Genomic DNA, 57,671 nt, shown 5'->3' on the forward strand with positions numbered 1-57,671 from the left:
ATGAATATCTTTAAAGTTTGTAATAATTTCAATCATATCTTTACTTTTCATTGAAGCTGATAACGTTAAACAAATATAATCTGGTTCTACTTGTCCCATCGTTTCAATCATTTCTTCCACTGTTTCTGACGTACGATAATTTTTCCCTGCTGTATCAATTAAAATATAATCGACGCGTGCTTCTTCTTTAAAATACGTAAGCGCTCTTGTCATTGCAGCTTCATCACGTACAGCAATTACTTCCGATCCAATTGTCTTTACGTTATCTTGCAATTGCTGCACTGTCCCTATGCGCGAATGATCGGTCGTTATAAAACCAACTGTTTTGTTCTTACCGTGAAATTGCCATGCCATTTTCGCAAGCGTCGTCGTTTTACCAACACCAGTTGGACCGATTAATGCAATTGTTTGTACTTCTTTTTCAAAGACGTTTTCCGTATTAAAATGAGATTTCATATCTTCCAATATGTACCTGACAACTTCTTCTTCCGTAATCATCGTTGCATTTTCAAACTTTATTTTTAACTTTTCAGCATATGCATGAATGAAATATTGTTCCACATCGTTTTGTTCTAGCATCCGAATTACTTTTTGAATAATAAACGGTACAGATTCTTGATTTTCTTTCTTTGGAGCTACTTCTTCTTTCTTTACTGGAACGACTTGTTTCACAACTTTTTTCTTTTTCGTTACTTTCGTTATTTCCGTTTCTTTCATCGGTTTCACAACGACGATTCCTTTTTCAAACAGCTTTAATAGTTTCTCTTTTTTTCTTGCCCATTCTTCACTATTTCCTGTTTGCATCGCCGCGTATGACATAGGAGTCGTTACGTTTTCTAAATTGTGCAGTACTGATTGAATTCCATTCGCCTTCACAATTTGTTCTGAAGGATCATTCACAACATCCATTAACTGTTCATGAAATTGAGCTGTACCTTCATTCACTTCTTCCTGTTTTTCTTCTGGAAAAGCAACTAACATTTCATAATCCTTTTTCCAAAAAAACGGTATATTTCGTTTTACACTTTCATCGACAACGTAATAATAATCTGTACCATATTGGTCAAATAACTTTCGATACAATTCATTTTTCGAAGCTGCTTTTATTCGCATTAACGCTTCTTTCTTTTCTGTACTTTCCATTACTTCACCCCCTACTATTCAATATAGGCAATTTGATCCACAACAATTTCTGGTGCTAATTCGCTAATACAAAGTACTTGTGCTTCCACTTGATAACGTTCTAGCAGTCTTACAATCGCAAATCTAAAATCTTTTCTACGTGTTAATAACACTGGTTCTCTTCCCATTAAACGTGCTTGTTTAAAGACGCGCTGCACTTGCTCAACGACACGTGTTTCTAAATCTAAATCCCAGTTTAATAAGTAACCTTGATATGAATTATTCACAACATCCGCATCTAACTCGATTGAATCAGAGAAGAGCGCTGCATATATTTTTCCGTCTGGATTTTTCGCATTTTCACAAATAACTTTTGAAATACATTCACGAACAAATGATGTCACACCGTCAACGTGGTTTTGATAAATTTCTTTGCCGTCAATAATACCTTCAATAATTGTTGGTAAATCACGAATAGAAATACCTTCTTTTAGAAGTTGTTTAATAACATTTTGAACGAGTGATAAATCAATTTCTTTCTTCTTAATCTCTTCTAATAGAACGCCATTATCATTTTCAAGCGAATTAATTAAGTCTTTTACATGTTGGCGCTGAATTAATTCGTGAAGATTACGTCTAACGACAACATCTAAATGTGTAATTAATATGCTAAGTGGCTCTAACACTTGATAGCCTTTCATTTGTGCATCTTGCACCATATGCTCTAAAATCCAATATCCATCTTCACCGAAAATTGGATCTTTCGCTGGCTCTGCATCTAAATCAGCCATTACGTTTGGCGTTTTCAATGCTAATAAATAACCTGATTTTAAAACACCCTCAGCCGCCTTCGCACCTTTAATTCGAATAATGTAACGTCCGCGTGGTCTAAAACTCGTATTATCTTTAAAGTTAATTCCAGGAACGTTAATACCAAGGTCAGTAATAATTGACTTCCTCATAAGAACAACTTTATCACGCGCTGTTTCCCCGTTAATTTTCTGCTTTACAAGTGCTGCTAAATCTAAACCGAGTTCTACTATAATTGGATATTTATCCGTAAATACTCCAAATGAATCTTCCACTTGTTGCAGTTGCTCATCTTCGCCTTGAATCATTTCTATTTCTTTTTGAAGCTCGTCTTCTTTTTCTTTCTTTATTCGATTTTTATTACGAATGCCCAAGAAGATAATCGTTCCGCCAACAAGTGCGAATGGTAGAAACGGTAGCGGAGTAAAAATACCCATTGCGATAAACAAACCACCGAGCGCATATACAACAACTTCATGTGCTAATAACTCTTTAAAGATTCCTTCCGTTACCGTATCCGGTGAACCATCAAATACACGCGTTACGATAATACCTGTTGAAATCGCAAGCATAAGCGATCCAATTTGGTTTACGATTCCGTCACCGACAGTTAACTGTGTATAATGAAGAGCCGCATCTGCAAAGCTCATTCCTTGCTGCATCATTCCGACAATTAAACCGAAAATAATGTTTACGAATAAAATGACAATCCCGAAAATAACGTCCCCTTTAATGAACTTTCCGGCACCATCCATCGCTCCATAAAACTCTGTTTCCATATTTAATTTTTTTCGTTTTGCTTGTGCATCTTTTTCTGAAATAATACGCTGGTTTAAATCAGCATCGATAGACATTTGTTTCCCTGGTAAAGAGTCAAGTGTAAAACGAGCTGCTACTTCAGCTGTACGCGATGCACCGTTTGCAACGATAAACTGGAATATGATTAATACTGTAAAAATAACGATACCAATTAATAAGTTTCCGCCAATTACGAACTGGCCGAACTCTTCAATAACATGACCGGCATTTCCGTCTGTCAAAATCGCTCGCGTCGTCGAAACGTTAATCGATACGCGGAAAATCCCGATTAATAACAACATCGTCGGAAATGACTTTAATTCATCCCACTCGTTAATACTTGTCGCTCGCATATAAATAAGTACTGACATACTTAGTAGAAAAACGATAATGATATCAAGTATAAATGGTGGAAGTGGAATTAAGAGCGCCACTACGAATGACGCTGCTAAAAAGATAGAAAAATAGGTTCTTGCAGAATCTATCTTAAACAAAGAGATCTCCTCCAAACGCGCTATTATACTTCAAGTTCATTCGTCTGAATTAAATAGCGCATAACTTCAATTACAGCTACATATAAATCTTCTGGAATCGCCTCATCTTCCTCGACTTGATAATATAAAGAACGAGCAAGCGGACGGTTTTCCACCATTGGTATTTCTTGTTCACGGGCAAGCGTTCGTATATATAATGCGAGCTCATCTTCCCCTTTTGCAACGACAATTGGTGCTGCATCAACGTGTTTATTGTAACGAAGTACGACCGAAATATGAGTCGGGTTATTTACAATAAATGTTGCGCCATCCATCTTCTTCGCAATTGTTCCTTGCAAGATTGCATGCATAAAGTTTTTTCGTTTCCCTTTTACTTGCGGGTCCCCTTCATTATCTTTATGCTCTTGTTTCACTTCTTCTTTTTTCATCTTAATATCTTGTTCGTACTCCCATTTTTGATAAATAAAATCAATAATAGAAAGAACGATTAAAATAATTAAAATTGCTAAGAAAATAAATTTAATTTCCCTAATAATTTCAGTAAGTGATGCAGTCCAGTTAAATCCAATCATACTGACGATTTTCTCTAAATTCTTTTTAAAAAGAACATAAGCGACGTAACCGATTAATCCCATATAAAATAGTGCTTTCAAAATATCAACTAAACTTTTACGACTAAACAGTCTCGTAAAATAGTTTTTCGGATTAATACGTGACGCCTTCGGTTTAATGACTTTAGAAGAAAATAGGAAACCGACTTGAATCATATAATTGAATAAATGAAAAGCGTATACGAGTATTAATATCGGAGCCGATACTTTCAGTAATAAAATCCCCATTAAATAAAAATACTCGGTTGAATCTGTATTTTTTCCAATTTGATCAAACAGCACCGCTACGGAATTCGCAATCTCATACCCTAGCCAATCTCCGAAGAAATAAACGACAACTGCTAATACGAGAATGGAAAATAAATTATTTAAATCTTTACTCCGGGCAATATTCCCTTCTTCACGCGATTTTTTACGCTTCTGCGGGGTGGCCTTTTCTGTTTTATTATCCTTTGCCATGCGCGTCCCCCTACTTCGTTAAGAAAAAGTTAAATAGTTTCGTATATTCTTCAAGTAATACATCCGTCATATTTTTAAACACATAACCGAGCATCGGTACACTCATCGCAATAAACAAAATACCACATGTAATTTTAATTACATATGCATTCATAAAAACGTTTAATTGCGGAGCGTTTTTTGCAATTAAAATTAGAACAAAGTTAATGATGAATAAACTTCCCATCAGCGGCAGAGCAATTTCAACCGCTGATGTGATCGCAAATAATAGCGTTGCGAGTAGACTATCTAAAAAACTAGTCGTCAGCAATTTTGAAATCGCCTCTGTATATTGAAACGACTTTAAAATCGTGGCAACGAAATAATTAATGCCGCCAAGTGAAATAAAAATAATGAGAAAAAATATATCAAAAATGGTTGATAGTAAAGTAGACTGTGAGCCCGCATTTACATCAAACAAACTTGCTTGTGATAAACCGATATCAAAGTCTAAAATATGCCCTGCCATTTTTGGAATGTTCCACAGCATTTCTACAATTTTTGAAAGTGATAATCCAATTACAATTTGCGTTCCTGCATAAGCTGCAACGTCCCAAACTGTCTTGATGTGAGAGACATCCACTTGATCGGCCACTGTAATTGAAAGAGCAAGTCCAACTGTAACCTTCGCCATTGCTGGAATGGATCGTCCTGAGAAAAACGGTAAAAAATATAAAAATGAAGTAATGCGGCAAAACGCAAAAAACGTCGCCGCCCATAATTCCATATTCATTTCAGTTCACCTATCTTAGTACGAACGCAATAGCGATGGGATTTTATCAAATAAATCTAAAATAAGCGTCGTTAACTCTTGAAACATCCACGGTCCTAAAATGATAATAACGAGGACAATACTCGCCATTTTCGGTAAAAATGTCAGCGTTTGCTCTTGAATTTGCATCATCGCCATAATGACAGCGATGATAATAACGACAATCATACTTACGCCGGCAACCGGCATTAAAATCATAACCCCTTTATAAAAAAAGGTTTGAAAAATATCTATAATTGGTGACGTATTCATTTATATGACTCCTATCACATAGCATCAAACGCTTCAGGCGACCGTTTTAAACATAATGTCGACGATTTTTGTATATCCACCTAAATATACGAAAACAAGTATTTTAAACGGTAAACTTAAAATCATCGGCGGTACCATCATCATCCCGAGGTACATTAAAAGTGTACTAATAATCAAATCTATAAATACAAACGCTAAATAAATGAACATCCCTGTTAGTAAACCCTTTTGAATTTGCGTTAACGTAAAGGATGGTACGAGTGTAAATAAGGAAAGATCTTTCAAATCTTTTGGCAACTCTTCTCCGCGTACTTTCAACATCATTTTTAAATCATGCTTATACGTATGCTTTGACATATATTCTTTCATAATAGGAGCTGTCGTCTCCGCAGCTTGACTTACCGTTATTTTCTCTTTCGTCATCGGATCCCACACATCGCTCTTCAGTTGCCCAAGTACAGGCTGCATCGTAAAGAGTGATAAAAATAATGCAAGTCCAACAAGCACTTGGTTTGGTGGTAAATTCATTACCCCAAGTCCTTGACGTGTAATCCCTAGAACGATCATAAAATAAGTAAAATGTGTAAATAATAGAACGATAGAAGAAGATAATGATAAAAGGGTAACGAGTGCAAATAGTTGTACACTTGAATTACTCGTAAACTCTTTTCCATTTTCGAAATTAATAAAACCGTTCGGGGCTGCATACGCTGGATTTACAAAAATAATTGAAAAAACGATAGAAAATACGAAAATAACGGCTAATAATGATAACTGTTTCTTTATTCTCATGATGGATCCTCTACTTTTTTCGTTTCAGTCTTCACCGCGTCTTCTAGTGCTTGTTGAAACTGATTTCCTGTTCCGGTTAATTGCACAGACTGTACACCGTTATTACTAATAACAGTGAACACTTGCTTTCCGTCCACTTCAAATAAAAAGGCACTCGTTTGATGATTTAAATACACGCCGTCTTTTACTTGTATATGGCCATTTTCACCCTGCTTAAAAAACTGCTGTTTGCGCGTCTTTTTCGTCATATAATATGCACCGTAACCGAGCGCACCAAACAGTAAAACGACTTGAAATAAGGTCGTCATATACGACATATGACTCCTCCTCTACTCTTTATCTTGCATTTGACTTTGCGCTTTCATGAGCGCCGCTTGTTTCTTATCAGCTTCAATTTCAGAAATGATAATACCGAATTTCTCGTCCATTACGATTGCTTCACCGATGCCGACTTTCATATTACTTAAATACACATCTACTTTATGTCCTAAGTTTTTCTCTACTTCCAGAACATCGCCAACTTTTAACTGCTTCACATCACCAAGTGTAATAGATGACTTTCCAAGCTTTACACCAAGTTCAATCGAAATATCTGAAACAGTATCAATATGTGCTTTACCTGCTTCATTTCGCTTTCCTGCAAAATCTTCTAATCCCATTAATGACACGGGAGATACTTCATGCTTCATATGGATCCTCCTACTCTACAAAACTTTTAAATAGGAGCGCCTTACGCGTTCCATCTTTTCCAATAAAACAATTAAATTTATGCTTTCCATCTACATAACCAAGTAATTCATCCGAAACTTTCGTATGAAGCGGAATTATATCGCCTTCTTCAATTTGTTCAATCTCACTCATTTTCATTTTCTGCTCACCAATTGCAACGTGAACAGGTTTGTACACTTGATTTACTTTCACTTCCACTTCAGACGTATACTTTTTACGTTTATCTGAAGAATGTTCGACAATATTTTCAGACGTTAACTTATCCATAATTTCTTCAACAGATAAGAATGGAATTCCGATACGCACCGTCGTATTCCAAAAATCTGTTTTCATATTTACGTTAAGTAATGAAATGATATCGCTCGCTGTCGTAATCTTTAGTGCATTCGGATCTGTTTCCGTCGTTACAAATTTCGGTTCAATCGCAACAACACTTTCAAATGATTGCTCTAAATTTTTACAAAGAAGCAAGAATATATTATCAAGCGTTAAAAACTCAAACGCTGTTAACGGTCTGCGCATCGTAAAGTTACGTTTACTATCTCCGCCAAGCCAACATTCATGAATATAAATAACGAATGCTAAATCAATCTCAATAACAATTTCTCCAAGCTCTGGTAAACCGAGATCAATTACGCAATATAAATAATAATCTTTCGGCATCTTCTCCACATACTCACTCGTAAATGGAACTTGCTCAACTGTTGAAGGCTCTAGTTCAATTGGAATACGCATACGCGCTGATAACGTCTGTGACGTCTGTTTTCCAAACGTAGAAGCAATCGCTTGCAAACTACGTAAATGCTCAACACCGAACTTCTCTGGTCTATTAAAATCATACTCTTGAAATTTCTCTTGCTTTCCTGCTTCTTGTGCGAAAGCTGGCATTTCCTCGCCTTCATTTACCGCCTTCAGCAGGGCATCAATTTGCTCTTGGCTTAATTTTTCGCCACTCATGACAATCCCCTTCCCTACCTTTTCAATTCAACGATTTCAACGTACATCTTTCCATTCTTCGTCAAAATCTTTCCGGTTCCAATCTCTTCATTCTCAAGCATAAGACGCACCGTATTTTTCGTTGAATTTTCAAGACGATACAATGTACCTTTCGTAATATGAAGCAGATCTTCAATTTTCTTTTTCGTATTTCCGATTTCAAAATAAATTGTTAACGGAATATCATCTTGTAATTTCAAATCTAGCCAACTCCCATATCATGTTCACGAAAATTTCATGTTCTCTCTATATATGAAACTTCTTATTTTGAAACGTCGATATTTAATATTTTTTTAATATATCCTTGCGTTTCTTTAAATGGCGGTACGCCTCCGTACTTTCTCACATTACCAGGACCAGCATTATAAGAAGCAAGCGCCAATACTAAGTCGCCGTTATTTTTCTTTAAATAACCGCTTAACTCTTTCACGCCACCTTCAATACTTTCAGCTGGTGAAAAGGGATTCTTCACACCCATCTCCTTCACATTCGCTGGCATAAGCTGCATAAGACCCATCGCACCGGCATGTGACACCGTTTTCGGATTAAAATTAGACTCTACTTCAATCATTTTTTGAATTAACGTTTTTGGAATTCCATATGTACGACTTACACGATCAATAATATCCTCATACTTCCCTTCATTGGAAGAACGTATTTTTTGAATATTATACTTCTTCGTTAATCCCCACGTATCAGCAGCCTCATTTTTCGTTTCTGGGAAACGTCGTTCAAACTCTTTTTGCGCAACTTGCACTTCATCTGCTTTCTTCGTTTCACCCTTTTCTTCGGGCTTACTCGCTTCATCTACTTTATTAATAGATTGTTCCGGCTTATTAACAACCGTTTCTATTTTCGTAGATTGTACCGGCTGACTCATATCCTCTACTTTTGCCGGCTGCGTAGTTTCTTTCGTCTCCTTCGCAGGCTCACTCTGCAACTTCTCTTGAAAACGACTACTAACAAATGCTTGTGGACTACTTAGCTTTTGCTGAATTTGCCCTTTCTTATATGCAAGCACTTCTTTTACTATATTTCCAACTATCATAATATCACCTTTTCGGAAAACAAAGATAATCTAATATTAGAGTTTTTTTTTAAAGTTTGCAATAATCCTTTTAATAATTATGTAATAAAAAAATGAATATATTGTTAAACTGTTATTTTTTTATATTTATTAATTCGAATTTTTAGTTGACACCCGCTATGACAGGGATTACAATAAATCTCGAAATTGATTTTTTCGCATATTATCGTTTTTCAATTTGCAGAAAAGTCAATATAAAAAAATGGGGGTTTCTTAACATGAGAATTAATACAAACATTAACAGCATGCGTACTCAAGAGTACATGCGCCAAAACCAAGCTAAAATGAGCAACGCTATGGACCGTTTATCAAGTGGTAAACGTATCAACAACGCTTCTGACGATGCAGCAGGTCTTGCAATCGCAACTCGTATGCGTGCTCGTGAAAGTGGATTAGGAGTAGCAGCTAATAACACGCAAGACGGTATTTCATTAATCCGTACTGCTGATTCAGCAATGAACTCAGTATCTAACATCTTACTTCGTATGCGTGACCTTGCAAACCAATCTGCAAATGGTACAAATACTAACGAAAACCAAGCTGCATTAAACAAAGAGTTTGATGCATTAAAAGAACAAATCGATTATATTTCTACAAACACTGAGTTCAATGATAAAAAATTATTAGATGGTTCAAATAAAACTATCGCAGTTCAAACATTAGATAATGCTGATACAAGTAAGCAAATCAACATCAACTTATCTAATGTTTCTACTAAAGAATTAGGACTTGATACTTTATCTATTGGAACTGATAAAGTAGAAAAAACAGTATATGATGCAACTACAAAAGCATTTGCTGATCTTGGAGCAAAAACAGGTGCTAATAAGGCCGCATTTGATGCAGATGTAACTGCTGCTATGAAAGAATTCGATAAGGTTAAACCATTCATGTCTGCAGACGATGTAAAGAAAATTGAAACGAAACTTGAAGACTACAATAAAGCAAATGATGCTGGTGCACAAGCTGCTGCACAAGCACTTGGTAAAGAATTTGCTACATTAACAAAACTTGAGACTACAGATCTTAAAGCTAATGCTTCTGGTGCAATCGCATCTATCGATACAGCATTAAAAAATATTGCTTCTAACCGTGCAACTCTAGGTGCTACATTAAACCGTCTAGACTTTAACGTAAACAACCTGAAGAGCCAATCTTCTTCTATGGCTTCAGCTGCTTCTCAAATCGAAGACGCTGACATGGCGAAAGAAATGTCTGAAATGACTAAGTTCAAAATCTTGAACGAAGCTGGAATCAGCATGCTTTCTCAAGCAAACCAAACTCCACAAATGGTTTCTAAATTATTACAATAAGCCATTTGAGTTAGTTTCCTGAATAAACCTCTCTGCTTGCGGAGAGGTTTATTTTTTCTATATAGATAGATTGAAAGATTTTTTAACTTAAAGAGAAGCTCTAGCCATATTTAGTAGCGGTCAGGGCCTATTTTATTCTCGTTCGGTGTATGAAAACAAAAAGATAAAGTGAGAATAAGTCTCTTTTTCTCTTCATAGCCGTTTATTAGCTTTTGAATATTGATTATATCAATCTATAAGGAGTGTCTATTATGCGTATTGGTACGAATGTTTTGAGTATGAATGCTAGGCAGTCGTTGTATGAGAATGAGAAGCATATGAATGTTGCAATGGAGCATTTGGCGACTGGTAAGAAGTTGAACAACGCTTCGGATAATCCCGCAAATATCGCAATTGTTACTCGGATGCATGCGAGAGCAAGTGGTATGCGTGTGGCGATTCGTAATAATGAAGATGCGATATCGATGCTTCGCACGGCGGAAGCTGCCCTTCAAACTGTGACAAATATTTTACAGCGTATGCGTGATTTAGCCGTTCAATCTGCGAACGGTACAAATTCAAATAAAAACCGTCATTCGCTGAATAAAGAGTTTCAGTCTTTAACAGAACAAATTGGCTATATTGGCGAGACGACTGAGTTTAATGATTTATCTGTATTTGACGGTCAAAACCGCCGTGTTACATTAGACGATATCGGTCATACGGTACATATATCAAAATCTATTCCCCCTTCCCCTACACAACATGACATCAAGATTTCAACGGAACAAGAAGCAAGAACGACAATTCGTAAAATCGAAGAGGCTTTGCAAAGTGTGTCACTTCATCGTGCCGACCTTGGCTCTATGATAAATCGTTTACAGTTTAATATTGAAAATTTAAATAGCCAAAGTATGGCGTTAACAGATGCTGCATCTCAAGTTGAAGATGCAGACATGGCGCAGGAGATGAGTGATTTTTTAAAGTTCAAATTATTGACTGAAGTTGCGCTTAGTATGGTTTCACAAGCGAACCAAATTCCGCAAATGGTTTCTAAACTACTACAATCGTAAAAATTCATCTTCCTTCTTTGGAACGATTCCATACAAAATAAAAGGGAAATACATATAAACTATGTATCTCCCTTTTATTTTGTACCCAAATTTTATTACTGTGTTACGGTCATAACTTGTCCGCTACGATCAACCATAATTTTCATTTTACCGTCCTGTGCATTATATAGCCCTAGTTTATGTAATTCCATTTTACAATCTTGTACGAAAGTTGGTAATTTACGAATTTGATCAATATCAGAACTTGTAATGAAATGAATTAAAAGCTGCGTCATACCTTTAATATCTTGTACAAGCTCTTCTTTCTCTCGTTTTAACCTTTCGTTTTCTAGTTGTAACGACTGCAATTCACCTTCTAAGCTACGTGTATTCTTTTCTTCTCTAGAACGCCCTGCTGCCATGCTAGAAAGCTTATAAATACCTTCCATAAACTGATGTAGTTCGTCTTCTTTTCTTTCACTACACTGATTAATTGTTTCAAAGTTATCAACGATACCAGATATAACTGTTACAAGATTTTTTTCATCCTCTTTATGCTGGATTTCTTCTTTTAATTCGTACTCGTTTTCTTGTTTTCTTGCAACAATTGTCTCTTTTACTGGTATATATTTTCGCTTTCGTCCTGGTTTTTGTTTTTCAATATTTTCAAACGGTATTTCACGTTTTTTCAATTTATAATACGTATTTTGCAATTGACTTTCTGTTTTTGGAAAAAGATTTAGTTCATTTTTACTTACGTATTTTGAAATATTTAAAATGTTTAAACCGTGACGTTGACAAAATTGATATACTGCATACAGTAGCTCTAGTTCAGACTTCAGCCATGTAATTGCTGATTTTTCATATGCTCGCATCCCGCCATTTTTTTCTATATCTATTTGAAATAATACCATTCTATTATGCACATCAACTAATTCTTCATACTTTACTTGGAATTCTTTTTCTATTTTTTTTAATTCCACCTCTAGTTGCATATCGTTCATTTTATTATTTGACATGTTTTGTAAAAGACCTAATACATTAATTGCTGTGTGGTGATACATAATCTGTGCCACTCCCCCTCATCCTTTCACAATTCTCATCTGACTCCCATGTCTTTTAAGAAAATAGCAATTTTTACATATCCATATTATAACAGTTCGAAATTATCTGTCAAATAATTAACATACAAAAATGTATAGAAAGTATAAAAAATTGGAAAATGTTTTTTATTAATATGTAAAATTGCATATTAATTACATTTAATTATATTATATGGTATTTTGAATATTTTTTCACCGAAAAAATTTGCGTTACCACGAAATATTACTAAAATAACCATCGAAAATACGTTTGCTTATATTTTTAAATCAAAAATCTTCAAATGAAGATTTTTTCATACATACAGCGCCAAACACCCCAGAAACCTTTCATTTTTCTACCAGCTTAAAGTATAGAATACTAAAAAGGAATTAGCCATATGTAGCATTGGCTAATTCCTTCCTCTCTCTAACAGAATAGAGTTATAACCCCAGTCTTCAAATCCTCAATCGAAGTCTCACTTCTTCTTACCTAAAACTACTTCATACCTCTGAACTCACATCGAATGAGACTCTATTAATCACTGAAAACTTCCTTACATAAGTAGTTCCTCTATTCCTACTAAATAGAAAAATGTTATACTCCAGCTCTTCTACTTACCTATAACCACTTCATATCTCTGGTCTCAACATCGCATAGGGCTCTATTAAGCACTGACCGCTCAACACTTGGCTAGAGCTTCTATTCCGGCTAAATAGAAACTTTTAAAGTACTAACTTATCAACTAAACCAATTAGCTCTTGAATATCTGGCTTACTTACTTGAGCATTTGCTCCTACAGCTTCACCTTTATGGAATAATTCATTTGTAATTAATGAAGAGAAAATAATGACTGGTAAACGATTCATTACTTCACTATCCTTAACCACTTTCGTTAAATGATGTCCATCCATTTTTGGCATTTCAATATCCGTAATTAGCAAGTGAATATGTTCAAACATTTTTTCGCCTTGCTCTTTCGCTAATTTTTCAATTTGTGCTAACGCTTCTGCACCATTGCTGAAGAAGTTCATTTTCGTATATCCAGCTGATGATAATGTTTCTTCTAATATTTGGCGAAGCATCGCTGAATCTTCTGCAATATAAATTACTTTTTCAGCTCGATCTGTTTTTTGTTCTAACCCTGCAATTGATTTATTGTCATAACCAGTGCCGCTAATTTCACATACAATTTTTTCATAATCTAATAGTAAGATGATTTTGCCATCTAGTTTTACAATACCAGATGTCGTTTCTTCTAGTCCCATAGATAATGAAGCTGGTTCATCAATTTGTTCCCACGAAATACGTTGAATACGATGCACTTCATCAACGCGGAAAATAACTTTCATTTGGTTTAATTCTGAGATGATAAATTTCGTTTGATCAAGTGGCTTTGTTGACTTTAAATTAAGAGCCATTGCCAAGTTAATAACAGGTAAAATTTCACCACGTACTTGAACAACACCTTCAACTGCATGATGAGATTCTGGCACAGTTGTAACAGGGAATGGATTAATGATTTCACGTACTTTCATAACATTAATACTAAATAGGTTTTCACCAACAGTATACGTAACAATCTCTAATTCATTTGTTCCGCTTTCTAATAAAATACTTTGTGCTTGTGACATAAAGGTGTCGCTCCCCTTCCATTAATTCCGTATATCTAATTATTAAGCTTTATAAAAGAGAAAAAGTCAACTACCTATATAAAAAATATAGATAGTCGAACGATTCATTTTATTAAAAAACAATTAATCTTGTATAAACGAAGCAAGTGCTTCTAATAACACTTCTTGCGCTCCTACAATTTCTGTCGGCATTGCTTCCCATTTTTTCGAAAGCTCCGTCTCTACTCTTATTCTCAGCTCAGAATTCATTTCTGCTAGCACATATTCTTTCGTTGCTATATCAACATCAAGTAGCGCGAGTGCATATAATTCCGGGTCATTTATTTTTTCGAATAATCGTTTTAATACTACCGGTGCTATATGTTTTAATTTTTCAATATGAATTTCCTTATCCGAAAATAGTAACTCATATTGAATAAACGTAACATTTTCTTTAATCACTTTAAAATAACAATTATTTTTTTTATCATTCACAAAATAACCGTTTGGATCTGCGATAATACTTTCTACTTTACGAATTAAATCTGGCAAACTATTCGCCGCCATTACAGTCCGCTGTTCAACCTCACTCGGCGAAATGAATGTAACGCGATACTTATTTTGCGCCATCCTCCTCACCTCTCCTTTTATAGAAATTCAGTCTAATTGTATACTACAACTATCTTAAATTAACTTAAAACTATTTTATATTACCACTTCTTACACTACCACACTACTCTAGTAACGCTACATATCTCTGGTCTTACACATCGGTCGGGACTCTATTAGGCACTAACCGCTCCAAAACATCGCCAGGTCCTCTCTCAAAACCTAAAAAGTGCTTTTAAGAACCTTTCAATAACTCTATGTTATTAAACCAAAACGCTATTTGCTGATCCGTAATGTTTGGCAACATAACAAAAAACTCACGACACTTCATCTCATCCTTAAACAGTTGATACTTCCAAACGCTATCGCTACCAACACTTATGAAATAAAACTCATGGATACGGCCAATGATTGCTTGTTTTTCGCCAAATGAATACGGAGGCACTTGCTTAATTTCAAATTGATCTGGTAAATATACATGCTCTTCTCGTTCTATTTTTAATACTTGCTCGGCAAGTTCACGTTTATTTTCGAAAAAAGGCAATTGTAAAATTCGCTCTTGTCTTGTCATACGAATAAAAAACCCTTTCTACTCCATTACATTTTTTCATTACGATATATTATCGAATTAAGTTTACAACTTCATTTAATACTTCATCTGAAACTTTAATTACTTTCGCATTTCCTTGGAATCCGCGTTGGTATAACATTAAGTCAACGAACTCTACAGATAAATCTACGTTTGCACCTTCTTGTGCACCACCACGTACTTTACCCGCACCGTTTTGACCAGATGCACCAAGAGCTAAAATACCTGTTGTATTCGTCGCTGTATAGTTACCATTACCTGTTTTCATTAGTCCGCCTTCGTTCGGAAACATCGCAACAGCTAATTGACCTGCAGATTTCATACTTCCATCAGAATATTTTACCATCACATATCCACCGTCAGCAATGAAGCAATCTTTAACCGTCGCTGCTGCTCTACCATCTACGTCTGTTACTGATAATGTTTTATCTGTTGGATGGTTTGTTAAATGACTTAAGTCTAATTTTATAGAGCCACCGTCAAATGGAATGTTTGCTCCTTGCTCTTTCGGATTTGGATTTCCAACAGCATCAAATGTCATATTACCACCTGCACCTGGAACATCCTTAAACTCTGTTTCTTTTTTCGAGTCATTACGCATTTGTACTTTATATGTATAATTATGTTCACTCGTTTGTTTAAACTCTACACGCATTGTCCATGTATTCCCTGCATTATCATATACAGATAAATCTTGTGTAATTTGTTTTTCACCAGTTGGAATATTCCCTTTAATTGTCCCTTTCGATGTTCGAATACCACCAATTGCTGTTCCCATTGGAATTTGCAACGGTCCTGGAATTCCAGATAAATCAACTTCACCAGTTGCCTCATTCGCAGGGTATGCAAACACGTATTGACCTTCGGTATTCGTAATATAGTAATCTGAAGATATCCCAAACGTACCTTTACGAGTAAATTCCATATTTCCGCCTTTTGAATCACCTACAACGAAGAAACCATTACCTTCCATTGCGGCTTGTGTTTTGCCACCAGTTAACGTAATTGTACCATCACTATAATCCGTAACAGTACCACTCATTTTCACACCGTTACCAATACTTTTCGGATTCGTTCCTGCGTATTTACCGTCACCTTTTGCACCAATCGAATTGTTATATAGTAAATCATCAAACATTGCTTTTTGTTTTTTATAACCTACTGTTTGTGCATTGGCAATATTATTTGAAGTTACACTTAATGCATTTTGTGTTGCATTCATCCCTGTAATACTTGTATATAACGCTTTAATCATAACGTATGGACACTCCTTATGAATTTGTAGTTTTTACTTCTTCAGTTACTTTTTGATCGTCTTTCTTTGCGTCTTCTGGGTTCGTTTCCCCAATCGGTTTATCAGACACTCTCTCAACGAAACGAAGAGATACAACTTTATTATTAATAACGAGCTGTACATCGTTATTTTCTGCAAGGCGAACTGTCTCTACTTGACCAGTTACTTTGTTTCCTTCGCCGTCAACACCTCTTACGTATTTCCCTAAAAACTTCATTCCACCATCAAGTGCTGTTGAATACATCGTTGATTGCAGCTTATCTACTGCTTTCGTCATATTCTGTACTTGTTCCATAAGAGATAACTGCGCTGTCTGATTCATCATTTGATTCATATCCATCGCATTAAATGGATCTTGATGTTGGAAACTTGATAAAAACAATTTTAGGAAATCATCTTTCCCCATTACCCCAGGAGTCTTTTGCGCTCCTGCTGAAACTCCATTACTTTGTTGCACTGGCGATTGTACACCATTAACAGGTACATTACTTTTTTGCGCTCCTGCTTGTAACGGAATATGATTTGTACTCGTTGTATTTAATCCAACTGTTGGCACGCTTTATTCCTCCAATAATCCCGCAAATTCTGTTGATTGTTGTTTTTCATGATTTGTATTTGCTAATTTCTGTTTTTGCCTTTGCTCTTGTTCTCGCTGTTCTTTACGATTTTCATCTTTATCTGAATAGCTAATTTGAATATTGATTTCTTTTTCTTTTAACTTTAATTTCAATTCATCAAAAATGATTTCAATACGTTTTTTCGCATCGTGTTTTTCCATTTCTACGTGAACGTCAATTTGATCTCCATGTTTTTTCATAAACACTGTTAATGTACCAAGTTTTTCTGGATTTAACTGAAATAAAACACGTTCTTGTTTCACTACAAATTTTTGCAAGGCTTCTACTTGCGCTTCCATTTTCTTTCCTAAGTCAGGTAATGAAACTTTCTCAGCACCACTATTTGATTTCCCTATTTGTTCGGTACTCGTCGTTTTATTTAATAACTCTGCACCTGCAGAGCTCGAATCGTTTAATGCATCACCTTCTGGCAACTCTACCTTTGCATCATCGCTCTCAGCTTTCGGAAGATCTACATCTTTAAATTCTTCTTGTTTCTTTGCAATATTACAAGTTTCTGTTTCTACAACCTTCAATGCTTGCATCGTTTGCTCTGGCATCTTCATTTTGTCTAATACCATTTGCATTGTATCTTCTAAACATATAGCATTTTTGATATTCATATTTGAAAGAAGTTCTTGTAATTGTTGTAATTCAGCTGCAGGTAATTCATTAAGTTTAATATTGCCATATTCTTTATATAGCTCTTGTATTTTTTGTATGTATTGATATAACAATTCCGGCTGCACATGTAATTGCTCAATTGCAACCATTTGCTCAGATACAGCTAATAACAACTGTTCTGTCTCTTTTTTTTCTTCTTTCTTTACAATTGGTTCTTCTTTCGTTACCGATGGTTTAGAAAGGTTATATTCTTTTTTCTCTTCTTTTTGTGCTTCTTCTCGTTTCGTTTTCTCCGTTTTCGGCTGCTTTTTATTTTCGATTCTCATCGTACGATCGAATGAAGAATCTTCATTTTTCGATTGTACTTCTAGCCCTTTTTCTTTTTGCGGAGGTAAACTTTGTTGCACCGGTAATACAGACTGTATCACTACATTCACCTCATCCATTCATACACATTTTCAAATCAAGAAGCATTTTTTCTTCCAGCTTTTCTTGTGCTTTCGCAAGCTTTTGGCAATCTTCTTGATACATCTCATCAATGACACGTTCTTTTTCTTTTACTTGCTCTAAAAGGCTTTCATTTTTTTGAATAAAACCTTCCGTTTTTTTAATTTTTCGATTCCATTCTTCTATTCTTTCAGGTGAAAACGTATGTGAAGAAAGCATGCCAGCCATAATACGTTGCCCAGTTTGTACGACTTTACTACGCGATTTCACAACATATAAATCATATTCTTTTTTTTGTTCTATTTTTCTTTTTTCAGCTGTTAATTCATACACTTCTTTTAAAATATGTTCTTTTTCTTGATTTATTTGCAATTTTATTGTGTCGTACTGCTGTTTATCCACCTGTTTTCATAGCCCCTTCCTATTATAACGTTCTCTTTTTCTATTATATAGTTTTTTTCCAAAAAAATCTGTGAAATATTAAAAAACAAAAAAATAAGACCTCTTGGGCAGAGGCCTTATACTATATGGTGTATCGCTTCAACGATATCATCAAATGGGAAACTATCCGATCGGCCTTGCTTTAAAAATGTATTTATGCCTTCTACTTTATTTTTACATTCAAAAATATAAGCATTTTCTTCATTTTCTTGAATCGTTCCTAGCTTAAAATACAATTCATTTTCTTTATAAATTGATAAAATCTTTCTCATTTCATTTGCAAGTTGCCAATGATGTGGCGAAACAATTTCTTCCATAATCCTACTTACTGAATCTAATACTGAAATTGCAGGATAATGACTAAGCGTTGCAAGCTCACGCTTTAATACGATATGTCCATCTAAAATACCACGTGCTAAATCTGGTACAGGGCCATTTAAATCATCCCCATCAACAAGCACCGTATAAATACCTGTTATAGATCCCTTTTGTGTTTTCCCAGACCGCTCTAACAACTTCTTCATATAACTTTCCATTAACAGTGTTTTACCACCAATCGGTAACTCTTTAACAGCAATATCAACACTTCTTCGTGCATCGGCAAAACGAGTAACAGAGTCCATCATAAGTAATACGTTATTGCCCTGATCACGGAAGTATTCAGCAATAGACGTTGCGAGTTTCGCTGCACGAAGTTGCATAAGATGACTTTCATCTGACGTCGCTACAACAACGACGCTTTTTCGCATCCCTTCCTCGCCTAACTCTTTTCGAATAAAGTCTTTTACTTCCCGGCCACGTTCTCCTACTAAACTAATAACGTTTATATCAGCTTTTGCATTTTTTGCTATCATTCCAAGTAAAGTTGATTTACCAACACCTGACCCAGCAAAAATACCAATCTTTTGACCGATACCAATTGTTAGCATAGAATCAATTGATTTTATTCCTGTTTCAAATACATCGGTAATCTCTTCACGTTCAAATGCATGTATAGGCGGTGCATCTAGTTTTATTTTCTGTAATGGAATGTTTTCAGCTTCCTCATTTAACACTTCACCATTTGCACTTAACACTTTTCCGAGCAAGTGATTACCACGTGGTACAACAACATCTTCTGAAACTAGTGTCACTGAATCTCCATAACATACTTTTTCTGTCTGTTCAAATGGAAGTAGCATATTATTTTCTTTTTCAATGGCAATCACTTCACATAAGACGTTATGTTCTCCAACGAAGCAAACATCTCCGATCTTCGCTTTCGGCCCTTTTGCTACGAAAAACTGTTCTTGTACACTATGAACTTTGCCTACTTTCGTATACAGCGGTGTTTCAATGAACTTATTCCATTTTTCGTTCTCATTCATTAACAGGCGGCTCATACATTTTGCTCCTCAAATAACTTCTCTTCTTCCCATTTCTGACGAAGTTTCGCAAATATAGGTGCAAATTTAAATTCAAAGAACTCTTTCTCTTCTTCCAGAACAAATTCACCAAACTGCAGGGAGAAATCATATTTCCATTCTACTAATTGTAGTAACCAATATTCTTTCGTATTCTCCTTCTCTTCTTGAATACGTTCAAACGTTTCTGGATGTACTGTAATGATTAATTTTTCAAACGAAGTTGGCAATGTTTGCACGATGCCAGTTAAAATAGGTAACACATCAAGCAATCGTGAATCTACCGCTTGATTCACGATTTTTTCTGCTAAATGAAATGATTGATCCCATAATAACTCTGTCCATTCATATGCTATTTCTTGTTGTTCTTTTTGAAACTGCACACGCGCTGCTTCCATCTGTTCCATTTGTTCATGAATATGCATTTGAAATTGTTCTTTATCTTGTAATAACTGTTGACGCTCTCGTTCTAACATTTGCTGCTCTTGCCTTAGCTGATTCATTTCCATATGTAATGATTCTTGCTGGGCGCGAAGCTCTGCATGATCAGCTTGTAATTCTTCCTCTTCTATTTGGACTGAAGCTGGTTTTGGAAATTGTAATTCATACGTTTCTTCAGAAAAAGAAACAGAATTCTTCGGAATTCTGTTTTTAAATAAGGACATCCTCTTCACCTCTTTGAACGATAATTCTTCCTTCTTTCTCTAGCTTTTTCACTGTACCAGTGATCGTTTGCTGCGCTTTTTCAGCATCCGTCATCTTAAGCGGTCCTAAGCCATCTAATTCTTCTAGAATCATCTCTTTACGGTTTGAAGACATACATGTAAATAATTTCTCTTTAATTTCTTCTTTTGCAATTTTAAGTGCTTTCGCAAGAACACCGTTATCTGTAATTTCTTCTAATACACGGCGAAGCGCAAGATCTTCAAGACCAAGTAAGTCTTCAAAGACAAACATATTTTCTTTAATTCTCTCAGATAACTCATAATCGACTTCATCCAGCTTTTGAAAGACTGTTTTTTCAACACCTCGTGAAACATTATTTAAAATGTTTACGATTGTTTTCAAGCCATCAGTTTTATTAATTGCACTAAATGCCATATTATTTAATTTCGATTTTAACAACTCACCAATTTGATTAATTAATTCACCATCAACTTGTTCTAGTTTCGCAATACCCATTACCGTTTCTACTCGTTTATGATCTGGCAATCTCTCAATTAATTGAGACGCAAGTTGCGGTTTAATATAAGAAGCGATAATTGCAATTGTTTGTGGTGACTCATCATTAAGCACTGTAAGAAGTGGCTCTAAATCTGTAAGTGAATTTAAGAATTCAAATGGATTATCTTTGTTATACCAAAGGTCTTCCAATAATTTTTCCAGTTCGTCTTCTGGCATATTTTTAAATATGCGACGAATATATTCTTTATCTGGAGTGACTAAGTTCAATTCTTTTACATTTAGTTCATATAAGAACTCTCCTAGTACATTCTCTAACGTTTCTGGTTTATATACACGAAACTTCGCAATTTCACGAAGTAATACTTCTTTTTCCTCAGCTGTCATATATTCAATGACTTTTGCTGCCACCCCTTCGTCTAATGTACGAATGAGGATGGCAGCTTTTTCTTTGGAGGAGATTTCATCTAACATCGTTGTTCCTCCCTTACTGTCCGTTTAACCATTTTTTAATTACTTTTGCAGTACCTTCTACATGTTCTTTCGTAGCATCCTGCACTTGTTCATCTAACGTTGGTTCTTTCGGTTCTTCTGGTTCAGGTTTTGGCTCTATTTTTTCTTCAGGAATTTCCAAGATACTTTCATTACTTGCAGCCACTTCCTCTTCTGCTAAGTATTCTTCATATTCCTCTTCTTCTTTCTTTCTCTTACGTCTTGCTAATAAGAACCATACTAGACCACCGATTGCTAATAAGCCAGCTGTAATTCCACCGAATAACCACCAGTTCATACCACTTTTTTCTGGCTCTTTCTCTTTTTCAGCTTTCGGCTGATCGAACTGAACAGTTACAACGTTAACTTGACCATTTATAAAGTTACCGTTCGGATCAGCTTGAAGTCCTGCCGCTGTTCCTATTGCTTCTTTAAAAGTTGTCATATCAATTCTACGTTTTACTAACGTATCATTATCTACCCATACAACAACATTTGTTTTCGTTAATTCTGGGTGTTTCTTAATTGTTTCAACTGTTTTATCTATTTCATAGTTTTCGATTTTGTTACCATTTTTATTATCATAGACAACTTTACCATTTTGATTATTGTTCGTACCGTAGTTTGGCACTTCACCGTTCGCTGTAATACCAGCACCTTGCTTCGTATCTGCCCCTTCTTGCGCAGTAGAGCTTTCCTCTTGCTCTTGTTTACTACGAAGTACACCTTTATCACCATATTTCTCTGACTGACGTGTAACTTCATCGTAGTTTACAGATACTTTCGTATTCACTTTATATTCATTCGGTTTAAACATCGTCATTAACGTTGCATCAATATCTTGCTTTAATTTACCTTCAAGTTGGTGCTGCATCTCTACTTCTTTCTCATAAGAAGAGGAACTACTAGAATGTGCTTCATCTGCTCCTTTTGAGATAACACCTTTTTTACTATCAATAACACTTACTTCTTCTGCTTTCACACCAGGAACCGCTGCACTAATCATTTGCTGTATACCTGCAACTTGATCAGCTGTTAACAATTGTCCACGTTTCACTCCAACCGTAATCGCCGCTGTTCCTTTTGCTTTTTCTTCATCAAAAATTGTCTCTTTTTCAGGCAATGTAATTTGAACATTTGCCGTTTCAACTGTCGCAAAGTTTCTTACAATATCTTGCTCCAATTGCTTCTTCGTACCAACAATTTGCTTCATTTTTTTATCTTGTTCACTTGAACCGAGCGAGCTTTCTAATAAAATTTCTTCACCGCTTTTCGAATTAAACGGTAAGCCCATCCCATTCATTTCTTTTCGAACCCATGGAGCATCATTCTTTTGCACACGAATTGAACCATCGGCCGCTAATTGATAATCGACACCTAACTTCGATAATTCTGCTGTAATCTCTTGTTTATCTGTATCATTTAAATTTTGATATACAACAACATATTTATCTGGCAAGGTGAAGTATAAAAGTGCTCCTGTTACAATCGCTAAAAGCGCAGCACCAATTACTAACTTATGCCACGTTTTTAACGATTTGATAACATTTTTCATCTTTTCCATTTAAACACACCCGTCCACTTTCCTAAATTTGCATATTAATTAGTGACTTATAATTTTCAATAAGATTATCACGTACGAGAGCAGCTGTTTTCATTTGAGACTCAGCTTTCTTTTGCTGAATTAAAACGTCATGTGTTTCTCCTACCCCTTTAGTTAGTAAATCATATACTGCTGTTTGCGCATTGTTTTGCGTTTGATTCATATCTTCCAATAAATCAATAAACTTTTTCCCCGGAGCTACAGATGTTTCAGAAGTTTTCGGTGCACCAATTGACTGAATTGCTCCAAATGGTTGTGTATGTAACATTGGTTGAATTTTCATATTACGATTTTCCCCCTTATCCTCGGCCGATTTCTAAATCTTTATCAAGCATTTTTTTATTCGCATTTAATACACTCGTATTCGCTTCATACATTTTTTGAGCAACCATTACATTCGTCATTTCAGCAGTTACATCAATATTTGGATAACGTACATATCCTTCTTCATTTGCGTGCGGATGCGTCGGATCATACACTAAATTTTCCGTTTTGTCTGCTTCAATACTTTTTATTTTTACTCCATTAGTAGGAGCCCCATCTAACATACTTGCAAAACTATTGTTTGATTCTAACACCACACTACGACGCTCATATAAATCTGCCCCCGGAGCCGCCGTCGTATTTGCATTTACAATATTGTTAGAAGTAACTTCCATCCACTTTCTCGCTGTCGTTAGCCCTGAGCCACTTGCATTAATTGCCTGAAACATCCGTTGTCTCTCCTTCTACTTTTAACGTCCGCGTGCCGCTTGGTTAATTGCATATTGTGTATTAATTGCGTTAATTGAAATACCGTATAACTGATTTGCTTTCATTAAATCTAGCATTTCTGTCGTTACATCCACACTATTTCCGTCTTTATTCGTTTGCATTGATTTTGTTTGAATCTTTGCATATGTATTTTTCGTATTTACTGTCGGTAAGTGCATTTCATTCGTTTGATATAAATCTGGATTGCTCTTTAAATCAGCCGCATTATTTTTATATAAGGCACTACTTTTATTCATCTGCTCAGCAAATGTTACATCTTGTGCTTTATAGCCAGGTGTATTCGCATTTGCAATATTACTAGAAACAGTATTTCGTTTCGTCACTAAATAATTCATATAATGGCTTACATCACTCACTAAATCTGGCATATTCCACACCCTTCCTTTTCTAACGTAATGATCCACTGATAGAAGTTTCACTTCATTATTTATTTTCTTATATGCGTTTATTAAAATATTTACTATTATGTACCCTTACATATTTTATTCCATTTTTTCATTGTTGTCTTTAGAAAAATACAAAAATATAAAAAAGAATGCAAAAAACTGTATACACATAGTAATCTATAGAACATTTCAATATATAAACTACAAACTAAAGTCCATTTTTCTATTATTTAGATTACTATTATTTTTTCATCACAGTCATAAAATGAAACCTCAATCAGCGGCGTTCTTTATGTAAACGAAGGAATAGACCCCCTTTTAAAAGGGGAATCTGTTTCCAAACGTTATTATTAATATTTACCGTAAAATGAATTAGCCTTCATTCGCCCATCATTTGTCATAATCATTTCTTCCAAAATCTTTTGCCTATCCCGAATATGCTGAGCTGCCTTAATAATGAACGGGCTTACTTCTGCTGCAACTTGCGCACGCGTTTCTTCATCCAATGTCATCATCCAGCGATTTAACATCTCACTCTTCTCAGCAAACTCTCTGTCTGACACTTGCAATTCACCGATTTCATTAAAACAGCTGACAAACGTCCGATAAATATCATTGTTCATTTTCAAGTGCTCCGCGGTAACCGTCTATTAAATCTTGTAACACTTTCACAATTGCATCAATATCTTTCGCTTCACGCGTTACTTTCATCATTTGAATTTGAATGCTAATCCAATCATATAAACCATAGAGACTATCATATAAATCTTTCGTAATTTCAGGATTTAATTGAAGCTTTAGCTCTTCAAAAATACGTTCTAATTTTTCAAGAAGTGCGTCCCCTTCTTGTAGTTTAAAAGTATGTAAAAGTTCTTCTAAATTACGAAACTCTACAATACATCTTTCATAAATAAAAATTGTATTTTTAATCGGATTACTCGTCATAATATCATTTTGCATATAACGTTGCCATGCTTGCATACGATCACTTCCTCAACTTTCATTAATCATCACTTTTTTGTTTTGTCATTGCTTTAATTGTTTTTAGTTGGCTATCAAGCGCTGCTAATGTACTCTCTAGCTTTTGATACTTCTTCACAATTTCATCTTGTTTTTGCAAGTTTTGCGTCTCAATATCTTTAATCTTTTTATCTAAATCACTTACACGTGAATCAATGTTTTTAACTCTCTCGCCGACTACACCTTTATCACCAAATAGTTTATCAAGCGGTTCTTCCATCATTTTTCCTAAACCGTTAGAACTAAAGAAAAATTGCTTCGCTGCATCTGGCTTCTCTTTTAATGCTTTCGTTAACTTTTCGTCATCAACTTCCATCGTTCCATCTTGCTTTAATTGAATACCAAATGTGAATAAATAATTACCATCTTGAGAAAATGTTACGACATTGTTCATTGCCTGACGCACACTTTGCATAATAGCTTGACCTTGGAAAGCTCCACCTTTTCCAGCAAAGATATCTACTGTAGAAACAGCTTTATTATAATCAGCTACCATTTTTTTAATAACATTCGATGCGTCTGTTACGTTTGAGTCATTTACTGTAAACTTTAGATCTATACCTTTTGCTTTTGGATCTGTTGTTGCACCAGCATCTGGCGCTCCTTCTACTTTCGGCTCAGTTACCTTTAACAACTCAATTTTCACACCAGGAAGAGCTTCAATTGTATTAGTAGAACCTTCCCCTTTGATACCATTAATAGTATACATAGCATTTTGTGCTTCATTGATTGTATTGAGCGCTGTGCCATCCGCCTTAGCTAAACCCATATCTTGAAATAGTGTAGATGTGCTCGCCTCAAACTTAATCTGTCCATCTGTTCCCTCTTTTTTCGAGGTCATGAAAATTTTATTTCCAAGTGTATAAGCTGATACGCCATAATCTCCATCATTAATCTTATTAATTAAATCTTTATATGTCATATCAGTTGTTACTTTTAGTTCTTTACCACCTAGTTTTAATGTTTCATCTTTAGGAAGCTTTGCATTTATATCTTTAATTTCATTTGAAGCTATTTGATGACGCTGTGCAAGCTGTGTAATTGTCATATTAAAAGTACCAGCAATCGCACCACCATCTGCTTTTACATTAATATAACCGTCTTGTGATGTTGTTACCTTTTTCTCATTCCCTTTAAAAGCCGCTAAGTTTTTAAAAGTTTGTGTAAAAGAACTAAATTCTGATTTTAAACTTGTATATAGTAGTTTATCATTTGTAAGGTCATTCTTTTCTTTCGTATATGGTGTTTTCCTCATATCTAAAGCATTCATTTCTAATTCGACGAAGTTAGAAGTATCGATCATATTATTTCCGAGGTTCCAAATTTGTTGTCTACCACCAATACCTGTCATCGTTGTTCCTGCCATTTTTCTCACTCCTTATAGATTACATGTAGTCTAAAATACTCGTTTTACTCATCGTACTAACCGCTTTAAGCGTCGCTTCATATGTTGCATTTATATATGCCAAGTCAGAAATTGCGACCGCTAAATCAACATCCTCAATTTCTTTACGGTTTTCTTGAAGTGCTAAGTTTTGCTCACTTAAAATTGTTTTAAACGTCTCCATTGTGTTCATTGTTGAACCAACTTCAGTCGTACGGTTAATGATGCCATCTAAGTTTTTCTTGTTTTCTCCTAATAACGGTTGTAACGCTTTTTGGTCACCTTTTTGCATCGCTTCGCTCATCTGTTTTAACGTTTTTATTACCGGGGATAACAATGCTTCTCCATTACGGAATGCTTTTAATTCATAACCATCATTTAGTTGCCAGTTCACATCATTTTTTCCGCCCTGGTACGTACCATCTTCTGTAAATGGTGACTTTTCTGCACTATCACCACCGAAAATATAACGACCTTGCTCTTTCGTATTCGCTAAATATACAACTTGTTTTAAAATTTGATCAATCTCTGCACCGATGGCTTTCAATTCTTTTTCACCATTTGGCTCATTTAATGCCTGTACCGTTAATTGATCTGCTCTCGTTAAAGATTTAAAAATACCTTGTAAAGTATTCTCAGTTTGTGTTAATACATTTTTTGAGTCAGCTAAATCTTTTTGCATTTGTTCAATATTCGCCAATGAATGTTGAATCGCAAATGATTTACTCGCTGCAAGTGGATCTTCACTCATAAGAAGATTTTTCTTCCCTGAAGTTACTTGATTTCTATGGTATTGTTGTTGCACATTCAAATCCATTAACTGATTCTTTGCCCAGTTTGCATTTTGAAATGTAGATACTCTCATTTCTATCTCCTCCTTATATATTTCCAATCAATTATTATCACTTATCGAATAATCGAAAATAGACTATCAAACACTTCATTCATCGTAGTAATAGCTTTAGAGTTTGCGACGAAATATTTTTGGAAGGCCATTAAATTTACCATTTCCTCTTCCATATTTACACCTTCAACGCTCATTTTTTCTTGTTGAATACCTTCTAGTAAGTCGCCATGAATTTTTTGATAACCATTTACTGCACTTTTATCAGATGCAACACGAACTATAAATTGGTCTAATGCTTGTTTATAAGAAAGACCTTCTTTATAATCGTCATCTGTAACTGCTGCTAGTTTATTTGCTGTTTCAGCAGACATTTTCATTTTCGAAACATCTTTTTGGAATTCTGGATTTAACTTCATCTCTTTCGCATAATCTCCAACGAAGAAATCTTTTCCCATCACTGTATTCACTTGATTTTTCATTGAACTCATTAAGTCTTCGAGATTTTTTTTATAATCAACAATCTTCGCTTTCGTATCAATCGCTGATTTTATCGCCCCGCTAGTTACAGAGATTTCTGAACCGTAAATCTCAACTGACATTGGGTCTTTTTCTTTATTTAATTGAAGTGGATATGTATCTTGTCCATTTACTGTTAAAATACCATTCATTCTAACACTCGCGATATTAGGATTCATAGATTCATAAGATACTTCGATGTTTGCATACTTAGACATCTCTGTAACGATGCGATCTCTTTCGTCTAGAAGTTGATTCGGTACTTGTGTACCTGCTTGTCCAATTTTATGATTCGCTTCTGCTAAACTAGCAGCAAGACGATTAAATTCATTAACATGCGCCTCAATATCTTCTGCTGTCTGTGCTTCCACTGTATCTAAGTTTTTCGCAAGACGATTCACTTGACTTGTGAACTTCCCAGTTTCAGAAATTAATGTATCGTAGTAGTTTGGTTGTTCTGGATTTTTTGCTACTTCACGAAAGGCATTAAAGAAACCGTCCATTAAACTAGATAATGAATTCTTTCCTGTCGTTCCAACCATAGACTCTACACGTGATAAAGTCGAATTCATGTAGTTATAGTAAGAGAGTTGAGATAATTGATCATTAAACTGCTTCGTCTTTACCTCATCAGTAATACGGTCAACACCTAGCGTTTGTACACCGTAACCAATTCTCTGTTCTGGCGTATGACCATTGCTTGCTCCAACAGATCCGTAATTCACCATTTGACGCACATAACCCGGTGTATGAATATTAGACAAGTTTTGTTTCGTTGTTTGTAACCCCATTTGAGCCGCTAACATGCCCGATAGCGGTGTATTATAATCAGATAATCTCATAAAGCTTCACTTCTCCTTTACAATAGTTCGTTCATAAAGATTTGCGAATTATTGTTTCGCTCTAAATTATATTCAGAAACAGAATCCACAATACTTTCTGTAGTTTTTAATAGTACGTTTAAGTAATATTGATTTTTCAAAAGAATCATTTTTACATTCTCTTCTAATTCAGTTACGTTTTTTTGTAATTCTTTCATTTTTTCAATTTCTTCTTGAGAAAAATACGAAAATAACGCACTTACACGAAACGATTCAACTCCTTGTTCTTTACAGAACTGAACAACCATTTCTTCAAATGAGCTTGATAACCCTTTTAAACCATCAATGTACTGCAATTGCTCTACTTGTAACTTTTGAACTGCATTTACATTTTTATTTTTTAAATTCTCATATATTTGCTCTCCAAGCGCTTGAATATTTTCATACGCTTTTTGTATAATAACAAGCTTTTCATATATTTGTATGTACATATAGCTTCCTTCCTTTTACAAGACTAAATTTACAATTAAGCCATGGATTTCTCCAATTTGATTTAACATTTCTAAATGTCCTGTTTTCGTATTAATTAAATTCATAACATCTTCTAATTCATTCAATCCCATTTCTGCCTGTTTCACAATCGTCATTTTCTGTGAATATCCGTAACGCGGGTGACGAGACATGACATCTTTATACTGCAATACATTATCAACGTAAAAATTCAAAAATGATTTTACTGTATTTTTGTATTCCATTACATTATCAAGCGTTAATTCCATTTCAATTTTCTCTTTAATTTCTCCAATATTATCGACAAACGCTTCCATTTGTTCTAGTAATTTATCTTTTTTCGGATCTGCATGCAAATTATCCGAAAATGCAAGTCCTGTCCTGACATTTGCTTCTTTCGGCATTTGAGTAGCAGGCGGTATATGCGATAAAATTGGATTATGCGAGATAGAACGTAGCATATATATCACCTATTTATTTTTTTATTTCTTCCTAAACTTAATCGTAAAATCCAGTTATTTATAATTATACTCTGAACAGTAATATTTTGCAGTTATTTTTTATAAAAGATATGTTACAATTTAGCATGAGGTGGCACAATTCTATGAATATTTTCCTTTGTGGTTCAAATCAATTAACAGCATTAGATCAAGAAGAAATTAAAAAATTTTTAACTGACTATGCTCACAAACATAAAATTTACATATTATGTTATAAATCTATTGAAAATGAGGTTCTTCGTTTTTTCGTTGAGAATGAAAGACTCGCTCAAAATTTATGCCTTTACACGCTGCAACCATTGCAAGCAATTACAGATGAATTTCAAGAAGTCGTTGATTACTTAAAAAAACACGGAGCCGAATATGTTGCTTTTGATCATCCTTCTGACTCCATTTACCGATCAGATTATATGTTTTTTGTTAAACAAATTATTGAAGACACTGATTTAGTTCTCTGTTTTTATAATGGGGACAAACATACATCTGTCATCCCTGTCGATGTTGCAAAAGAAGCAGGTATTGATGCTGTCATTTATGATTTACCAGGATTACATGAAAAGCAAATGAAAAAAAGCTTTGAACAAAAAATTCGTATGATGTAAAGGGGGAGGCACAATATCATTATTGTGCCCATTGTAAATATGATAATTGAACAAGATTATGATCATTTTATCGCGAGTTTTAAACAACAATTCAATATGGACATCGCTTCATATAAACAAGATAGAATGCGCCGTAGAATCGATGCTTTCATTTCGAGAAAAGGCTTCGAAAACTACACTAATTTTTTAAACAAATTACGCGCTGATCAAAATTTATTTTTAAATTTTATTGACTATATTACAATTAACGTTTCAGAGTTTTTTAGAAATAAAGAACGATGGCAAACTTTAGAGTCGAAAGCACTACCAAAATTACTCGAACAAAATAGCGGAAAATTAAAGGTATGGAGTGCCGCTTGCGCTGCTGGTGAAGAACCGTATACACTCTCTTTAATTTTATCGAAGCATCTTGCTCCATTTCGTTTTGAAATTCAAGCAACAGATCTTGATTTTCATATTTTAGAAACCGCAAAACGCGGTCAATATACAGAACGTTCGTTAAAGGAATTACCTAATGATTTGAAAGAACGTCATTTCACAAAAGAGAATGATCTATATTCATTGCATCAAAACATTAAACAAAACGTCTCGTTTAAACAACATGACCTTTTAATGCAGTCATTCGATACAAATTATGATTTGATTATTTGTCGCAATGTAATGATATATTTCACAGAAGAAGCAAGAGTAAAACTTTACGAAAAATTTAGTCGTTCTTTACGAAAAGGCGGTGTACTATTTGTTGGTAGTACGGAACAAATTTTAACACCCGAGCGTTACAATCTTCAGCGATTTGATACATTCTTCTACGAAAAAATATAAAAGAGGTCGTCACAATGGAGTGACGACCTTTTTACATAACTCGAATTAAAATAATACCGACAATCCATACAAAGAGAAAAAGAAGCGTCATAGACCATTTATGTTCTTGCATCGTTTGTTTCAATGCCTGTGATAATTGTGTCATGTTCATTTCCGCAAGCGCTCTCCATACACTTACATCCCGATCTTTAGCAATGCGGTCTGTAACACTAATTAAAATTGTTTCGTTAGACAATTTCGTTATATAAGCAGTAATAACCGTTACCATCAAATTTATATTTCCTTCTGAAGAATCACTTTCCACTCTAGAGATAAGTGCACTCACATCTAGTAACGGAATATGTACTTTTCTACCAAATGATAGTTGTACTTCAGCGAAATCATATGTTCCATCTAACAAAGGAAGTTCTTTTATATGCGCCTGCTTAACAAGCCCTTGTAGGCTTCTAATTACTTGTTCAAATATTTTTTCTGTTTGCTTACCTTCTCCAGATAACGTGTGTAACTTTTTAAAAAGTTGTAACACTGTATCCATCTCTTTAGAAAGCATTTCCTTCATAATCTTTCCATCACTTAAACTTGCAAGTAAAATACCTATTTCATTATTTTTCGAAATAATTTTAGACTGTCCAGTAAACACTAAATTGCTACGCTTTCGTTCTTTCTGGATTTCATGCTCCGAAATAGCTGCAGGCTGTTTTAATGGTTGTAACGCCTTATCTTCAATTGTCGTACGTTTAATCTCCATTTAAGCGCCTCCACTACTATGAAATAATTAGCCCCATTCTTTATTACTCTTTAAAACTAAAAACAGTACGAATAAACCTGACATGATAGTAAACACATCAGAAGCTTGCACTCCCTGTTCACCTTTTTCTTCTTTCTTGTCTTTCGGTTCTTCTTTTTGTTCTTTCTTTTTAGAGGCAACTTGTTTGTTATTTTTCTCTTTTTGGTCCTTCGCCTTATGTACTTCCTTGTTGTCTTCGAACGGCTCTTTTATAACGTAAGTAAATTCCTCTTTCTCTTTCAACGGTTCTTTTATAAACTTATTTACTTTCTCATCTCGCTTCAGAATTTGAACAACTGGCAAATTTTCTTCTGGAACCGGGTTTTTGACTTTGGAATCTTCTTGCTTCTCATTTTCTTTCTTATCTTCTAATTCATTTTCTAGTTTATTATCTAATTTATCTTCTTTCTCTTCTATCTTTTTATCATCTTCATTTTTTGGCACCAAAACAGAAATGGTATATTCACTTTCCTCAACAAGTTTATTACCTGCTGCATCTATTATCTCTACAAGTAATTCGTATGGCCCAGCCGGCAATGCTTCTGTTATTTCAAATACTTTTTGCCAATCCATATCATGCTTGTTGTAGTCTAATAAAAACGAAAGCTCTTTATTTTCTTTCCCTTTTAATGTAACGCGCACTTCTTTTACAACCGATTCTATATCTGACGCTTTTACTCGTATATGTATAGAATCTCCCTGTTTTCGTTCAACTAAGTTCTCTTTTACTTCATCAATAGTAACTTTCTGTAACTTTGGCAATTCTTTATCTATAGTTGGCGTTTCATTTTTAATACGAATGAGCGGGACTTTCACTTCATTTTTTATGAGCTCTTCTTTCTCATTCTCTTTGTAACTTTGAACGAGCTGAAGATTCCAATCACCTTGCAAATCAAAATCCCCTGCTTTATAGTTAGCAACCCAGCTCTTCGTTTCTTCATCATACTCAAAAGATAACATTCTTTCTTGCGCATATTGCTCCCCATTTTTTTGTAACTGCAATATACCTTTCATACTTTGAATGTTTTTCCCATTTGGTTCTACAGCAATTCGCACCTCTTCGCCAACTTTAAGCTCCGGCTTATTTACTGTAATAATTCCCTGTTCTGTTTCTATCTTTCTTTCACTCAATTGTTTATTTACTACTTCTTGTTGTTCTGCTTCTTTTTGTTTCTCTTCATCTTGCTTCGTTTCCACTTGCTCTGACGATTCTTGAGATTCCTTATTTTCTTCTTGTACATTCACTTCATTTATTTTTTGATCTGACTCAATTTGTTCCTCAGCCTGACTTTGCAAGGGGAAGAACAAGCATACATGTATGCATAGCCAACTCATTAGAAAAAACTTTACGTTTTTCATCTACTAGTTCAAACTCCTATTTCAATGCCTTATAGTGATTTCGTCACTTTTACTCCGAAAAATCCATCTACATTTACAAGTTCACCATACGCCACTAATACATCATTTACATAAATACGAATTGGTTCATCAATATCCTCATCTAGCACAACTGCTTCATTTTCTTGTAAACTTAATATATCTTGAATCGTTTTCACTGTACTTCCAAATACAAATTTCACGTTCATTTCTACATTTTGTAGAATGGACGTGTCCATATATACTGGTTCCATTTGTTTTACTTCTTTAAATTCAATAGGTTGCACAACTGGTTCTACAATTTTTTCTTCTTCAATTTCTTCTGTGGCAATCTCTTCTTCTTCCACCATTGGATACAGAAGTCGCCTTACCATTTCTTTCGCTTCAGAAATTGGCAAAATTTGATACATTTTCGATTGAAGCAGATCACCAATTTCAAGATTGAACGTAATTTGAACGAGTTCGTCCACTTCCATTGACTCTCCCAAATACTCCATTTCTTCTTTTAACGTTACAAATTTAACATTTGGCGGCGTCATGTCCATTTTTTCTTGGAACATTTCTGACATCGCCGTAGCAGCATGACCCATCATTTGGTTCATAATTTCTTTAATACCGCTCAGTTCTAATTCAGTAAGCTCTTTTTCCGGATCAACTTCCCCTGTTCCCATCATCATTAAATCTACCATTGTTAAGGCGACATCTTTCGTAAATACGAATACATTCTCATTCTTTAGCCCTTCAACAAAGTCGACGTTTAAAATAACAAATGGCACTGGTACTCCATCATAATGACGAACATTGATTGCTTCCACATTTGGTGTACTAATTGTAACTGGCTGATTTAAAAGCGTTGACAATACTGTTGAAGCGGAACCAATTGAAATATTTGCAATTTCACCAAGTACATCTTTCTCTTCTTGTGTTAAATGCTCTTTTTCAACTTGTTCTTCTACAATCTCAGTTTCCACTACTTCTGCTGGTTCGACTGTTTCTTCTACTTCACCAGATAATTGCATTAATTTATTTACCATTTGTTTCGCATGATCAACTGAAACAATTTGTACAAGTTTAGAGTTTACAAGATTATCTATCTTTAAATCAAACGACACTTTAACAATCGTATGATTCCCATCGATTTCAGAAATTTTCTCCATTTCTTCTGATAACTTTACAACTTTAATCGTCGGCGGAGACATATCTACTGTATCTTGGAAGAATTCCGACATAGATGTAGCTGCGAATCCCATCATTTGATTCATCGCTTCTTGTACAGCACTTAGCTCTAATTCGCCAAGTTCTTTTCCGTCCTCCACTTCACCTGTTCCCATCATCATTAAATCAGCAATGGATAATGCAACATCTTGCTTAAGGACAAGAAGGTTTTCCATATCCAATCCTTTTGTAAAATGAATGTTTAATACAACATGTGGAACTTCGACATCTCTTGAATCATATAAATCTACCAACTCTATGCGAGGAGCAGTAATGCTTACTTGCCTATTTAAAATTGTTGATAATACAGTCGAAGCTGAACCAAATGATATATTTGCAATTTCGCCAAGAATATCGCATTCTTGAGGCGTTAAATGCTCATTTTCTTTTTCTAGCACAATCGTGCTCGTATCCCCTTTTGTGTGTTGCTCAGGCATTTTCCCTGCCTCCTCATTTCTGTTTTTCTATCAAATAATATAAACTCTTATTTTATTTTAGCAAACTCATTAGTATAAAACGTTACTATGTATCCCATTATTAGATTCGTAGCAATTAGCCAAAAAGCTCCCCAATTGTATACAAGTGGGGAGCTTTCCTTCATTCCTATTATAAACCTTCTGGGTTTAAAATGAGGACCACTCGTCCATCACCGAGAATCGTCGCACCAGAGAAATAGTTAGAACTCTCTGCAAAGAAGTCACCTAATGACTTTAAGACTATTTCTCTTTGACCGATAATTGTGTTTACAATAAGTCCATAGCTGCGATGTGTATTACGAACAATTAACACAGGAACCATTTGACCATCATATGACGCAAACGCCTCATCTACTGTTTTTTCACCAAATACAGTACTTAAATGTTTCACTTCAATAATTTGATTACGATAATTTAACACATCTTTCCCTTGTAAGGATTGGATGTCTTCTCTCTTAATTCGAATTGCTTCAACGATATTTCCAAGAGGTAAAGCATAACGCTTATCATTCGTTTGAACAAGCATAGATTGAATAATAGACAACGTTAATGGAAGTTCAATTCTAAATGTACTTCCCTTTCCTTCCTCAGAATCAATAATTAAATGTCCACCTAAACTATGAATCGTATGTTTTACAACATCTAATCCGACACCGCGTCCAGAAAGATCTGATACAACTTCAGCTGTACTAAATCCTGGTTGGAAAATAAGATCAAACACTTCACGATCTGTTAATCTATTCGCATCTGCTTCAGTTACAACGCCATTTTTAATCGCTTTTTCTAATACTTTCCCTTTATTAATACCGTTTCCATCATCCGTAATTTGAATAACGACATGATTTCCACTATGAAAGGCTTCTAATTTAATCGTACCTGTCTCATTTTTACCTGCATCACGTCGTTTTTCAACAGTTTCAACACCGTGATCGATTGCATTTCGAATTAAATGAACGAGCGGATCACCGATTTCATCAATAACAATTTTATCTACTTCAGTATCTTCACCTGTAATTTGTAAATCGATTTTTTTCCCTAAATCTTTCGCTAACATACGTACCATACGCGGGAAACGATTGAACACAGTTTCAATCGGCACCATACGCATATTTAATAGTACATTTTGAATATCTTTTGAAATATCGCCTAATCGATTTAAATGTTCAATTAGCTCCTTGTTTTGAATCGTTTGAGCCAATTCATCAATGCGCCCACGTTCAATTACACTTTCTTCAAACATATTCATTAATCTTTCGATTTTCTCTAATTGAACACGAATTGAACGATTCTCCACTTTAGCATTTTTCGTTTTTGTAGTACTTTTAGCTGGCATAGCACTTGAAGGTTGATTCGTTGCCTCTATTGGTGATTCTACCTGCGTAGCCACAGCTGGTTGTAGCTTTTCTTCTACTTGCACAACTTCTTGTGTAACGACTTTTTTAGAAGCTACTTCCTTCGATATAGGTTCTCCTTGCTTTACTTCCACTTTCTCAATTTCAGAAACATGAAGTACTACTTGTTTCAATTCTTCTATACTACAATCCGTATCCATAAATACTGTAAATTCAAATCCGAAAGCATCTGCTTCAATTTCTTCAATACTCGGAGCTGTTTTTTGTATATTCCCTACATTTTGCAATGCTTCAATACACATAATGGCACGTACTGCTTTTAAAATCGCTTGCTGTTCAACTGTTATATGCACTTCATGCGAAACTGCATCATCGTTGTCTATATGATTTTGCTCTATATGTTCCGTAGGAGTTTCTACATTGCCGTTCAATAACGCTTCTAATTTCTGTTTAGTTGAGGCTACATCAATATTGCCCATTCCACCTTGTTGCACATCTGCAACCATCTTCTCCAAATTATCAATGCACTCAAAAATCACATCAATAATATCCGCATTTACAACTATATTTCCATGACGAATTTCATCTAACACATTTTCCATCTTATGCGTTAAATCAGCCATCTCCGTAAATTCCATACTCGCAGACATACCTTTGAATGTATGAGCGGAGCGGAATATTTCTCCCACAACATCCATATCAGCAGGATTTTGCTCTAACACTAGCACATTTTCATTTAGCGACTGTAAATGTTCTTCTGACTCTTCGAAAAATATATTTAATAGATCTGTTTGCATTTTTATCCCCTACCTGTCTAACAAACATTTCATTTATGTATAACAATTTAGTGTTTTATAATGAGAAAAAAGGGGGCCACACGTCGATCCGCTATCACTGTTTTGATTCCTTGTGGCACCCCTTCTATATTAACTATTTGCTACTTTTGTTAAAGCTTCAATTACACGATCGGCTTGGAATGGCTTTACAATAAAGTCTTTTGCCCCGCCCTTAATTGCATCTAATACCATACCTTGTTGTCCCATTGCAGAACAAATAACAACCTTTGCACTTGAATCAATTTTAATAATTTCTTTTAATGCTTCAAGCCCGTCCATTTCTGGCATAGTAATATCTAATGTTACAATATCAGGTTGAAGTTCTTTATACTTTTGAATCGCTTCTACCCCATTCTCTGCTTCGCCTATAACTTCAAAGTCAGCATTACTTTTTAATAAGTTTTTAATCATCGTTCGCATAAACATCGCATCGTCTACTACTAAAATTTTATGTGCCATTCTTTTTAATTCTCTCCTTCTATGTATAAATATATCTTAATATTTCACCTTATCATTCTCACTCATTATACAAAATAAAATGATAAAATTTAATATTTTTTTTAAAGAATTTTCGTATTTTTATTATTTTATTATTAAAATAATAATATACTACTCTTTTATATAAATAACAACGCGACGGTTTTTTTCCCAGTTTTGCGGTGAATCATTTGGTACAATTGGCTTTGTGTCTGCATATCCTACCGCAGCTAGCCTTTTATCATCCACATTATACACTTCAATTAGATGGTGAATCATATTTGCCGCTCGTGCTGAAGATAACTCCCAATTAGAAGGGAATTTCTCGTTATGAATAGGTCTACTATCTGTATGTCCCTCTACAACAATTGGGTTAGGTACGGATTGAAAAAATCCAACTAATTGACTTATTATCCCTTTCGCTTCGGGCTTAACGTTTGCATCGCCTGTATCAAATATTAAATTATCTACTATAACGACGCTTACCCCTGTATCCTCCCGATATACATTCACTTGACTAATACCGTTATTATCTACATACGCTTTTAACTTCTTATATAATTCATCCATTCTCTTTTTTGAGATCATTTTTTCATCATTTTTTTCATGTGAAATATCTGGTATTGTATTTTCCATTACTTTTGCATCTACTTGCCCCGTATCACTAAACTTTTCAAGCATCTTTGACAATTTTACTGCATCTTGCTTTGATGTAGCAACTAGTAATACAAAGAAAGTTAATAATAACATCGTTAAATCTGTAAAAGTCGTCATCCAACGAGGCGATCCCTTTTGCGGTCCTTTACTCATCATACCACTCCTTGAAATATTAGGCTGCTCCTTTTACCTTTTTTACCTTTGTTTCGTATACGTATGTATCCAGTTTCAACTTTAATTTAGAAGGGATTTGTCCACGATACAATTCTGAAATTGCTTCTATTACAAACTTCTTCTCTGTATATAAATCTTCAATACCACGATATACTTTTTCCGCAAGAGGGATTGCAATCATATTCGCAAGTACAGACCCATATAATGTCGTTAACATCGCAACTGCCATCCCTGTACCAATTTGCGATGTATCTTGTAAGTTTTGGAGCATAATGATAAGACCAATTAAAGTCCCTATCATGCCCCAAGCTGGAGCAAAATCACCAATTTTATCTAATAATGCTGCTCCTTTTCTTAACTCATACACTTCCGTTTCAATATCTTTCAATAACACTTCTTTTAATTCATCTTCATCGTAACCGCTTAACATTAATCGAATTCCTTTTTGAATAAAAGGATTATCCACTTGCTCTCCATCTACCTCTAAAGAAAGCAAGCCGTGCTTTTTAGACTTTTTCGAAAAATCGACAAATAAATCCGTTAACTGTTCTAAATCTTCTTCTCTTCTATGTAAAACAGTAAAAATGCTTTTCGTATATTTTTTTATTTCTCCAAATCGATATGCCACAACAATTGTCGCTGTTGTTCCCCCTATGACAATTAAAATAGATGAAACATCTAAAAAGTTTTTGAAAGCTTTTATTCCACCGCCGCCAAGCATAATTGCCGCTATCACTATAATGAAACCTACTATAATGCCCACTGGGCTAGAAATATCAAACTTCCTTTTTCTTCTTTGTGGTCTAGCTAATACTTGATTTTTCTCTCCCATATTTCTGCCCTTTCCTTTCCATTTTTATATAACATTTTTTTATTTTAATAATACGTTTTCACATATAACATGTATTATACGCTTATCATCTGTTTATCGCAATATACTCATGAAATTGACACATTTCATTTCTATATTAGAATTATGGTATGAATAAGTGAGGAGGATCACGATGGAACACAACATTTTACAAATCATTGCATTAGCAGAAAAACTAAAATATGAAATGCGACATAGCTGGCTTTCCAACGGACGTCAAGAAAGTGTTGCCGAACATACATGGCGCATGTCTCTAATGGCCATTTTAGTTGAACCTTATTTGGATCAAAAAGTAAATATTGAGAAATTACTTAAAATGGTTATTATTCACGATCTAGTCGAAGCCGAAGCTGGTGATATCCCTGCATTTGATACAATGAATAGTCATGAATTACAGCTACAAAAACAAAAAAATGAACTAGAAGCTATTTTAAATATTAAACAAACATTAACAGGTTCTCTCGGTGAGGAATTATATGACTTATGGATGGAGTTTGAAGCGAAAGAAACGTACGAAGCAAAAGTTGCTAATGCACTCGATAAACTTGAGGTGAAAATCCAGCATAACGAAGCTGATATTGATACGTGGCTACCAATTGAACATAAAATGACATTCCAAGTAGCAAAGCATACAAACTTTGATTCTTTCCTATCTAAATTACAAAAAATCATTGAACAAGATGGAGAAAAGAAGTTAATTGCTGCCGGCATTGATGTTGAGGCATGCAAGCAATAATGAAATAAGACACTCAACAAGAGTGTCTTATTTCATTATTGTTGATATAGCCTGCTTATAAATAAGCTGTTGTTTTCCATCCACTAAGATTAAAACTGTAAATTTATCCACTCCAACAATTTCTCCTACTATTCTAACGCCACTCTTTAAGAAAATTGTAACTGTACCTTTTTCTTCTTTTATTTGTTTATACAATTCTTCCTGTAAATGTTCCAATTACTGTCCTCTCCTTTCTGTGAAACATCTTAATATAAAAAACTATAAATTTTTTATTTATGCACTTTGTCTTTTATGTTCATAAACTTATTAATAAGTATATCTAAATCACGACTAAATAACAAAACTTTATCATGATCCAATCCGTGTCTCGCAACAAGTTGAATTAACTCTTTCTTTTTGTTTTCTATTTTATTTTTTAATTGTCCCATCTCCATCTCTATACTAAAACTCCCTTTTCCCATAATATTACTTGTAAAATTATAGTACATATTCTCTCATAAAAAAATAAGAAAATGGTTTTTTTTACAATTTTTTATTTTTTATGCCTAAATTATGAATTACGTAAAGGTTTATTTACAAATCACTAACATGCAATCCTAATGAATCTACAGGCATTTGTCTAATTATAAATGAGACTGGCTCGTTTTCTATACAAAAAACATACTGTATATAGTAGTCCATGAACCATATAGATTAACTTACTAAAAAGGAGGAAAACATATGAGTTATGGTGGAAGTTGCGCTGGTTTCGGCGGTGGATTTGCTTTGCTTATCGTACTATTCATCCTTCTAATCATCATCGGATGTAGCTGTTGGGGTGGCGGCGGATACGGATATTAATATATCCTATCCTTGACAAATGAACGAAAAACTATAGAAAAACAGCTCATATTTGAGCTGTTTTTTTCATACTTTCGTATGAATTTATATCCCTCTTATTTGCGATTTCAACTAACAACATATTGTTTACTATGGAATAAGAAACATTTTTCACTGATATAAAAGATGGTTATACATACATATTACAAACAAAAATCATTTTAACATTAATTCTTGTCGGCATTTCATGGGGCATTATTGGAGGCGCTTATCAACTACTTCTAACGATCTATGCCGAAAAAATTTTCCATACGAACATTGGGATTTTATATACGGTTCAAGGGGCTGGGCTTATGATAGGAAGCCTTCTCGTTAATCTTTATATATCCCATAATAAAGAAAAAATGAAAAAAGTATTCGGTTGGGCCTACTTATTACAAGGAATTTTCTTTCTCGGATTCATTCTATCTGATCAACTTATTATCGGTATCATTACTTTATTCTGTATGCGTATAGCAGGAGGAATCATCATTCCACTTGATACGACATTACTTCAAACTTACACACACGAAAATATGATAGGTAAAGTTTTTTCATTCCATTATTCTATTTACGGATCTCTTATTCAGTTATCGATGTTTTTTACAGGAGGGCTGTTAGAAATTCTTTCTCCTCAAATGATTGGCAGTTTATTAGCTACATGCTGTATTTTTGTAAGTTTTATATGGCTGTTCTTGTTTTATCGCGGGGATCTCAGTGAATAATTTAATGATAATCAATAAATTTTGATCCCATTCATTATTTGTTTCCCCATAATAAAATTGTTTCAAAATGTAAGTCGGATTTTTTAGTTAAAGAGCCTTATATGGCAATACTATTTGAGAAAAAACTAGATATTTATGTTAAAATACAAATGAGTTTGTGAAATATTGCACTTAAATAATAGACTTTAACTAGTTAAACTTGATTAAATAGGAGGGCTGTTTTGGGTATCACATTCATTTTCGTATGTATTATATTAGTGGCTTCTATTCTGCAAGCAAGTACAGGTTTTGGCTTTTCCATAATGGCAACCCCCTTCTTACTTATGTTATTTCTACCACAAGAAGCTATACAAATAAACATTATTTTATCTTTAATTATTTCCATTTCACTCATTTGGAAAATAAGAATGGACGTTGATTTTGTTCTACTGAAAAGGTTTATTTTTGGAAGTATAGTTGGTGTTCCTTTTGGCATTTTAATTTTCATTTCCGTTAACATAAACACTTTTAAATTAGCAGTTAGCATCCTACTCTTACTATTAACATTATTGCTAATATGCAACGTTAAGGTTAGATCAACACAATCTAGAGATTTCATAGTTGGTGGATTATCTGGTCTTTTAACGACAAGTATCGGTATGCCCGGTCCACCCCTGTTACTTTATTTTACAGGAACTGATACTGAAAAAGAGAAGTTAAGAGCAACTACATTAGCTTTTTATTTGTTTATATATTTCATTAGCCTAGTAACTCAAATACTCTTTACTGGCACAAACAAAACCATTTGGGAATCAAGTTTTTATGCCATTCCAATTGTATTTTTAGGTTTGTTTATAGGTCAAATTATTTTTAAATGGCTTAATCAACGGATTTTTAAAATATTTACGTACATTCTTTTAAGTTGTACAGGGGGTTATCTTCTTATTGAAAGTTTGAACTTGTTATAGAAGATGCTTTAGATTGTGCCATAACAGATATGTTCAAACAAAATTATTGCTGTATTTTCCGGCAGGGTATTCCATATCAAAACTTAAATAACTTTATTGACAGTTTACAATTAGCAATAATCTTTCTTTCATAAGATAAACATTTCAAATCAAATACTAAATAAAACGATAAAAAGCGGCTATTATGCCGCTTTTACTTACTATTGGCATTTCATTCTCATTTTCTATCACTTTTGTAAAAAATTATTAATTTTTATTTCTATGTATATGATAACAAACAAAATACCTAAGTTCAGAAAGAATAAACAACTTTCTGGCCTTAGGTATTTCTCCTTCCCAAAAAGACAAACCTACATCACAGGTTTGCCTCTTTACTCACTTCTTATTTAATCCTTTTTCACTTAAGAACTCTTTCATATGCATTCTTTTTTCTTTAGACATAAACGAACTCATTGATTCCGTCCATGTTACGTTTTTCTTGTTTGATGATCTTTCTTTATAATACGCGTTCATCGTTTCATCATATTCGTTTAGTAATTCATCATATTTTTGTTCATCATATCCATTTTCATGAAGAACTGCTGCTACCGGTAAACGTGGTTTCACTCCATGATCTTCATCTGGTACGCCGACTGTCATTCCGAATACAGGATATACTTTATCAGGTAAATGAAGCAGTTCACTCACTTCTCTCGGATTATTACGAATACCACCAATATAACAAATACCGTATCCTAACGATTCTGCTGCTAGTGCTAAGTTTTGCGCAAAAAGTGAAGCATCTACCGTCGCAACGATAAAGTCTTCTACTCCCTCATGCTTTATCTCTGTACTATGTTTTTCACATGCAATTTCAAGTCGTTTTAAATCTGCACAACAAACAAAAAATGCTGCACAGTCCTTCACATGACGATTTCCGGATAGCTCTGCTAGTTTAGCCTTTAATTCCTGATCTGTTACATATATAACAGAATACGCCTGTACAAAATGTGATGAAGCTGCATGTTGCGCAGCGTGCACCATCTTTTCTACTACATCTTTCGGAATTGATTCTTCTTTATATTTACGAACTGAAACATGTTGCTCCATCTTATGTATGATCTCATTCATGAAAATCACTCCTTTTTTCTCTTCATAATGAAAAATTAACATATCTTTTTCAATTTTCACAACTTATAAGCACAAAAAGAGCAATTCTTTTTTTGAACTGCTCTTTTTTAAAACGTTTATCAATACGGTAAATGAAATTATACTTATCATATTACGCCGTTTTCAAAACTTTAATACCTTTTACGATATTCCAAATGAAGTAGTAAATTCCTACAAGAATGAACACTGCATATGTGATAGCCATTCCAATTCCAGCACCGTCAGATTGATTGAAACCTAAACCGTACATACCTGATACTGCTAGTCCTCCAAATAAGATTGCGTATGGGAAAACATGTGACCAAAATGCTTTTTTCGCGTGATACTTCACTTCATCTTCTGCAACAAAGTACACGATAATTGGTAGTAAAAATGGTGCAAAAAAGATACTAAAGTAACATAACGAAGATAAAATATTATTTCCTTTCATCCGATTCACCTCTAAATAGTTTTTGTTACCTTCATTATGTCAGGAAATCATTCTAGAAACTATCGCTTTACCTTTCACGAACGTGACATATTTGTAAGATTTTCCTCAAACTAAATCCCGCCTGAAGTTTCAGCCGGGATCACTTTCACTATATTCGATTCATAAACCAATACTGTGTGATTGCTAAATATTCTCGTACATTCGATGGAACGATGATTGGTTTCGGTGTTTTTGCCGGAAGACCTTCTAATTGTAAACCTTGTTTTGCCGCTATTTTTTTCGCTCTAAACATGTGAAAATCGTTTGTTACAATCATACCTTTTTTCATATCGGCTGGAATTAACGGTTTTGAGAATGTAATATTCTCATCTGTACTCGTAGATTTGTCCTCCATTATAATGCGATTTTCTGCGATATTTTGTTTTATTAGTCCTTGTTTCATTGCTAATGCTTCTGAAATGTCTTCACCTTTTCCTTGTCCTCCAGATACGATAGCGATTGTTTTCTCATGTGATTTTAAATATTCAGCTGCTTTATCAATACGATATTGCAATGAATAAGATGGTTTCGTCCCATTTACTTTCGATCCTAGTACAATTATGTAATCAGCATCGTAGGTTGCATTCATATGCCCATGCTTATAAATGTGATATTGTAAAAACCCCGCATACACGGCGCAAATCATTATAACAACTAAAATGCCCTTCATTATTTTCTTCTTTCTCATATTCATATACTCCTATTTTCTTTTACTTCCTTCATGATAATATCCATTTATTTGTTTGTATACAGACAGATTCCAATAAACCCTAATTTATCCTCTGAAAGGTAATATTTATATTACTTTCGGGAATAGTAAGTACAACTTTACACGAAGGAGTGTCTCTATTGCTTCTCTTTTTATGTAACGTGTCGTTCTTTTTTATCTTATTTTTACTATCGCTTAAGTTACTCGGTAAATCCGCGTTAGCACAACTAACTCCTCATGATTTTGGGGCTATAATCTTTTTATCTTATTTAGCTTTCCAGGCCATACCCGTCTCTGGTGCTTTACAAGCATTTCTCGGTATGGTTGTTATCACATGTTTACATTTACTTCTTACAAAATTAAGCCTATTCAACAAACTAAATCGTTTTATTCTTGGACACCCTATCATTTTAATTAAACATGGTGATATTATTTTTGAGAACTTACAAAAAAGTAGATACCCCATTGCAGAACTACTTTCTAATCTTCGCGTTGCAGGATATCCAAGTGTTCATGAAATTGAATACGCTATTTTAGAAGCGAACGGCGCTATTAGTATTTTACCAAAAAGAGAACTTGTACCATTAACTCCAAAAGATTTAAACATAGAAGTTAAGTATGCTGGATTACCAATTGCACTTATCGTCGATTCACAAATTCAATACGATAACTTAAAGTTAATACATAAAGATGAAAAATGGTTATATAAAGAATTAAAAGAAAAAGGAATTACAAATATTAAAAACGTTGCCTTTGCTTCTGTTCAAGAAACAGATGGATCTTTTGCGATTAGTTTAAAGGAATAAAAAATCCCCTTAATTACTTAAGGGGATTTTCTTCATCATATCGCTTCTTTCTCTCCTGCCATATTTAATGGAACAGGATGTTTCATGCGATTCATCGTAAATACGATAATTGCTGTCATTACTTCAGCAACTGGCATAACGAGCCAAATTCCATTTATACCAAATAATTTCGGCATAATCCATAACAATGGAATAATAAATAGTAATCCTCGGCTCATTATAATAAGTACTGATTTCTTCGTTTGTCGCACTGATTGGAAATACTCTCCATACACAATGTTATAACCTAAAAATACGTATTGGATAAAGAATAAGCTAATACCTGTTAAGGTTAACTCCAATAATTCTGGAGATTGAACATCAAATAAACCAATGATATATTTCCCGAAGAATAATCCGACAATTATCGCAATGCCTCCGAGGACAACTGCAATTTTCACAGCAAACTTCAATCCTTCACGAAGTCTCTCTGATAAATTTGCCCCATAATGGAAACTAGCAATTGGCTGTAATGCTGCTCCAACACCAAAGAATAATAGTAATGTCATTGCATGAATACTATTCACCATCGCATAGGAAGCTACTCCTACTTCTCCTGCATATTGGACGAATGCGATATTAAAACCAATCGTTACGATTGCAACCGTACTTTCTGCTGTAAAACTTGGGAAACCAATCACCATAATTTGTTTGACAGTATCCCATTCAAAATGGAATTTCGTCCACTTTAAAATACTACTTTTTCTAAAGAAATGAGTTAATAATACAAGGAAACCAATCGCTGCCGAAAGAATAGTCGCTGAAGCAGCACCTGTTACGCCCCATCCAAAGATAAAAATAAAGATATAGTCAAACACTATATTTAATACAGCTGTTACAACAAGACCAGCCATTGCTAAATTAGGATTTCCATCATTTCGTATGAATGTACTTAAAATATTTTCTAAAACGTATATCATTCCAAATGTTAATAATACGTGTAAATAGTCTAACGCATATGGTAGAATCACTTCATTTGCACCAAATAAGTATGCTAAATCTTCTATTCTCCATAAGCAAATCGCTGCTAAAATCCCTACGATAACAACTGCTACCGTCATGGATTGAGTAAAAATAGACCTTGCTCTTTCTCGTTTATTTTCGCCTAATGCAATGGAGTATAACGTTGCCCCGCCCATTCCGATCCATAATGAAATAGAGAAGAAAATCGAAAATGCTGGAATAGCCACGTTCACTCCTGCTAAACCGTTCGCCCCAACTCCTCTACTAATCATGACCGCGTCAATTACAATATTCACTGACATTAATACCATTCCAAGAACGGCTGGTATTAAATAAGAAATAAATAAGCTTTTTATCGGTTTTTCTCTTAATTTTTCTGTTGCTTCCATACTCTAATATGCTCCTTTTTTTCAACTCTCTTTTCTTAGTTTAAACCTTCAAGTAACTTGAAGGTCAAGAGAGAATTAAAAAAACAGGTAACTGACTTATACTAATGAATGTAAATTTGTAATCAATTCAAAGGTTTTCATCTTATTTTTTCACTACAGGAATTTGAATTTCTGTTACTTGCTCCTCTGGATTTTCTGTTACAGACCAATCAATCAATCCAATCTCAATCGAATCTCCATGTACTTCGTAACCTTCTTTATCAATGTATGTAAGTAACTCCTTGTACGTTGCATCTGTTTCTTCATACGGTCCATGATGATAAGAGCAAGCATATAAACCTTCTTTAATTTCATCTGAAGTATGCACTTCATACGGCATATAATCCAAAAGAATAAATACACTGCTATATGCTTGAAACTCATTTTGCATTAATCCTTTTTTCGCAACAGTTACACCAATATCTCCAGAAAATAAACTATCATCCATTTGCCTCATATTTTTTTGTAACGAATGGATGTAGTACTCAAACATATCATCCGTCGTATTTGGAGCAACCGCAATTGCTGTAATTTTTCGCTGCGGAATCTCTTTAATTACCATTTGTTCAGCTTTTGCTTTTGTTGCTTTCTTAATTAAATGAATTCTATGCTCCATTTTCGCCAAAGCATACTCAATTTCTCTTTGTTTCTTCAGCATCATCTCTTGTTGTTTTTCCAGTAAATTGAGTGCGTATGCTGGATTTCTTTCATCAATATATTTCTTAATTTCCTTTAACGGAATATTTAACTGGCGTAAAAATTTAATCGTATCTAACAGTGAAAATTGATCGATTGTATAATAACGATAATTCGTTTGAGGATCCACAATGGACGGATGAAAAATTCCTTTTTCATCATAATACCTTAATGTAGATTCTGCGATATTATGCATTTTCGCCATTTCTCCAATTGTAAAACGTTTATTTAATAACATCTTTTATTTCCTTCCATTTCTATTTATTTCATTATATGTTCATTTTCTCTTCAAAACAAAAAAGAATTCCCATACGAGAATTCTTTTTTACTATTAAACCTCTATTATTATAGGAAGAATCATCGGCTTTCGTTTTGTATTTGTATATATATACTTCCCTAATGCCTCTCTTACCTCCCTTTTCAAAATACCCCAGCTATTCACATTCTCTTTCTTTAAATTATTAATCGTAATAACAGCTAATTTATTTAATTCTCTTAGAAATTCTTCTGAATCACGGACATAGACAAATCCACGAGAAATAATATCTGGACCTGAAATTATTTCTCCATCCACTTTATTAAAAGTAATAACTATAACGAGCATTCCATCTTCTGAAAGTTGTTTACGATCACGTAATAATGCATTTCCAACATCTCCAATTCCTAATCCATCTACATATATATTTCCTGCCTGTATTCTTCTAGATTGAATTGCCACTTCATTACTTATATCTACAACATCTCCATTACGTACAATAAAGATATTTTCCTTTTCAATACCAATTGATTCTGCTAACAAACTATGGTGATGTAGCATTCTAAACTCTCCATGAATTGGAATAAAATATTTTGGCTTCATTAATGTAAGCATTAACTTCAACTCTTCTTGATATGCATGACCGGATACATGCACTCCAGTAGAACTACCTGATCCGTAAATCACCTTTGCTCCTAATGCAAATAAATTATCGATAATTCGAGAAACGTTACGTTCATTTCCTGGGATAGGGGTCGCGGCTATAATAACCGTATCTTCTGGTAAAATATCCACTTGTCTATAGTTTCCACTAGCTAAACGCGCTAAAGCTGCCATTGGTTCTCCTTGACTTCCTGTACAAAGTATTGCAACCTGCTTTGGATCTAAACGATTTACCTCATTTGCTTCAATCAACATACCTTCTGGAATATGTAAATAACCTTTCTCTAGAGCAACCTCTACTACATTTACCATACTTCTCCCTAGCAAAGCTAGTTTTCGATTTGTTTTTATACATGCTTCAACTATTTGCTGAACACGATTCACATTAGAAGCAAACGTAGAAATAATTACTTTTCTATTTGCTTTCATAAATATTTCCTCTATCCGTTCTCCTACTGACCTTTCTGATGGAGTAAAACCTGGACGTTCTGCATTTGTGCTTTCAGATAATAAAGCTAGTACACCTTCACTTCCTATTTTAGCCATTTTATGAATATCAGGATGTTGATTATTTACTGGTGTTAAATCAAATTTAAAATCACCTGTATGTACTACAGTACCTTCTGGTGTATGAAAAACAATACCGAGACAATCCGGAATACTGTGGTTCGTTTTAAAAAAAGTTGCCTTAATAGAACCACAATCAATTTCTGATTCTGAATGAATAACGATTAATTCCGTATCATTTTGAAGATTGTGTTCCTTTAATTTAATTTCAATTAAACCTAACGTTAACTTTGTTGCATAGATTGGTACATTTAGTTGTTTTAAAAAATATGGTATTCCGCCAATATGGTCCTCATGCCCGTGCGTTACTATTAAACCGCGAATTTTTTCTTTATTTTCTTGCAAATATGTGACGTCTGGAATTATTAAATCAATCCCTAATAAACTTTCATCTGGAAATTTAGATCCACAATCAATGACGACAATATCATTTTCATATTGGATAGCATACATATTTTTTCCTATTTCATTTACTCCACCTAAAGCAACAATAGACAAGTTATTTTTTAATGCCTTCAAATTATAAATCCTCCCTTTCACAGTTATAGTTCGTGAAATAGTATGTAGAATTTATTATTTGTAATGGAAAAGGACTTCATACTATTTTATACATATAAAATTCACACACTACTCTTACACCTATATCCCAATAAGACAGCTTCTTCCTCAAAAAGCTCCCATTTTTTCATTGATTTTTTATAAAATCTATTATATATTAATTACAGGTTCAAATTACGAGTTCAAAAGAACTTGTAATAAGACCCTTTTGTTTAATGGGTTTTACATATTTTCATTAGGCAAATTCCGAGAAATCGTATGATAAAATTAAAAATGACGAGGAGAGGATCAGATGGAATTCGAATTTTTCTTTCAAATTGCACTTATTTTATTAAGTACAAAGCTTGCTGGTGATCTTAGTGTTAGATTAGGTCAACCTTCTGTACTAGGTAAATTAATTGTCGGTATCGTTATCGGTCCAGCTGTATTAGGTTGGATTGAAAATTCAGAGCTTCTAACTCAATTAAGTAATGTCGGGGTTATTCTCTTAATGTTTATGGCTGGACTTGAAACAGACTTAGAAGAATTAAACGCAAATCGTAATTCTTCTTTAGCAGTTGCACTCGGAGGTATCATTCTTCCATTCGTAGGTGGTTACGTTTCCGGCCTTGTTATGGGAATGGAACAAGGAAACGCTGTATTCTTAGGATTACTTCTATGTGCGACAAGTGTTAGTATTTCCGTACAAACACTTCGTGATTTAGGTAAAATGAAAACACGTGAAAGTACGACGATGCTTGGAGCCGCTGTATTTGATGACATTCTTGTTGTTATTTTATTAGCATTTGCAATGAGCTTCTTAGGTACTGATGATGTTAACTTAACAATGGTTATCTTGAAGAAAGTAGTATTCTTCGCTTCTATTATTTTAATCGGATGGAAAGGTGTTCCTGCGATTATGCGCTGGTTATCACCACTGCGCGTATCTGAGTCTATCGTGAGCGCGGCTCTTATCATCTGTTTCTCATTCGCATATTTCGGCGAATTATTAGGAATTGCTGGTATTATCGGTGCTTTCGCTGCTGGTATTGCAATTTCTCAAACAAACTACAAACATGAAGTAGAAAAGAAAGTAGAACCAATTGCTTACGCTATGTTCGTTCCAGTATTCTTCGTTAGTATCGGTATGAATATTACATTTGACGGTATCGGCAATCAAATTTGGTTCATCTTAGCATTAACTGTTATCGCTGTATTAACGAAATTAATCGGCTGTGGATTCGGTGCACGAATGACTGGATTTGACGCTAAGTCTTCTGCAATTATCGGTGCTGGAATGGTTTCTCGTGGTGAAGTTGCACTTATCATCGCAGGAACAGGACTTTCTTCAGGTCTATTGGCACAAGATTACTTTACAGCAATTGTTATTGTCGTTATTTTAACTACAATGATTACACCACCAATGTTAAAATACACTTTTGGTGCAAAAGATAAAGCAATGAAAGCAAGTAAATAAATTTACTATAATAAAAGGAGATTGCTATTTTATAAGATAGCAATCTCCTTTTTGTTTTATCTTTAAACAATCCCGTTCTTTTTTAACCATTTTTCAAAAATAATTCGTGCTTCATCATCATTAATATCATTACTAAATGAATACACCTTAATACCATAATCATCTATATATTCACCCAATTTCATTTCCTCCACTTTCTTATAAAAATCGTCTGCCTCATAGTGCGGAATATAAGCATCCCAAACTGGTTCATTTATTCTTTTGTACGCCGTCACTTCTAAATCATATCCGTCTTCATAATATCCGATGTGATAATGTTTGTTAGGATCATATTTCTCCATTAAAAGTCCCCTCCTACTAAACAAGAGCGAGCCTTATATTACAGCTCGCTCCTCTCTCTATTTATTAAATACGCTCCATCGCTGTCTTCAACGTTCCAACAACGAAAGCAATCTCTTCACTTGAAATAACAAGAGGCGGCGCTAATGTTAAAACGTTATTATATCCTGCTGTTGTCATACCGTTTCGTCCTATAATTAAGCCCTTTTCTTTACAAGCATTTACAACACTTGCTATTTTATCATTATCAATTGGCTCTTTCGTCTCTTTATCATTTACTAATTCAATCCCAACTAATAGACCTTTTCCTCTAATATTCCCAACAAGTGGATGTTCCCCAATTTCATCTTTTAGTTGCTCTAATAAAAGGGAACCCATTTGTGCAGATCGCTCAATTAAATTTTCATTTTCCATAATCTCTAAATTTTTAAGTGCTAATGCACAAGCTGCTGGATTTCCACCAAATGTATTAATGTGGCGGAAAAATTCATATTCTCCTTTACCTTTAAAAGCCTCATATATTTCTTTTTTCACAGCTGTTGCAGATAATGGTAAATATGCGCTCGTAATACCTTTTGCCATTGTAATAATATCTGGCTTCACATCATAATTCATAAATCCGAATGCTTTTCCTGTACGTCCAAAACCGCAAATCACTTCATCACTAATAAGCAAGGCACCGTGTTTTTGACACGTCTCATGAACAGCTTTCATATAGTCTTGTGGTGGCATTAATATGCCCCCGCCTGTAATAATAGGTTCCATAATAAACGCAGCAATTGTTTCACTTAATTCCCACGTCATAACACGATCGACTTCTTTCACACATTCTACATCATAAATATGCTGCCCTTCAATTTCAGGCATACGGTAACAATCCGGTGGTGTTACATGTAAAAAACCTGAAGCAAACGGCTCATATTGATATCTACGCTGCGCTTGTCCCGTCGCTGCCATTGTCGCCATTGTATTCCCGTGATACCCACGGTAACGTGACATAAATTTATAACGATGTGGTTCACCTTTTTGAGCATAGTATTGTCTTGCTATTTTAAAAGCTGTTTCGTTCGCTTCTGAACCACTATTTGAGAAGAAAATAACATACTCTCCCCCAAGCCACTCATTTAACTTTTCAGCAAGCTTTATAGCTGGCTCATGGGATTGTGACATTGGAAAGTATGATAATGTTTGTAATTGCTTATAAGCCGCTTCTGCGAGCTCTTTTCTTCCATATCCACTATTCACACACCAAAGGCCACTCATACCATCTAAATATCTTTTTCCTTGTATATCTTCAACCCAGCACCCTTCAGCTTTTGCCCCTACCATTGTACTATTTGGACTAAAGGGACGCATTCCGTGCCAAACATATTGCTCATCTTTTGCTAATAATTCATCAGTTTGCTTCGTTTTCATCATTACTTCCACCTTCCATAACAACTTATTTTTCACAAAAGCTGCGCTGGTGCCATGATGACTTAAATTTCTCCCTGCTATTTTCATTCCACAAAATTAAGACAAATCCTACTTACAAATCAGTAATATTTACAAGAAAATGACAAAAGAAAAAAGAGCTTTTCTTATCTATCGAAAAGCTCCTCTTTTATTTAATGTGAAGACGCATCGCTAATGCCATGACCAGTATTAGATTTCACTAGAATTTCATCAAATTTCGCTTCATCTTCTTTCTTACTAGATAAAACCGTTCCTAAATATGCTGCAAGAAATCCGAGTGGAATTGAAATAATTCCTGGTGTCGTATATGGGAATAACGCTTCCCCAACAAAAATAGCTTTTCCAGCTACAGGGTTCCAAACATTCGGACTCAACGCTACGAGAACAATTGCTGATACGAGACCTACAATCATACCCGAAATAGCACCCGTTGTATTAAAACGCTTCCAATATATTGTAAATAAAATTACTGGTAGATTTGCACTCGCTGCAACTGCAAATGCTAATGATACTAAAAATGCTACGTTTAATGTTTGGGCAAATAATGCAAGTATGATAGATAGTATCGCTACTCCAATAGATGCATAACGAGCCATGGATACTTGCTCTTTTTCCGTTGATTTTCCTTTACGAATGATTTCATTATAAAAATCATGAGCGAATGCTGATGCTGCTGTTAATACAAGACCTGCCACTACAGCCAAAATGGTTGCAAAAGCAATTGCTGATACGAAAGCAAATAAGAAGTCTCCACCTAACGCTTTGGCTAATAAAGGTGCCGCCATATTACCAGCTGGGTTCGCTTTAATAATCGCTTCATTTCCTACAAACGCTGCCGCACCAAATCCTAAGAAAATCGTCATAATATAAAATGCACCAATTAACCACGTCGCATATACGACAGATTGACGTGCAGTTTTTGCATCACGTACTGTAAAAAAGCGGACAAGTATATGTGGTAATCCAGCTGTACCAAGTACTAGTCCTAAATTTAAAGAAAGTGTATCAAGACCATCCTTATACTTTACACCTGGATTTAAAAATGAATCTTTTAAAGGTGTAGCTGTTTTCATTTGAGCGAACATTTCAGTCACGCTGAAGTTGAATTTTGCGAAAACGATAACAGAAATAATAAACGTACCAGCCATAAGTAATACAGCCTTTACGATTTGTACCCAGCTCGTTGCTGTCATACCTCCAAAAATAACATACACCGTCATAAGTGTTCCAACGATTAATACAGATGTCGTATATTCAATCCCTAATAATAATTTAATAAGTGCACCCGCGCCAACTAATTGTGCAATCATATAAAAGATAGAAATCGTCATCGTATTAAGAGCTGCAACTCCGCGAACTTTTTTCGCATCAAAGCGTGCTGCAATCATATCCGCCAAAGTGTACTTTCCTAAATTTCTAAGCGGTTCTGCAACAAGATATAGTACAACTAGATAAGCAACTAAAAAACCGATACTATAAAAGAATCCATCAAACCCAGTTAATGCGATTGCTCCAGCTATACCGAGAAATGAAGCAGCAGACATGTAATCTCCAGCAATGGCCAGACCATTTTGCCAACCAGTTAATCCCCCTCCAGCCGTATAAAATTCACTCGCATTTTTCGTTTTTTTCGATGCAAAATAGGTTATGACGAGCGTACCAAGGACAATAATTAAAAATAGTGCAAATGCAGTAGTATTCAAGTTCAGCCCCTCCCTTTTTGCATATCTTGCAGAATTTTTCGGGAGATTTCATCAAATGATTCTGCTTTTTTGCTATAAATCATACATAGTGCCCATGTCATGATAAATTGGGAAAAAGCAAATACCCACGCCCATGTAACGTCTCCAAATGCAGGTGTATTAAGCACCTTTGAATACGATGTTAGAATAGGTAATGCGATAAAAAAACTAAAAAAGAAAATACTCATTGGAATGATAAACTTCTTTTTCGTATTTAATAACAATTGAAATTCTTCCGACTGAACGACCTCTGTATAATTCACCTCATTTTGCAACTTACGTGCTGACGTATCGTCTCGTTTCATTAACCGATCCCCTCTCTTACTTGAAATACACTTCCCCCTTGCATACCTAAAGGCTAAATTTTATAAATATTCAGAAACTTATATTCATTTTAGACAATCCATGCATTCATGCAAAGATTTTTTGATAGACATTTTTCGGCAATTTCCCCTAAATTTTTAATATACTTTTTCAAAATAAAGTGACACTTTACTTATTTATCCTCATTAAGACAAAAGCAGTGCTTAACGCACTACTTTTGTCTTTTTTTCCTTTTCTAAATTACGAGCCGTTTCGCTTAGCTCAACATCTTTTCCGTCTTTCAGTGTTCCAAATATAAAATCGAATACTGGATTTGAAACACCAAACCAAAACTTTTCATTTTTATAATGGTGTAATATATGTTGTTTTTTTAGCCATCTTCCAAACTTAGTGACGGGACGAATCGGTCTATGAGCAATATAATGTTTCCATTCGTAAACGAGCAGCATAATAATCATTCCGATTCCAAATGAAAGTGTAATAGTAACACTTTTTGTAATACCATATGCTATAAGTAAATATATAGTAAAACTAGGTATACTAAACCATACAGGTAAAAACAAAAGTTTTAAATCATCTGGATATACGTGGTGATCATAATGCAATCTTCTTAACATTTTTAATAGAAATGTGTTTTTAGGTGGCTTTATATGGAATAAAAAACGATGTGTCATATATTCATTAAGTGTATAGAAAACAATCCCAAACATACATGCTAACATGCCAAACCACGTAAAAAATTGCATTTTTAAAATAATAATGAAAACAAATAGAATGCTATACATAATAACGATATCATGTTGTAAAAAGAACTCTTTCCCCACTTTCTTCATCTTGTTTCCCCCTTTTCCAAAAAAACAGCCGCAACATATCGTTACGACTATTTCTTTTCTATTCTTATTCTATTCACTTTACAAATTTGCCTGCTGTTCTATTGTCGAGAAAAAATTGTTTGGTCCAAATATATTTTGCTTCGGAATAATATGTTCCACTGCAAACACTGTTACTCCTCCTCTTTGCACTTCTCCAATAATGAGCCCAAATATTTCATGATTTACTGCAAACGTCGGTTGCTTTGTTTGTAACAATCTTGCAGCATTATGAAATACCGCTTCATATAGTGGATTTCTATCAGTAATTTCTTTTCGGATTTTTGGCGCTAACGTAATTATAATTTCTTTTCCGTCAATAGTGGTTCGATACATAAAAATCTCCCCTTCAATCTTATGTGAACAACTGTAAAGCTTTGTATGCAAAATGTATAGAGTAACCTACTAAAATAATACCTGCTCCGGCTGTTATGTAGCCAAGCGCTTTTGGTTTTAATAAAGTTCTTCCAAAATGTACAGAAAAAGCAATATTTAAATTCCATAAAATAATACCAACAATAATGCAAAGACTGTACAAAAAAGCTTCTTGTTTCGTTACCTTCGTAAGTAATGAGCTAAGTGTACTTCCGTATATACCAAACCAAAAAACAAGATTTAATGGATTGGATATCGCAATTAAAAATCCTGCCATAAACGATTGCTTAAGGCCACCTACCTCTTCTTTTTTATATTCCATATTCGAGTCGAAAATTCCTTGTTTTACACTTTGAAATCCTAAATAAAATAACAAGAAAAAACCCGTGCAATACATGAAGGCTTGTACATATGTATACATAAACACAGAAGATAAACCGAAATAAATGAGCAGCATAAATAAAACATCTGCAGTCATTCCACCAATTCCAACAACCCAAGCGTGCCAAAACCCACGTTCAATTCCTCGTTTTAACATTTCAATATTAATCGGCCCTACTGGCGCAGCTAATGATATACCTAATACGATTTGCTGTATAATTGCTCCAAACATCGCTCTATCCTTTCTACTCTCTTTACTACTAGTTAATGATGTAATTTGAAAAAATAGACTAGCTTTCATAATAAAATACCCTTTTTTATCCAAAATATACAAAAGAGCCATCTAGGTGATGGCTCTTACTTTTCTATCCTATGAAGAAAAGGACATTTCCCTTTTATTGGCTCTACATCGTCTCCTATGAAATATTGTTTCCATTCACGATGCTCTGGGTCACCAT

65 protein-coding genes and 1 pseudogene (2 of these 66 only partly in view) are annotated in these 57,671 nt (G+C 34.4%); 10 read left to right on the plus strand and 56 right to left on the minus strand.

Annotated features, from left to right (window positions below; genetic code table 11):
• The 11 genes from flhF to ACTFSL_RS00890 all read right to left on the minus strand — a co-directional run.
• Positions 1 to 1,143, minus strand: the 5' portion of a protein-coding gene (gene flhF / locus ACTFSL_RS00840; protein WP_088338806.1) for a flagellar biosynthesis protein FlhF. 177 nt of this gene lie to the left of the window's left edge; 1,143 of the gene's 1,320 nt are visible here — the first part of the coding sequence; the start codon lies at positions 1,141 to 1,143; the stop codon falls past the left edge of the window.
• 14 nt (positions 1,144 to 1,157) lie between these two features.
• Positions 1,158 to 3,224: a flagellar biosynthesis protein FlhA gene (gene flhA, locus ACTFSL_RS00845; RefSeq protein WP_000472534.1), complete on the minus strand. Its 2,067-nt coding sequence runs from the start codon at positions 3,222 to 3,224 to the stop codon at positions 1,158 to 1,160.
• A gap of 23 nt (positions 3,225 to 3,247) precedes the next feature.
• Positions 3,248 to 4,294, minus strand: coding sequence for a flagellar type III secretion system protein FlhB (flhB, locus tag ACTFSL_RS00850; RefSeq protein ID WP_063536043.1), 1,047 nt, complete (start codon positions 4,292 to 4,294; stop codon positions 3,248 to 3,250).
• A 10-nt stretch (positions 4,295 to 4,304) separates the two neighbouring features.
• Positions 4,305 to 5,066, minus strand: a complete 762-nt coding sequence (locus tag ACTFSL_RS00855) for a flagellar biosynthetic protein FliR (RefSeq protein ID WP_001055718.1) — start codon at positions 5,064 to 5,066, stop codon at positions 4,305 to 4,307.
• Between the two features lie 15 nt (positions 5,067 to 5,081).
• Positions 5,082 to 5,357, minus strand: a complete 276-nt coding sequence (locus tag ACTFSL_RS00860; protein ID WP_001098085.1) for a flagellar biosynthetic protein FliQ — start codon at positions 5,355 to 5,357, stop codon at positions 5,082 to 5,084.
• A gap of 33 nt (positions 5,358 to 5,390) precedes the next feature.
• Complete coding sequence (locus tag ACTFSL_RS00865; protein ID WP_001220582.1) at positions 5,391 to 6,149, minus strand: flagellar type III secretion system pore protein FliP; 759 nt, start codon at positions 6,147 to 6,149, stop codon at positions 5,391 to 5,393.
• The gene (locus tag ACTFSL_RS00870; protein WP_000121178.1) at positions 6,146 to 6,466 is read right to left on the minus strand and encodes a hypothetical protein; all 321 of its coding nucleotides are present in this window, start codon (positions 6,464 to 6,466) and stop codon (positions 6,146 to 6,148) included. Before ACTFSL_RS00870 ends, ACTFSL_RS00865 begins: the two co-directional genes overlap by 4 nt.
• A 12-nt stretch (positions 6,467 to 6,478) precedes the next feature.
• Positions 6,479 to 6,838, minus strand: coding sequence for a flagellar motor switch protein FliN (gene fliN, locus ACTFSL_RS00875; RefSeq protein ID WP_000680010.1), 360 nt, complete (start codon positions 6,836 to 6,838; stop codon positions 6,479 to 6,481).
• A gap of 10 nt (positions 6,839 to 6,848) precedes the next feature.
• Positions 6,849 to 7,835 carry a flagellar motor switch protein FliM gene (fliM, locus tag ACTFSL_RS00880; RefSeq protein WP_063536042.1) on the minus strand — a complete coding sequence of 329 codons (987 nt, stop codon included), beginning with the start codon at positions 7,833 to 7,835 and terminating at the stop codon, positions 6,849 to 6,851.
• A gap of 14 nt (positions 7,836 to 7,849) precedes the next feature.
• Positions 7,850 to 8,074, minus strand: a complete 225-nt coding sequence (locus ACTFSL_RS00885) for a flagellar motor switch protein FliN (protein ID WP_000775712.1) — start codon at positions 8,072 to 8,074, stop codon at positions 7,850 to 7,852.
• Positions 8,075 to 8,136: 62 nt separating this feature from the next.
• Positions 8,137 to 8,922 (minus strand): lytic transglycosylase domain-containing protein, encoded by a 786-nt coding sequence (locus ACTFSL_RS00890; RefSeq protein ID WP_025687743.1) that lies wholly within the window; start codon positions 8,920 to 8,922, stop codon positions 8,137 to 8,139.
• A 257-nt stretch (positions 8,923 to 9,179) separates the two neighbouring features.
• Between ACTFSL_RS00890 and ACTFSL_RS00895 the strand changes: the two genes are divergently transcribed.
• Both ACTFSL_RS00895 and ACTFSL_RS00900 read left to right on the plus strand, forming a co-directional pair.
• A complete protein-coding gene (locus ACTFSL_RS00895; protein WP_088338807.1) occupies positions 9,180 to 10,274 on the plus strand; it encodes a flagellin N-terminal helical domain-containing protein in 1,095 nt (364 codons plus the stop codon).
• A gap of 251 nt (positions 10,275 to 10,525) precedes the next feature.
• Positions 10,526 to 11,326 carry a flagellin N-terminal helical domain-containing protein gene (locus ACTFSL_RS00900; protein WP_088338808.1) on the plus strand — a complete coding sequence of 267 codons (801 nt, stop codon included), beginning with the start codon at positions 10,526 to 10,528 and terminating at the stop codon, positions 11,324 to 11,326.
• 95 nt (positions 11,327 to 11,421) lie between these two features.
• Here ACTFSL_RS00900 and ACTFSL_RS00905 read toward each other — a convergent pair whose 3' ends face one another.
• The 22 genes from ACTFSL_RS00905 to ACTFSL_RS01010 form a co-directional block, all read right to left on the minus strand.
• Positions 11,422 to 12,369: a DNA-binding domain-containing protein gene (locus ACTFSL_RS00905; protein ID WP_440041234.1), complete on the minus strand. Its 948-nt coding sequence runs from the start codon at positions 12,367 to 12,369 to the stop codon at positions 11,422 to 11,424.
• 741 nt (positions 12,370 to 13,110) lie between these two features.
• Positions 13,111 to 14,019 carry a chemotaxis protein gene (locus ACTFSL_RS00910; protein ID WP_000075943.1) on the minus strand — a complete coding sequence of 303 codons (909 nt, stop codon included), beginning with the start codon at positions 14,017 to 14,019 and terminating at the stop codon, positions 13,111 to 13,113.
• Between the two features lie 123 nt (positions 14,020 to 14,142).
• Positions 14,143 to 14,628, minus strand: a complete 486-nt coding sequence (locus ACTFSL_RS00915; protein ID WP_000068301.1) for a hypothetical protein — start codon at positions 14,626 to 14,628, stop codon at positions 14,143 to 14,145.
• A gap of 214 nt (positions 14,629 to 14,842) precedes the next feature.
• Complete coding sequence (locus ACTFSL_RS00920; protein WP_000198166.1) at positions 14,843 to 15,178, minus strand: DUF3964 family protein; 336 nt, start codon at positions 15,176 to 15,178, stop codon at positions 14,843 to 14,845.
• A 49-nt stretch (positions 15,179 to 15,227) separates the two neighbouring features.
• Positions 15,228 to 16,451 carry a flagellar hook protein FlgE gene (locus ACTFSL_RS00925; protein WP_440041090.1) on the minus strand — a complete coding sequence of 408 codons (1,224 nt, stop codon included), beginning with the start codon at positions 16,449 to 16,451 and terminating at the stop codon, positions 15,228 to 15,230.
• A 16-nt stretch (positions 16,452 to 16,467) separates the two neighbouring features.
• The gene (locus ACTFSL_RS00930) at positions 16,468 to 17,046 is read right to left on the minus strand and encodes a flagellar hook assembly protein FlgD (RefSeq protein WP_001143463.1); all 579 of its coding nucleotides are present in this window, start codon (positions 17,044 to 17,046) and stop codon (positions 16,468 to 16,470) included.
• A gap of 3 nt (positions 17,047 to 17,049) precedes the next feature.
• The gene (locus tag ACTFSL_RS00935; RefSeq protein ID WP_119684179.1) at positions 17,050 to 18,159 is read right to left on the minus strand and encodes a flagellar hook-length control protein FliK; all 1,110 of its coding nucleotides are present in this window, start codon (positions 18,157 to 18,159) and stop codon (positions 17,050 to 17,052) included.
• A 10-nt stretch (positions 18,160 to 18,169) separates the two neighbouring features.
• The gene (locus ACTFSL_RS00940; protein ID WP_088338811.1) at positions 18,170 to 18,580 is read right to left on the minus strand and encodes a cytoplasmic protein; all 411 of its coding nucleotides are present in this window, start codon (positions 18,578 to 18,580) and stop codon (positions 18,170 to 18,172) included.
• Positions 18,581 to 18,696: 116 nt separating this feature from the next.
• Entirely contained in the window at positions 18,697 to 20,001 is a 1,305-nt protein-coding gene (locus ACTFSL_RS00945; RefSeq protein WP_000088690.1) for a flagellar protein export ATPase FliI, read from the minus strand.
• On the minus strand, positions 19,998 to 20,687 hold the full coding sequence (locus ACTFSL_RS00950; RefSeq protein WP_000051695.1) for a FliH/SctL family protein: 690 nt from the start codon (positions 20,685 to 20,687) through the stop codon (positions 19,998 to 20,000). Before ACTFSL_RS00950 ends, ACTFSL_RS00945 begins: the two co-directional genes overlap by 4 nt.
• Positions 20,674 to 21,678 (minus strand): flagellar motor switch protein FliG, encoded by a 1,005-nt coding sequence (fliG, locus tag ACTFSL_RS00955; RefSeq protein ID WP_086384959.1) that lies wholly within the window; start codon positions 21,676 to 21,678, stop codon positions 20,674 to 20,676. The genes ACTFSL_RS00950 and fliG overlap by 14 nt, the downstream gene beginning before the upstream one ends.
• A gap of 13 nt (positions 21,679 to 21,691) precedes the next feature.
• Positions 21,692 to 23,260: a flagellar basal-body MS-ring/collar protein FliF gene (gene fliF, locus ACTFSL_RS00960; protein ID WP_119683172.1), complete on the minus strand. Its 1,569-nt coding sequence runs from the start codon at positions 23,258 to 23,260 to the stop codon at positions 21,692 to 21,694.
• 22 nt (positions 23,261 to 23,282) lie between these two features.
• The gene (gene fliE / locus ACTFSL_RS00965) at positions 23,283 to 23,582 is read right to left on the minus strand and encodes a flagellar hook-basal body complex protein FliE (RefSeq protein ID WP_000701668.1); all 300 of its coding nucleotides are present in this window, start codon (positions 23,580 to 23,582) and stop codon (positions 23,283 to 23,285) included.
• 16 nt (positions 23,583 to 23,598) lie between these two features.
• Positions 23,599 to 24,012: a flagellar basal body rod protein FlgC gene (gene flgC / locus ACTFSL_RS00970; protein WP_000484680.1), complete on the minus strand. Its 414-nt coding sequence runs from the start codon at positions 24,010 to 24,012 to the stop codon at positions 23,599 to 23,601.
• Positions 24,013 to 24,033: 21 nt separating this feature from the next.
• The gene (gene flgB / locus ACTFSL_RS00975; protein WP_370445031.1) at positions 24,034 to 24,492 is read right to left on the minus strand and encodes a flagellar basal body rod protein FlgB; all 459 of its coding nucleotides are present in this window, start codon (positions 24,490 to 24,492) and stop codon (positions 24,034 to 24,036) included.
• Positions 24,493 to 24,809: 317 nt separating this feature from the next.
• The gene (locus tag ACTFSL_RS00980; protein ID WP_016124342.1) at positions 24,810 to 25,082 is read right to left on the minus strand and encodes a hypothetical protein; all 273 of its coding nucleotides are present in this window, start codon (positions 25,080 to 25,082) and stop codon (positions 24,810 to 24,812) included.
• Positions 25,072 to 25,440, minus strand: coding sequence for a flagellar export chaperone FliS (locus tag ACTFSL_RS00985; protein ID WP_016082182.1), 369 nt, complete (start codon positions 25,438 to 25,440; stop codon positions 25,072 to 25,074). Before ACTFSL_RS00985 ends, ACTFSL_RS00980 begins: the two co-directional genes overlap by 11 nt.
• 22 nt (positions 25,441 to 25,462) lie before the next feature.
• On the minus strand, positions 25,463 to 26,845 hold the full coding sequence (locus tag ACTFSL_RS00990) for a flagellar hook-associated protein 2 (protein ID WP_046392539.1): 1,383 nt from the start codon (positions 26,843 to 26,845) through the stop codon (positions 25,463 to 25,465).
• A 19-nt stretch (positions 26,846 to 26,864) separates the two neighbouring features.
• Positions 26,865 to 27,728, minus strand: coding sequence for a flagellar hook-associated protein 3 (locus ACTFSL_RS00995; protein ID WP_001266403.1), 864 nt, complete (start codon positions 27,726 to 27,728; stop codon positions 26,865 to 26,867).
• 41 nt (positions 27,729 to 27,769) lie between these two features.
• A complete protein-coding gene (flgK, locus tag ACTFSL_RS01000) occupies positions 27,770 to 29,068 on the minus strand; it encodes a flagellar hook-associated protein FlgK (protein ID WP_001239711.1) in 1,299 nt (432 codons plus the stop codon).
• Positions 29,069 to 29,085: 17 nt separating this feature from the next.
• Positions 29,086 to 29,538 carry a hypothetical protein gene (locus ACTFSL_RS01005; protein WP_119683171.1) on the minus strand — a complete coding sequence of 151 codons (453 nt, stop codon included), beginning with the start codon at positions 29,536 to 29,538 and terminating at the stop codon, positions 29,086 to 29,088.
• Positions 29,539 to 29,553: 15 nt separating this feature from the next.
• Entirely contained in the window at positions 29,554 to 30,018 is a 465-nt protein-coding gene (locus ACTFSL_RS01010; protein ID WP_000946323.1) for a YaaR family protein, read from the minus strand.
• 143 nt (positions 30,019 to 30,161) lie between these two features.
• Here ACTFSL_RS01010 and ACTFSL_RS01015 point away from each other — a divergent pair, with 143 nt between their 5' ends.
• Both ACTFSL_RS01015 and cheR read left to right on the plus strand, forming a co-directional pair.
• Positions 30,162 to 30,659, plus strand: coding sequence for a flagellar motor switch protein FliG (locus ACTFSL_RS01015; RefSeq protein ID WP_001020110.1), 498 nt, complete (start codon positions 30,162 to 30,164; stop codon positions 30,657 to 30,659).
• A 39-nt stretch (positions 30,660 to 30,698) separates the two neighbouring features.
• Complete coding sequence (cheR, locus tag ACTFSL_RS01020; RefSeq protein ID WP_000582876.1) at positions 30,699 to 31,481, plus strand: protein-glutamate O-methyltransferase CheR; 783 nt, start codon at positions 30,699 to 30,701, stop codon at positions 31,479 to 31,481.
• A 31-nt stretch (positions 31,482 to 31,512) separates the two neighbouring features.
• On the opposite strand, the gene ACTFSL_RS01025 is transcribed toward cheR, so the two are convergent.
• The 7 genes from ACTFSL_RS01025 to ACTFSL_RS01055 form a co-directional block, all read right to left on the minus strand.
• Positions 31,513 to 32,229 carry a hypothetical protein gene (locus ACTFSL_RS01025; protein ID WP_000403951.1) on the minus strand — a complete coding sequence of 239 codons (717 nt, stop codon included), beginning with the start codon at positions 32,227 to 32,229 and terminating at the stop codon, positions 31,513 to 31,515.
• Positions 32,230 to 32,256: 27 nt separating this feature from the next.
• Entirely contained in the window at positions 32,257 to 33,627 is a 1,371-nt protein-coding gene (locus ACTFSL_RS01030) for a transglycosylase (protein ID WP_119683170.1), read from the minus strand.
• Positions 33,628 to 33,656: 29 nt separating this feature from the next.
• Positions 33,657 to 35,297 (minus strand): flagellar motor switch protein, encoded by a 1,641-nt coding sequence (locus ACTFSL_RS01035; RefSeq protein WP_001115002.1) that lies wholly within the window; start codon positions 35,295 to 35,297, stop codon positions 33,657 to 33,659.
• A gap of 169 nt (positions 35,298 to 35,466) precedes the next feature.
• Positions 35,467 to 37,485, minus strand: a complete 2,019-nt coding sequence (locus ACTFSL_RS01040) for a chemotaxis protein CheA (RefSeq protein WP_001192608.1) — start codon at positions 37,483 to 37,485, stop codon at positions 35,467 to 35,469.
• A 129-nt stretch (positions 37,486 to 37,614) separates the two neighbouring features.
• On the minus strand, positions 37,615 to 37,983 hold the full coding sequence (locus tag ACTFSL_RS01045; protein WP_000940565.1) for a response regulator: 369 nt from the start codon (positions 37,981 to 37,983) through the stop codon (positions 37,615 to 37,617).
• A 150-nt stretch (positions 37,984 to 38,133) separates the two neighbouring features.
• The gene (locus tag ACTFSL_RS01050) at positions 38,134 to 38,811 is read right to left on the minus strand and encodes an OmpA family protein (RefSeq protein ID WP_000033627.1); all 678 of its coding nucleotides are present in this window, start codon (positions 38,809 to 38,811) and stop codon (positions 38,134 to 38,136) included.
• Positions 38,812 to 38,830: 19 nt separating this feature from the next.
• The gene (locus tag ACTFSL_RS01055) at positions 38,831 to 39,664 is read right to left on the minus strand and encodes a flagellar motor protein MotP (protein WP_000504191.1); all 834 of its coding nucleotides are present in this window, start codon (positions 39,662 to 39,664) and stop codon (positions 38,831 to 38,833) included.
• A gap of 172 nt (positions 39,665 to 39,836) precedes the next feature.
• On the opposite strand from ACTFSL_RS01055, the gene ACTFSL_RS01060 reads away from it, so the two are divergent.
• A complete protein-coding gene (locus ACTFSL_RS01060; protein ID WP_119683169.1) occupies positions 39,837 to 40,439 on the plus strand; it encodes an HD domain-containing protein in 603 nt (200 codons plus the stop codon).
• A gap of 27 nt (positions 40,440 to 40,466) precedes the next feature.
• Here ACTFSL_RS01060 and hfq read toward each other — a convergent pair whose 3' ends face one another.
• Positions 40,467 to 40,655: an RNA chaperone Hfq gene (gene hfq / locus ACTFSL_RS01065; protein WP_025688342.1), complete on the minus strand. Its 189-nt coding sequence runs from the start codon at positions 40,653 to 40,655 to the stop codon at positions 40,467 to 40,469.
• A 53-nt stretch (positions 40,656 to 40,708) separates the two neighbouring features.
• Positions 40,709 to 40,927 carry an aspartyl-phosphate phosphatase Spo0E family protein gene (locus ACTFSL_RS01070; protein ID WP_000291688.1) on the minus strand — a complete coding sequence of 73 codons (219 nt, stop codon included), beginning with the start codon at positions 40,925 to 40,927 and terminating at the stop codon, positions 40,709 to 40,711.
• 232 nt (positions 40,928 to 41,159) lie between these two features.
• Here ACTFSL_RS01070 and ACTFSL_RS01075 point away from each other — a divergent pair, with 232 nt between their 5' ends.
• The 3 genes and pseudogenes from ACTFSL_RS01075 to ACTFSL_RS01085 all read left to right on the plus strand — a co-directional run bounded on the left by ACTFSL_RS01075 (position 41,160) and on the right by ACTFSL_RS01085 (position 42,969).
• Positions 41,160 to 41,279 (plus strand): YjcZ family sporulation protein, encoded by a 120-nt coding sequence (locus ACTFSL_RS01075; protein WP_000120179.1) that lies wholly within the window; start codon positions 41,160 to 41,162, stop codon positions 41,277 to 41,279.
• A 140-nt stretch (positions 41,280 to 41,419) separates the two neighbouring features.
• Positions 41,420 to 42,022 (plus strand): annotated as a pseudogene (locus ACTFSL_RS01080) (MFS transporter); the annotation flags it as partial.
• A gap of 221 nt (positions 42,023 to 42,243) precedes the next feature.
• Positions 42,244 to 42,969: a sulfite exporter TauE/SafE family protein gene (locus ACTFSL_RS01085; RefSeq protein ID WP_046392533.1), complete on the plus strand. Its 726-nt coding sequence runs from the start codon at positions 42,244 to 42,246 to the stop codon at positions 42,967 to 42,969.
• Between the two features lie 375 nt (positions 42,970 to 43,344).
• Here the strand turns inward: ACTFSL_RS01085 and nfsA are convergent, their stop codons facing one another.
• From nfsA to ACTFSL_RS01100, 3 genes are all read right to left on the minus strand, one after another.
• Complete coding sequence (gene nfsA / locus ACTFSL_RS01090; RefSeq protein WP_088322029.1) at positions 43,345 to 44,079, minus strand: oxygen-insensitive NADPH nitroreductase; 735 nt, start codon at positions 44,077 to 44,079, stop codon at positions 43,345 to 43,347.
• Positions 44,080 to 44,230: 151 nt separating this feature from the next.
• Positions 44,231 to 44,548 (minus strand): DUF4870 domain-containing protein, encoded by a 318-nt coding sequence (locus ACTFSL_RS01095; RefSeq protein ID WP_000678055.1) that lies wholly within the window; start codon positions 44,546 to 44,548, stop codon positions 44,231 to 44,233.
• Positions 44,549 to 44,696: 148 nt separating this feature from the next.
• A complete protein-coding gene (locus tag ACTFSL_RS01100; protein ID WP_119683168.1) occupies positions 44,697 to 45,275 on the minus strand; it encodes a YdcF family protein in 579 nt (192 codons plus the stop codon).
• Between the two features lie 161 nt (positions 45,276 to 45,436).
• Here ACTFSL_RS01100 and ACTFSL_RS01105 point away from each other — a divergent pair, with 161 nt between their 5' ends.
• The gene (locus tag ACTFSL_RS01105; protein WP_000923924.1) at positions 45,437 to 46,102 is read left to right on the plus strand and encodes a DUF421 domain-containing protein; all 666 of its coding nucleotides are present in this window, start codon (positions 45,437 to 45,439) and stop codon (positions 46,100 to 46,102) included.
• A 35-nt stretch (positions 46,103 to 46,137) separates the two neighbouring features.
• Here the strand turns inward: ACTFSL_RS01105 and ACTFSL_RS01110 are convergent, their stop codons facing one another.
• The 3 genes from ACTFSL_RS01110 to ACTFSL_RS01120 all read right to left on the minus strand — a co-directional run bounded on the left by ACTFSL_RS01110 (position 46,138) and on the right by ACTFSL_RS01120 (position 50,233).
• Entirely contained in the window at positions 46,138 to 47,493 is a 1,356-nt protein-coding gene (locus ACTFSL_RS01110; protein ID WP_000388389.1) for an MATE family efflux transporter, read from the minus strand.
• A gap of 142 nt (positions 47,494 to 47,635) precedes the next feature.
• The gene (locus ACTFSL_RS01115; RefSeq protein WP_000925935.1) at positions 47,636 to 48,466 is read right to left on the minus strand and encodes a MerR family transcriptional regulator; all 831 of its coding nucleotides are present in this window, start codon (positions 48,464 to 48,466) and stop codon (positions 47,636 to 47,638) included.
• A gap of 93 nt (positions 48,467 to 48,559) precedes the next feature.
• Positions 48,560 to 50,233, minus strand: coding sequence for a ribonuclease J (locus ACTFSL_RS01120; RefSeq protein WP_000645618.1), 1,674 nt, complete (start codon positions 50,231 to 50,233; stop codon positions 48,560 to 48,562).
• 331 nt (positions 50,234 to 50,564) lie between these two features.
• On the opposite strand from ACTFSL_RS01120, the gene ACTFSL_RS01125 reads away from it, so the two are divergent.
• The gene (locus ACTFSL_RS01125; protein ID WP_000393901.1) at positions 50,565 to 51,728 is read left to right on the plus strand and encodes a cation:proton antiporter; all 1,164 of its coding nucleotides are present in this window, start codon (positions 50,565 to 50,567) and stop codon (positions 51,726 to 51,728) included.
• Between the two features lie 62 nt (positions 51,729 to 51,790).
• Here ACTFSL_RS01125 and ACTFSL_RS01130 read toward each other — a convergent pair whose 3' ends face one another.
• From ACTFSL_RS01130 to ACTFSL_RS01165, 8 genes are all read right to left on the minus strand, one after another.
• On the minus strand, positions 51,791 to 52,069 hold the full coding sequence (locus ACTFSL_RS01130; protein WP_119683167.1) for a DUF3986 family protein: 279 nt from the start codon (positions 52,067 to 52,069) through the stop codon (positions 51,791 to 51,793).
• 64 nt (positions 52,070 to 52,133) lie between these two features.
• The gene (locus tag ACTFSL_RS01135; protein ID WP_000850962.1) at positions 52,134 to 53,483 is read right to left on the minus strand and encodes an aspartate aminotransferase family protein; all 1,350 of its coding nucleotides are present in this window, start codon (positions 53,481 to 53,483) and stop codon (positions 52,134 to 52,136) included.
• A 191-nt stretch (positions 53,484 to 53,674) separates the two neighbouring features.
• Positions 53,675 to 55,225 (minus strand): solute symporter family protein, encoded by a 1,551-nt coding sequence (locus ACTFSL_RS01140; RefSeq protein WP_001098240.1) that lies wholly within the window; start codon positions 55,223 to 55,225, stop codon positions 53,675 to 53,677.
• Positions 55,226 to 55,227: 2 nt separating this feature from the next.
• Entirely contained in the window at positions 55,228 to 55,569 is a 342-nt protein-coding gene (locus tag ACTFSL_RS01145) for a DUF485 domain-containing protein (protein WP_000817366.1), read from the minus strand.
• Positions 55,570 to 55,791: 222 nt separating this feature from the next.
• Positions 55,792 to 56,421, minus strand: a complete 630-nt coding sequence (locus ACTFSL_RS01150; RefSeq protein WP_000755401.1) for a sterol desaturase family protein — start codon at positions 56,419 to 56,421, stop codon at positions 55,792 to 55,794.
• 78 nt (positions 56,422 to 56,499) lie between these two features.
• Positions 56,500 to 56,793 (minus strand): hypothetical protein, encoded by a 294-nt coding sequence (locus ACTFSL_RS01155; protein WP_000286365.1) that lies wholly within the window; start codon positions 56,791 to 56,793, stop codon positions 56,500 to 56,502.
• A gap of 19 nt (positions 56,794 to 56,812) precedes the next feature.
• On the minus strand, positions 56,813 to 57,556 hold the full coding sequence (locus tag ACTFSL_RS01160) for a LysE family transporter (RefSeq protein ID WP_001196841.1): 744 nt from the start codon (positions 57,554 to 57,556) through the stop codon (positions 56,813 to 56,815).
• A 14-nt stretch (positions 57,557 to 57,570) separates the two neighbouring features.
• Positions 57,571 to 57,671, minus strand: the end of a protein-coding gene (locus tag ACTFSL_RS01165) for a YqcI/YcgG family protein (protein WP_119683166.1). The gene runs 628 nt beyond the window's last position; 101 of the gene's 729 nt are visible here — the last part of the coding sequence; its start codon lies beyond the right edge, outside the window — the gene reads right to left on this strand; it ends in the stop codon at positions 57,571 to 57,573.

It is taken from the genome of Bacillus cereus group sp. MYBK108-1 (assembly GCF_051917185.1).
GTDB lineage: Bacteria > Bacillota > Bacilli > Bacillales > Bacillaceae_G > Bacillus_A > Bacillus_A cereus.

Bases quoted from the DNA above. Each gene is read 5' to 3' on its own strand.
- flhB (WP_063536043.1), bottom strand. From the start codon at position 4,294: ATGGCAAAGGATAATAAAACAGAAAAGGCCACCCCGCAGAAGCGTAAA.
- ACTFSL_RS00855 (WP_001055718.1), bottom strand. From the start codon at position 5,066: ATGAATATGGAATTATGGGCGGCGACGTTTTTTGCGTTTTGCCGCATT.
- ACTFSL_RS00860 (WP_001098085.1), bottom strand. From the start codon at position 5,357: ATGAATACGTCACCAATTATAGATATTTTTCAAACCTTTTTTTATAAA.
- ACTFSL_RS00865 (WP_001220582.1), bottom strand. From the start codon at position 6,149: ATGAGAATAAAGAAACAGTTATCATTATTAGCCGTTATTTTCGTATTT.
- ACTFSL_RS00870 (WP_000121178.1), bottom strand. From the start codon at position 6,466: ATGTCGTATATGACGACCTTATTTCAAGTCGTTTTACTGTTTGGTGCG.
- fliN (WP_000680010.1), bottom strand. From the start codon at position 6,838: ATGAAGCATGAAGTATCTCCCGTGTCATTAATGGGATTAGAAGATTTT.
- fliM (WP_063536042.1), bottom strand. From the start codon at position 7,835: ATGAGTGGCGAAAAATTAAGCCAAGAGCAAATTGATGCCCTGCTGAAG.
- ACTFSL_RS00890 (WP_025687743.1), bottom strand. From the start codon at position 8,922: ATGATAGTTGGAAATATAGTAAAAGAAGTGCTTGCATATAAGAAAGGG.
- ACTFSL_RS00895 (WP_088338807.1), top strand. From the start codon at position 9,180: ATGAGAATTAATACAAACATTAACAGCATGCGTACTCAAGAGTACATG.
- ACTFSL_RS00900 (WP_088338808.1), top strand. From the start codon at position 10,526: ATGCGTATTGGTACGAATGTTTTGAGTATGAATGCTAGGCAGTCGTTG.
- ACTFSL_RS00905 (WP_440041234.1), bottom strand. From the start codon at position 12,369: ATGTATCACCACACAGCAATTAATGTATTAGGTCTTTTACAAAACATG.
- ACTFSL_RS00910 (WP_000075943.1), bottom strand. From the start codon at position 14,019: ATGTCACAAGCACAAAGTATTTTATTAGAAAGCGGAACAAATGAATTA.
- ACTFSL_RS00915 (WP_000068301.1), bottom strand. From the start codon at position 14,628: ATGGCGCAAAATAAGTATCGCGTTACATTCATTTCGCCGAGTGAGGTT.
- ACTFSL_RS00920 (WP_000198166.1), bottom strand. From the start codon at position 15,178: ATGACAAGACAAGAGCGAATTTTACAATTGCCTTTTTTCGAAAATAAA.
- ACTFSL_RS00925 (WP_440041090.1), bottom strand. From the start codon at position 16,451: ATGATTAAAGCGTTATATACAAGTATTACAGGGATGAATGCAACACAA.
- ACTFSL_RS00945 (WP_000088690.1), bottom strand. From the start codon at position 20,001: ATGAGCCGCCTGTTAATGAATGAGAACGAAAAATGGAATAAGTTCATT.
- ACTFSL_RS00950 (WP_000051695.1), bottom strand. From the start codon at position 20,687: ATGTCCTTATTTAAAAACAGAATTCCGAAGAATTCTGTTTCTTTTTCT.
- fliG (WP_086384959.1), bottom strand. From the start codon at position 21,678: ATGTTAGATGAAATCTCCTCCAAAGAAAAAGCTGCCATCCTCATTCGT.
- fliF (WP_119683172.1), bottom strand. From the start codon at position 23,260: ATGGAAAAGATGAAAAATGTTATCAAATCGTTAAAAACGTGGCATAAG.
- fliE (WP_000701668.1), bottom strand. From the start codon at position 23,582: ATGAAAATTCAACCAATGTTACATACACAACCATTTGGAGCAATTCAG.
- flgC (WP_000484680.1), bottom strand. From the start codon at position 24,012: ATGTTTCAGGCAATTAATGCAAGTGGCTCAGGGCTAACGACAGCGAGA.
- ACTFSL_RS00980 (WP_016124342.1), bottom strand. From the start codon at position 25,082: ATGAACAATGATATTTATCGGACGTTTGTCAGCTGTTTTAATGAAATC.
- ACTFSL_RS00985 (WP_016082182.1), bottom strand. From the start codon at position 25,440: ATGCAAGCATGGCAACGTTATATGCAAAATGATATTATGACGAGTAAT.
- ACTFSL_RS00990 (WP_046392539.1), bottom strand. From the start codon at position 26,845: ATGGCAGGAACAACGATGACAGGTATTGGTGGTAGACAACAAATTTGG.
- ACTFSL_RS00995 (WP_001266403.1), bottom strand. From the start codon at position 27,728: ATGAGAGTATCTACATTTCAAAATGCAAACTGGGCAAAGAATCAGTTA.
- flgK (WP_001239711.1), bottom strand. From the start codon at position 29,068: ATGAGATTATCTGATTATAATACACCGCTATCGGGCATGTTAGCGGCT.
- ACTFSL_RS01005 (WP_119683171.1), bottom strand. From the start codon at position 29,538: ATGTACATACAAATATATGAAAAGCTTGTTATTATACAAAAAGCGTAT.
- ACTFSL_RS01010 (WP_000946323.1), bottom strand. From the start codon at position 30,018: ATGCTACGTTCTATCTCGCATAATCCAATTTTATCGCATATACCGCCT.
- ACTFSL_RS01015 (WP_001020110.1), top strand. From the start codon at position 30,162: ATGAATATTTTCCTTTGTGGTTCAAATCAATTAACAGCATTAGATCAA.
- cheR (WP_000582876.1), top strand. From the start codon at position 30,699: ATGATAATTGAACAAGATTATGATCATTTTATCGCGAGTTTTAAACAA.
- ACTFSL_RS01025 (WP_000403951.1), bottom strand. From the start codon at position 32,229: ATGGAGATTAAACGTACGACAATTGAAGATAAGGCGTTACAACCATTA.
- ACTFSL_RS01030 (WP_119683170.1), bottom strand. From the start codon at position 33,627: ATGAAAAACGTAAAGTTTTTTCTAATGAGTTGGCTATGCATACATGTA.
- ACTFSL_RS01035 (WP_001115002.1), bottom strand. From the start codon at position 35,297: ATGCCTGAGCAACACACAAAAGGGGATACGAGCACGATTGTGCTAGAA.
- ACTFSL_RS01040 (WP_001192608.1), bottom strand. From the start codon at position 37,485: ATGCAAACAGATCTATTAAATATATTTTTCGAAGAGTCAGAAGAACAT.
- ACTFSL_RS01045 (WP_000940565.1), bottom strand. From the start codon at position 37,983: ATGGCACATAAAATTTTAGTAGTAGACGATGCGATGTTTATGCGAACG.
- ACTFSL_RS01050 (WP_000033627.1), bottom strand. From the start codon at position 38,811: ATGAGTAAAGGACCGCAAAAGGGATCGCCTCGTTGGATGACGACTTTT.
- ACTFSL_RS01055 (WP_000504191.1), bottom strand. From the start codon at position 39,664: ATGGGAGAGAAAAATCAAGTATTAGCTAGACCACAAAGAAGAAAAAGG.
- ACTFSL_RS01060 (WP_119683169.1), top strand. From the start codon at position 39,837: ATGGAACACAACATTTTACAAATCATTGCATTAGCAGAAAAACTAAAA.
- ACTFSL_RS01070 (WP_000291688.1), bottom strand. From the start codon at position 40,927: ATGTACTATAATTTTACAAGTAATATTATGGGAAAAGGGAGTTTTAGT.
- ACTFSL_RS01075 (WP_000120179.1), top strand. From the start codon at position 41,160: ATGAGTTATGGTGGAAGTTGCGCTGGTTTCGGCGGTGGATTTGCTTTG.
- nfsA (WP_088322029.1), bottom strand. From the start codon at position 44,079: ATGAATGAGATCATACATAAGATGGAGCAACATGTTTCAGTTCGTAAA.
- ACTFSL_RS01095 (WP_000678055.1), bottom strand. From the start codon at position 44,548: ATGAAAGGAAATAATATTTTATCTTCGTTATGTTACTTTAGTATCTTT.
- ACTFSL_RS01100 (WP_119683168.1), bottom strand. From the start codon at position 45,275: ATGAGAAAGAAGAAAATAATGAAGGGCATTTTAGTTGTTATAATGATT.
- ACTFSL_RS01110 (WP_000388389.1), bottom strand. From the start codon at position 47,493: ATGGAAGCAACAGAAAAATTAAGAGAAAAACCGATAAAAAGCTTATTT.
- ACTFSL_RS01115 (WP_000925935.1), bottom strand. From the start codon at position 48,466: ATGTTATTAAATAAACGTTTTACAATTGGAGAAATGGCGAAAATGCAT.
- ACTFSL_RS01125 (WP_000393901.1), top strand. From the start codon at position 50,565: ATGGAATTCGAATTTTTCTTTCAAATTGCACTTATTTTATTAAGTACA.
- ACTFSL_RS01130 (WP_119683167.1), bottom strand. From the start codon at position 52,069: ATGGAGAAATATGATCCTAACAAACATTATCACATCGGATATTATGAA.
- ACTFSL_RS01135 (WP_000850962.1), bottom strand. From the start codon at position 53,483: ATGAAAACGAAGCAAACTGATGAATTATTAGCAAAAGATGAGCAATAT.
- ACTFSL_RS01145 (WP_000817366.1), bottom strand. From the start codon at position 55,569: ATGAAACGAGACGATACGTCAGCACGTAAGTTGCAAAATGAGGTGAAT.
- ACTFSL_RS01150 (WP_000755401.1), bottom strand. From the start codon at position 56,421: ATGAAGAAAGTGGGGAAAGAGTTCTTTTTACAACATGATATCGTTATT.
- ACTFSL_RS01155 (WP_000286365.1), bottom strand. From the start codon at position 56,793: ATGTATCGAACCACTATTGACGGAAAAGAAATTATAATTACGTTAGCG.
- ACTFSL_RS01160 (WP_001196841.1), bottom strand. From the start codon at position 57,556: ATGGCTCTTTTGTATATTTTGGATAAAAAAGGGTATTTTATTATGAAA.